The following is a 57,548-nucleotide window of genomic DNA, read 5'->3' as shown; positions in this document are numbered from 1 at the left end:
AATGATTCAGTTACTTTACAGTAAGTTTTCTAGTGGTTATTTCGTTTTTTATCTTCAGTTTTAATAGATAAACTCCTTTTGGAAGATGAGAAACATCTACTGACTGATCTCCATGTAATATCACATTCAGCTTTTTCCCATCCATTGAATACATTTCTGCTTCTGAAACATTTTCACCCTTAATATATACTTTATCGGAGGCAGGATTAGGGTAAATCATAAGATCCGTTTTTACTTTATTTTCTCTGATTCCTAATGTACTTTCTGTAGAAGCATCAGAATATGCCTTTGAAGCATCAATTGCTTTCACACTCCAATACACATTCTGAACTGCGGGGTCTAAATCCAGAAACCATGAGGGCGTTGTCACTATATATTTGGCTACATCCTGTGCTCCCTGTGTAGTCCCAACTTTAATTTCATAGCGCAAAGCGTTTACCGGTGTTTTGTCATCAGATGCACCACTCCATGAAAAATTAAAGCGATTTCCATTTTTGGTCACATTCAGATTGGTAGGCGCTGTAGGTTTTAAATTGGTATCCGCAGCATTATTGGTAAACACTTTTGTCAGCGACGGCAGATCCGCTCCAGCCCAATCAAATCCGCTCAGTAAAACATCCAGATGGTGATCATTATTAAAATCAAACAGATGCACAAGTCCGGGACCTCCCAAATTAGCCAAGCCTGTTAATGATCCTTCTATAAATTTATGATTGGCAACATCATACATATAAGTCTTTACTACAGCATCATAGTTTTCATTCCCTGAAATGATAAAATCATAATACCCGTCATTATTTAAATCACCAATACTTACAGATGCATCAGAAATATCTGCTGCAGCAATGGGCTGAGGAGTCAGAACACCTGTTCCATCGTTCATTAAAACAGCAAAATATCCATCATCATTTCCATCTTTACCAATGATAACAATATCCTGAAAACCATCAGCATTAAAATCAGCAAAGTCTATTTTACCCACAGCCACAGGATCAAGATCCTGAGTATGAACCAATACTCCAGCCTGATTCATATAAACCTTAGACACAGGATTACCATTCATATCTGATCCTATGATCACTAGATCTAAAAGATGATCGTTATTAAGGTCTACCATTTTAAAGCTTCCATTTTGAGTTCCATCAACCCAATTCCCTGTCATATCAAAGTCAGATCCCGTATTTTTATAATAATCTAATGTATTTCTAAAACCGATGCCGTCAATATACTGAGTCCCATTAAGTGCATAATCTGATTTTCCATCATGATTAAAATCAAAAACCTCCATTGAACCGTAGATTTTACCACGAAGATCAGCTTCTTTCACAAAACCTGTTCCCGTATTTTTAAATCGGTATTGTTTATAATTCACAACATCAATGTAACTCAAACCGGTAGAAATAATATCCATCAGTCCATCATTATTAAAATCAATGAATTTTATATCTCCCAAATGCGTCACATCGTTTCCCAAATTTGCATAGGGCAATAATGTAGTCCCATTATTCTGATATACTTCATTAAAAGTACTGTCTACGTTTCCATCACCATCAGAATCTATCGCTCCGTTCATCACAATATCCAGCGTACCATTATTATCCATATCGGCAATATCAGCAGCTGAATAGTAGAAATTATTCATCCCTGTTTGTATCTCTGTAAAGTTCTGAGCGGCCAGTGCGACAGGAATCATTGATAATAGAATATAAATTTTTCTCACGTTATTTTTATTTAGATTAATTAAAAACAAAGATAGAATATTAAATTTTCTGGTTAAAAAAAAGTCTGTATGAATTATATCAGTACTGATTATCTGCTATATCCCGGAAATTCGAATATTTTAAAAATTCAATATTATTAATCAGCCACTTATTTACAATTATTTTCCAAAAGATTTGTCTATCTAAAAAATTCTTCGTTATTTTGCACTCTCAAATATTATACAAATAAGAACATCGAGATATGTCAAGAATTTGCCAAATAACAGGAAAGCGTGCAATGGTTGGTAACAACGTTTCTCACGCTAATAACAAAACGAAGCGTCGTTTTGAAATTAACTTATTAGAGAAGAAGTTTTACCTTCCAGAGCAAGATAAGCACGTAACACTGAAAGTATCAGCTCATGGATTGAGAGTGATTAACAAGATTGGAATCGAAGAAGCTATTGAAAGAGCTACTAGAAACGGATTGATTAAAAAGAATTAATAAATCATGGCAAAAAAAGGAAATAGAGTTCAAGTAATCCTTGAATGTACAGAGCACAAAGAAAGTGGTATGCCAGGAATGTCTAGATACATTTCTACAAAAAATAAGAAGAACACTACAGAGAGATTGGAATTGAAAAAATACAATCCTGTTCTTAAAAGATCTACCCTTCACAAAGAAATTAAGTAATTTATAAATAATATCTTACCATGGCAAAGAAAGTAGTAGCAACCCTACAAAGCGGTCAATCTAAGAAGATGACTAAAGTGGTGAAAATGGTTAAGTCTTCTAAATCTGGAGCTTACGTTTTCGAAGAAAAAGTAATGAATGCTGACGAAGTTGACGGTTATTTGAAAAAATAATCAGTACTTTGTTTACAATATAAAAAACTACTCATATTTTGGGTAGTTTTTTTGTTATCTTTGTGCACCAGATTATTAATCAGTAACGTATGAAAAAGATTCTCGCTCTGGTCTGTACAGTAACTTTTCTATTTTCATTCAGTCAGAAAACAATGACCTCTACAGAATATAAAAGTTCGCCAAAGGTTTTCAATATTAAAGGACTTTCTCAATCTGTAAGTATTGACTGTGGAAGTTCTAAAATGATTTTACTATCTGGGCAGGTACCTCTGGACCCAGAAGGTAATCTGGTGGGAAATAATGTAGAAGAGCAGAGCCGTCAGGTCTTTGAAAATATGGAGAATATCCTGAAGGAATACGGAGCTACAGGAAAAGATATTATTAAACTGGGAATTTTCATTACAGACATCTCTAAAACTCCGGATTTCAGAAAAGTAAGGGATATGCATGTCAATCTTCAGAATCCTCCTGTAAGCAGCCTTATTGAGGTGAGCAGGCTTTTTAGAGATGATGTGCTAATAGAAGTAGAAGCCACAGCGGTGATTAAAAATAAATAAGAATAAACTAAAACTATGAGTTGGTTTAAAAATATTTTCAAAAAGGAAGAAAAAGAAACTTTAGACAAAGGATTGGAAAAATCCAGTCAGGGATTCTTTGAAAAAATGACGAAAGCCGTAGTCGGTAAAAGCAAAGTAGATGATGAAGTACTGGATGATCTTGAAGAAATACTGATCGCATCCGACGTAGGAGCCTCTACCACGATCAAAATCATAGGGAGAATTGAAGAGCGTGTTGCCAGAGACAAATATGTTGGGGTAAGCGAACTTGATCATATTCTTCGCGAAGAGATTTCAGGATTACTTCTTGAAAATCCTCATGCCGGTACCGGAAATATCGATGCTTCCAAAAAACCATATGTCATCATGGTAGTTGGAGTAAACGGAGTTGGAAAAACGACTACGATCGGAAAACTGGCTCACCAGTTCAAGTCCGAAGGCAAGAAAGTAGTTTTGGGAGCCGGTGATACCTTCAGAGCGGCAGCTGTAGATCAGCTTACCATCTGGAGTGAAAGAGTGGGCGTTGCCATCGTAAAACAGGAAATGGGCTCTGATCCAGCTTCCGTAGCATTTGACACGGTACAAAGTGCTGTAGCACAAAATGCAGACGTTGTAATTATTGATACTGCAGGAAGACTTCACAATAAAATCAACCTGATGAATGAGCTTTCCAAAATTAAAAGAGTAATGCAAAAGGTAATTCCTGATGCTCCTCATGAAATTCTTTTGGTTCTGGACGGATCTACAGGGCAGAATGCATTCGAACAGGCCAAGCAGTTTACTGCAGCTACAGAAGTAAATGCTTTAGCAGTAACCAAACTGGATGGAACAGCAAAAGGAGGTGTTGTAATCGGTATTTCTGACCAATTCCAAATCCCTGTAAAATATATAGGTGTAGGTGAAAAAATGCACGATTTACAGCTCTTTAATGGTACGGAATTTGTAGACTCATTCTTCAAGAAAAGATGATTTATATCATGCTTTCCCTTATATTAGCAAACAAACCATTTTAAAATATTAACAATTAAAAAATTTGCAACTATGGGAATATTAACATGGATCTTATTTGGTCTTATTGCAGGTGCAATCGCTAAAATGATCATGCCAGGAACTCAGGGAGGAGGATGGCTAATCACTATTATCCTGGGAATTCTGGGAGCATTTGTAGGAGGAGCTATAGGAGTTTACATTCTACATTGGGGAGATGTCGCATCTTTCTGGAATCCAAGAAGCTGGATTCTTTCAATAGGAGGAGCTTTAATTATCCTCTGGATTTACGGAATGGCTACTAAGAAAAGCTAAGGTTATACTAATAAAAATAAAATCCCGGATCTGAAATTCAGATCCGGGATTTTTGTATACAATATAAAATTTAGTTAGTTGTTGATTCTAATCTGATATGGCATTTCCATTTTCACCTCAGATTGCAATTTTTTGTCTGTGATCTGCTGTAAGATCTCATAGTTGGATTTTCCGATCTTACTCTTAATGATCCTTGCAGAAACATCTTCCTCATTCAGATCTTTGAACAGCTGCTCAAATGGAGACATCCTCTTAGGGAAAGCATCTATCTGATAAGATTTCAATCCTGCTTTCTGTGCTGCAAACTTCACTGCATCATTTAAAGTTCCAAGCTCATCTACTAAGCCAATCTGTTTTGCGCGGGCGCCGCTCCATACTCTACCTCCTCCTACATTATCAATCTGCTCAAAAGTTTTCTTTCTGTTTTGAGTAACAAAGTGTACAAATCTCTTATAAGTTCCTTCTACACTTCTTGTCATCATATTCACTCCGTAAGGCGTCACTCCGTTTAATCCTGAATAGTACATAGAATTAGCATTCGTACCGACAACATCTGCACGGATTCCGTTTTTATTGGCGATATCTTTATAATATGGAAGTACTCCAAATACCCCGATAGATCCTGTGAGGGTATTAGGCTCAGAATAAATTTTATCAGCTGCCATCGCTACATAATATCCACCTGAAGCAGCATAATCCCCGAAAGAAACAATCAGTGGCTTTTTCTTTTTCAGCTGCTGCAATTCAAACAGAATCTCATCTGAAGCGTTCGCACTTCCACCGGGAGAATTAATTCTAAAGACAACCGCCTTTACCTTATCATCATCCTGAAGCTGTTTAATATATTTTACATATTTCTCAGAATGGATATCATTATACCCGTCTCCATTGTTTATAGATCCTGAAGCATATAAAACAGCTACCTTATCACCAGACTTATCATCATCTGCATAAGAATTTATATAACTTGATAAAGAAATCTTATTCAGTTTTTCTTTTTCCTTCAGACTCAATTTAGACTTAAGAAGATCTTCATATTCGGATTTTTGAATAAGCTTATCCGCAAGCTTATATTTCAGTCCCTGATCAGGAATCATTCCATATAAACTGTCAACAATCGTTCTGAACTGTACTGTATCAATTTTTCTTGAAGCAGCTATTTTATTGGAGGTATTTTTCCAAAGGTCATTTAGCAGTGTACTTAGCTGTTCTTTATTTTCAGGTGAAATATCATTTCTTAAAAAAGGCTCTACTGCCGATTTAAATTTACCATGACGAATCACCTCGATTCCGATTCCATATTTATCTGCGAAATCTTTAAAGAAGGTAACTTCAGTAGCAAGTCCTTTTAGCTCTATACCACCTGCCGGATGAAGATAGTACTGATCAGCAACCGAACCTAAATAATAAGCAGACTGTGATACTCCATTTCCATATGCATAAACAAATTTTCCACTTTTCTTGAAATCTTCAATTGCATTCCGAAGATCATCAATCTGAGTTAACCCGGCATGGAGATCATCAGCTTCAATACTTATTCCTTTAATATTGTCATCAGTTTTAGCCTTATTAATAGCTTCCAATGCATCATAAAGAAGAACGCTTTTGTTTTGGGAACTTATAGCAAACAATCCCATCTCCTCTTCAGTGGGGCTGTCTATTATATTTGTTTTTAAATTAATCGTAAGAACCGAGTTCTTTTTCACCGCCACCGACTTATCATTACCCATAGAACTAAACACAAGCATCATAATGAAAAAGATGAAAAATACAGCACAAAGTATTACTATTGCTACTATATTTGCCAAAACATTTTTAAAGAAACTTCTCATAAATCAATCAATTTTCTAATATGTCGCAGCATAAGGTAGTTTTGTTACTAGGAAGTAACCTTGGAGAGCAAAAAAAAAATATAGAACTTGCTCTACAGAAAATAAGTGAGGCTGGAAACCACATTTCACAAACCAGCGATTTTTTGATGTCAGATCCCGTAGAATTTGCCAGTTCCAATATTTTTTGTAATATTGCATCAATAATATTCACGCATCTTTCACCAATTCAACTGCTTGATTGTATTAAACATATTGAAATTGAAATGGGAAGAATTAATGATTCAAAAGTGTCCGGAGGTTATACTGACAGGATTATAGATATTGATATCATTAAGTATAATGAATTAAACTTTACCTCAGAAAGATTAGAAATCCCTCATAAAAAACATCTTTTTGAAAGGGATTTTTCTAGAATATTATTAAAAGATTTTATTTAAAACATAAAACATATGAAATTAGGTTTATTATTATTGGCTACAACATTGCCAATTGCAGCGTTCGCACAGAACAGTGGCACTACAGTAAACTCTTCAACTGAGTACCCTAATACTTTCTCCTCAGGGTCAGCTAACGTACAACCTTTTAACAACAAATCAAGACTTTTCAAAGACTGGTCTATTTCAGTTGGAGGTGGTACAGCGTTTATGGTTCACTCAGCTCTGAAATCTATTCGTCAAGATAAGATAAACTGGGGCTACAATGCTTACGTAAGTATTGACAAACAAATCTCGCATACTTTTGGTTTAAGCCTTTTGTATACAAGAGGAGAGACCAAACAAACGGGACAACTTCCCGGAACTGCAGGCCAATTGGCAGGTGTAGGTGTTGCCACAACCCAGTTTGATCAAATCGCTTTATTAGGTGATATCAACTTCTCCAATTTATTAAGAAGAGTGGATAATCATTCCCCGTACCGATGGGCATTCCATGGTTATGGAGGAATTGGACTTCAGGGATACAGAACTTCTCTGCACGACAATGATAGAAACAGATGGAGTGATACTCCTAAAAGAACTCCTTTATTCGTAAAACAGGATCTTGGTATTAATTCTCTCTATTATCAGGTCGGCTTGGGAGTAAAATATAACGTTTCCAAACTTATTGATGTTGAAGCAAGAACCATGTATATCATAAGTGGAGAGCAATCGTTTGATGGCAGCGGATACAATAATTCAAGTTATGACCCTTCCGCTCCTGCAGAATCACAATACAGATATACGATACTTAACAACAGAAGATCTTACAATGCATGGACAGTATCTTTGGGTGTTTCTTTCAAACTAGGAAAACAAGAATCTCACTTAGCATGGCATGATCCTCTTCAGGAAGCTTACTACAAAATAAATGTACTGGAAAATGCTACCACAGACTTTGTTGTTTGCGAAAAAGGAGATGCTGACAACGATGGTGTGTGTGACGATTGGGACAGACAACTTGACACTCCTGCAGGAGCAAGAGTAGATGGTGCCGGAGTTGCTTTAGATATGGATCTTGACGGAGTTATTGATCTGTATGATAAGTGCGTAACGGTTCCTGGACCTGTTGAAAATAACGGATGTCCTATCAAATAAGACGTTAAAATACCTTTTTCAAAAAATCAAATAATATACACGATGAGATTAAATTTTGCAATCGTTGCTTTAGCTTTGACTATCCCTGTCATAAGCTTTGCACAAGACTCTACGGTATCCAGTGGACAATATCCCAATACATTTTCTTCAGGATCTGCCAATGTTTCCCCATTCACCAACCAATCAAAGAGATTCAATGACTGGTCTATTTCAGCAGGTGCAGGAGTTCCGCTTCTTCAATCAGCTGATTTGACCTCAATAAAAAACGGTAACGGTAAAAACCTTTTCGGATATTCTGCCTATGTAAGTATTGATAAAGCGATTACCCATGCTTTTGGGATCAACTTACAATATGACAGAGGAGAAACCAGACAAGGATGGTTCAATACCAAAGACTCTGCTCCTGATGCTTCTGCAGTAGCCGGCAGAACTCAGTATGACGCAATATCAATATTAGGAGATGTGAACTTCTCAAATCTATTAAGAAGAGTTGACAATCATTCTACTTACAGATGGGCACTTCACGGATATGCAGGTATCGGTACAATAGCTTACAAAGCTTATCAGAAAGATATCAACGGGCAAAGACTGATGACTGAAGTGAAGCCTTTCGAACTTGGATCTTTATTTATGCAGGCTGGTGCCGGTTTAAAATTCAAAGTCAGTAGAAGAATTGATATTGAAGGTAGATTGATGTATGTGGTAACAGGCGACGATACATTTGACGGAGGAGGTGATAAATACAGTGCGATCAACAGACGTTCTTCACAAGTTTCTGATAACTTCTTTAATGCTACCTTAGGTCTTTCCCTAAAATTAGGAAAACATCAGTCTCACTTAATGTGGCATGACCCGCTTCAGGAAATCTATTACAAACTTGACGTTTTGGCTAATAAAAACCAGGATATTGAAGTATGTAAAAAAGGAGATGCTGATAATGACGGAGTATGTGACGATTGGGACAGACAGCTTGACACTCCTGCAGGAGCAAGAGTAGATGGTGCCGGAGTTGCTCTTGATACAGATTTAGATGGCGTAATTGACCTTTACGATAAGTGTGTAACAGTTCCAGGACCTGTTGAAAACAACGGATGTCCTGTTATTGTCATAGTAGATCATAAAAAGACTGCAGTAGAAGTAGAAAAAACACTTAAAGACATCTACTTTAACTTTAATAAAGCTACTATCAGACCAGAATCTAACAGTAAACTGGATCTTGCCGCTTCAATTATTAAAGAAAAAGGAGGTAATTACCTGTTAACAGGACATACCGATATTAAAGGAAATGCAGCCTATAACCTAAGATTATCTAAAGAAAGAGCTGCTGCTGTAGTGGGAGCTTTAGAAAGTAGAGGGATCAAAGAAAATGTACTGAAATCAAGAGGTGTAGGGTCTGCAGAGGCAACTGTTCCAGCTTCAGCTTCAGATGCTGAAAGAATGGCAGACAGAAAAGTGACTGTAAGATTTATAGAAACTTCAGAATGGGATGCCATCAAAAAGAAAGATTATGAGGATGTTGTGGTAAAAAAGCCAATAAAAAAAGCACCCCTTAAGAAAAAGAAAAAATAATTCCCCATACTAAAAACCGAGAAGAATTTTCTTTTCGGTTTATTTTTTTTTTACTACGAATTTTTTTACATACCTTTATATCATTTTCCAGACAATATTTATTAAATTATTAAAGATCAATAAGATTGTTTTGTGAAAATTATATAAAATTCACTTTTTTTTACGTATAAAATCATTTAAAATAACTTAACTTAAAAAAATAACACTATGAAATTAAGTTTAGCAATTGTTGCATTAGCTTTGGCTGTTCCTACGGCCAGTTTTGCACAAGACTCGACGGCAGTTTCAAATGGAAAGTACCCAAATACTTTTTCTTCTGGGTCTGCTAATGTTTCCCCATTCACCAACCAATCGAAGAGATTCAACGACTGGTCGATTTCAGCGGGGGCTGGAGTTCCACTCCTTCAATCTGCTGATTTAACATCTATTAAAAACGGTAACGGTAAAAATCTTTTCGGATATTCTGCTTATGTAAGTATTGATAAAGCGATCACTCATGCTTTTGGGATCAATTTACAATATGACAGAGGAGAAACCAGACAGGGATGGTTTAATACGAAAGACTCTGCTCCTGATGCTTCAGCAGTAGCCGGCAGAACTCAGTATGACGCAATATCAATCTTAGGAGATGTTAACTTCTCAAATTTATTAAGAAGAGTTGACAATCATTCTGCTTACAGATGGGCACTTCACGGATATGCAGGTATCGGTACAATAGCTTACAAGGCATATCAGAAAGATATCAACGGGCAAAGACTGATGACTGAAGTGAAGCCTTTCCAACTTGGATCTTTATTTATGCAGGCTGGTGCCGGTTTAAAATTCAAAGTCAGCAGAAGAATTGATATTGAAGGTAGATTGATGTATGTGGTAACAGGCGACGATACATTTGACGGAGGAGGTGATAAATACAGTGCGATCAACAGACGTTCTTCACAAGTTTCTGATAACTTCTTTAATGCTACTTTAGGACTTTCCCTAAAATTAGGAAAACATGAGTCTCACTTAATGTGGCATGACCCGCTTCAGGAAATCTATTACAAACTTGACGTTTTGGCTAATAAAAACCAGGATATTGAAGTATGTAAAAAAGGAGATGCTGATAACGACGGAGTATGTGACGATTGGGACAGACAGCTTGACACTCCTGCAGGAGCAAGAGTAGATGGTGCCGGAGTTGCTCTCGATACAGACTTAGATGGGGTAATTGACCTTTACGATAAGTGTGTAACAGTTCCAGGACCTGTTGAAAACAACGGATGCCCTATCGCAACAACAGGACCTGTAGTAGAAACTGAAACTAAATTGGAAGGAATTGAGTTTGATTTAAATTCTGACAGAATTTTACCTTCAAATACTCCAATTTTAAATAACGCTGTTAACTATATCAATTCTTCAAATGGTTCATATAGTGTAATTGGTGCTACTGATACAAGAGGTACTGATGCGTATAACCAAAAACTATCTGAAAGAAGAGCAAACAACGTTAAGAACTATCTGATCAAAAATGGTGTTCAGACTGGAAAACTACAGGCTGTAGGTAAAGGTAAAAAAGACCTTAAATACCCTGAATGTGAACCAGCAACTAAGTGCCCTGAATGGAAAAACAGAGCCAACAGAAGAGTATACTTCGAAGCTAAATAATAAACTGATTAATTTATTATATGAAAGTCACGCACTGCGTGACTTTTTTTGTTACCTTACTTTCCTTATTTTTACAACATGATTTCGCCGCAGGACTTTCAAAAGCTAAAATATGATACTCTTAAGTATTTCTGGGGTTATACCGAATTCCGGGACTCTCAGGAAGAAATCATCAATGCTGTTATCAACGAAAAAGACACACTGGTTCTGTTACCCACAGGAGCAGGAAAATCTTTATGCTATCAGCTTCCGGCTTTACTGAAAGAAGGAACCTGCCTTGTCATTTCTCCGCTGCTGGCATTAATGAAAGACCAGGTAAATCAGCTTAAATTCAGGGGGATCGAAGCAGAATACCTTTCTTCAGAACTAGATGAGTATGATGCAGAAACCATTTATAACCGATGTAAAGAAGGCCTTACCAAATTACTTTACATTTCTCCTGAACGATTGACCAACAAACAGTTTCTTCAAAATATTGAAGAGATTCAACTGTCATTTATTGCTGTAGATGAGGCTCACTGTATTTCAGAATGGGGACAGGATTTCCGCCCTAGTTATCAGAATATAAAAGGATTCAGAAGCAATAATCCTGAAATTCCTTGTCTGGCTCTCACTGCTACTGCCACGCCAAAAGTTCTGAAAGAGATAAAAACAAAACTGGAACTCAGAGAGCCTTCAGTTTTTCAGAGAAGTTTTAAGAGAAATAATATCAGAATTTTTACAGAAGAAGTTGCCGATAAATTCCAGCGTGTCTTCGATATTTTAAAATACAACAACGATTCTGGAATTGTCTACGTCAGAACCAGAAAAGAAGCTGAACTGCTTACTGAGTTTCTGAAAAAAAATCAACTGAAAAACGTAGATTATTTTCATGCCGGTCTGACAACAAAAGAAAAAAATACTAAACAGAACCTCTGGAACAATAGTGACAACCATGTACTGATCTCTACAAATGCATTCGGGATGGGAATTGACAAAGATAATGTACGCTTCGTCATTCACTATTCTCCTGCAGCCTCTCTGGAAAATTATTATCAGGAAATCGGAAGATCCGGAAGAGATGGAAAAGAAAGTTTTGCTTTCATGCTTTGGAACCAGCAGGAACTTTTAAACTTCGACCAGATTTTAAAAAACCAGATTCCCAATAAAGGAGAGTTTTTAAAGATCATCAGCTACCTCTACTCTATTTTCCAGGTAGCAGAATTTGAACTGCCGGAGAAAACATTTCAGCTGAATACCGTAGGTATACAGAACTTCACAAAATCATCCCGGGCAAAGATCAATAATGTGCTTAATTTTCTGCACAATCAGGAAATTGTTTATTTTAATGACCACAAAAGCCTGTCATCCCTTGAACTTTTCATTAAATCTGATGAAATAGATCAACTCCCACAGAAAGATGCTCATTTTATAGAGCTTCTTTTCCGTACGGTATCAGGAATCACGACCCATAAGGTGATGTTCAGTGAACAGCAGGTAAGCAACAAAATTAATGTAGGTGTTCCTCTGATCAAAGAACGGCTGAAAGAACTTCAGCAAAAGAATTATCTTGAATATCTGGATGGCGCTCTGGCAAGCATTAAGTTTTTAAAACCCCGTGACGAACGAGCGATTAATAATGCTTATTGGAAGTTGTTTGAACATATTCAGAAAAATAAAATTCAGAAATGGGAAGAAATGAAATTTTATGTAGAAAATAACAACTACTGTAAAATGAAACTTATTCTCGCTTATTTCGGAGAAAAAAATTCAAAGAACTGTGGCCACTGTTCCGTTTGTGAAAAGAATAAACAATCTATTTTTGGAAAGAATGTTTCTCAGCAAATCATCAACCTTCTGGCCAAAAAACCTTCTACTATTGAAGAGCTTTCTATACAGCTAAGTTATCATTCTAAAGAAAATATTTTAGAAAATCTTATCTTCCTTTTAGATTCAGGGAAGGTAAGAATGCTCAATTTTAGAACCTATATTCTGAATCAGGATTAATTATTAATTGGTACTGTTTAGGTCTCTATCATTATAAAATGCAATGAATAATGATTGTCTTTTTATCCCTTTTTCGGAATAAATTTGAGCCGGTCTCTTTCATTTTCAATTTTCAGCTATTAACTAAAAACTTATCTTTGTACCATGAAATCATTGAAAGTCGTTTTTTTAGGGACCCCTGAGTTTGCAAAAACTTCTTTGGAGGCCATCCATCAATCTCGCCATCAAGTTGTAGGAGTAGTAACAGTTGCTGATAAAGCAAGCGGGCGAGGACAAAAAATCCATCAGTCACCGGTAAAAGTGTATGCTTCAGAAAATAATATTCCTGTTTTCCAGCCGGAAAAATTACGAAATCCTGAGTTTTTAGAGGAGCTTAGAAAGCTTGATGCTGATGTTTTTGTTGTTGTAGCATTCAGAATGATGCCTAAGGTTCTTTTTGAAATGCCTAAAATGGGAACATTCAATCTTCATGCTTCTTTATTGCCGGATTACAGAGGGGCAGCCCCTATCAACTATGCTGTAATTAATGGTGAAGAAAAAACGGGTGCCACTACATTCTTCATTAATGAAAAAATAGATGAAGGAAATATCCTTCTTCAGGAAGAACTGACTATTTTACCGGATGAAAATGCGGGAAGCCTTCATGACAGGCTCATGGAAATGGGCTCTAAGCTGGTAGTTAAAACATTAGATGGTTTGGCCGAAAACACAATTGAAGAAAGGCCTCAGCCTGAGGTTGAACACCCTAAAAATGCTTATAAAATTTTTAAAGAAGATACTAAAATTAACTGGGTTGCTTCTTCAAAAACAGTACATCAGTTCATTCTTGGAATGTCACCCTATCCTGCTGCATTCACGGTTTTAAACATTGAAGAAGAAGAAAAAGGATTAAAGATATTCAATGGGAAATTTGAAATTTCAGATCACAGGCAGCCTTCCGGAACATTAGAGATTTCAAAGAACGAATTTAAAATCTATACAGAAGATGGAATATATTATCCTCTGGAACTTCAACTGGAAGGGAAAAAGAGAATGATGATAAAAGACTTTCTGAATGGTTTCCGAAACTTTGACGGAATAACCCTTAAAGGTTAAATACTGAAAAAATACAAAGATAAAAGTCACCAAAGTTTTAAGTTTTAAACCCTTTTGTGACTTTTTTTTCTGCTTTTAAACGAGTTACTGACCTGTATAATAATCAGCCTCTGCTTGCGATCTTCCTGCGGATTCTGCTTATAAACTCAGGAGTGACCCCCAAATAAGCCCCAATCTGAATATTGGTAAGGCGGTGAGCAATTTTAGGATAATCCTTTAAAAAATCACCATAGCGTTCATCCGAAGGTTTGCTTAAATTATCAATGATTCTACGCTGTAATGCAACAATCGACATCTGGAATTTAAGCCTCATCAGTTTTTCAATTTCCGGCATTTCCTGATAAAATCTTTCTTTATCTTTTTTCGAAATCAACAGAATTTCACTGTCTTCAAGAGCCTGAATATTGAGCTTGGAGGGTATACGGTTGACAAAACTGTCTATATCCGAGATCCACCAGTTTTCAACGGCGAAATATAAAATCTGCTCCACAGCATTATGATGGGTATGAAACACTTTAAAACAGCCACTCATCACAAATCCTTCAAATTCGCAGATATTTCCTTCTGTCAGCAGAAATTCCTTTTTCTTTATTTTATGAAGGGTAAAAACGTGACAATATTGATCCAGATTTTCATCTGAAATTTCAATGTACTCCCTAATGTGTTTTTTTAAAGACTCAGTCATGGTTTAAAAATAAAAAAAGGTTTAGAAAAATCCTAAACCTTTATATGTTCACTAGCAAGTCATAGTGAAAAATCACTATAATCCTCTATATTATAATTGTACCAGCTCAGTAACCTCCACGTCATATCCTCCTACCTGAGGTTTGATTCCTGGGTTTTGAGTGATTACTTTAAACTTATTAATTCCGAGATTTTTTAAGATCTGTGTTCCAATGCCATAATCTCTGTAATTGTAAGCCAGAGTCGGATGCTGCTCCTGCCCGTCCTGATAATTAAGGAACTGCTGAAGTTTTCTTAATGTATTTTCAGAATTTGAAACGTTATTGATAAAGATAATAGCTCCTTTTCCTGCTTCATTTACCATCCCCGTAACTTTTTCCAATAAAGGCTTTTCACCGTTATTCAATCTTGTTAATACATCGAAATAGGAATCAGAAGACTGTACTCTTACCAAAACAGGTTCATCTACCGTCCATGCTCCTTTCGTTAAAGCAAAATGGATCTGATCATTGGAAGTCTCTCTGAAAGCATAAAAATCAAACTCACCATAATGCGTTTTTACTTTTTTCTCTTCAAGTCTTTCAACCAGGTTTCCTTTTTTAAGCTGATAATGAATCAAATCTTCAATAGAAACAATCTTCATATCATGTTTTTGAGCAAAAGCATGAAGCTCAGGCAAACGAGACATTGTACCGTCTTCGTTCATGATCTCACAGATTACCCCCCCTTCTTTCAAACCTGCTAAATGAGTAAGATCAATTGCAGCTTCTGTATGTCCTGCTCTCTTTAATACACCTCCTTTTCTAGCGCGAAGTGGAAAAATATGTCCAGGTCTCATGAAATCCGTAGGTTTGGACTTTTCATCCATCAAAGCTAAAATTGTTTTTGCTCTGTCTCCTGCCGAAATACCTGTAGATGTTCCGTTCCCCAAAAGGTCAACAGATACTGTAAAAGCTGTTTCCTTAGGATCACTGCTTCTGCTTACCATTACTTCCAATCCAAGATCATCACATCTTTTTTCAGGAAGCGGCATACAGATCAGCCCTCTCCCATGAAGAGCCATAAAGTTGATGATTTCAGGTGTTGTCAGTTCTGCAGCACAAAGAAAATCTCCTTCGTTTTCTCTGTCTTCATCATCTACTACTATGATTATTTTACCATTTCTAAGGTCTTCAATAGCCTCCGGAATAGTATTTAATTTAATATCAGACATCTTTACTTTTTATTTTGTGCAAAGATACTTATAAAAATAAGCATCTGCCAATTAATATGAATGCTTTATTACGCTTTGGATAATGAGTTTACCGCCTCTCTGAAAATTTCGTAAGATCTAAGTCTCTTCTGATGATCATAAATGTGCGAATTGATCATCAGCTCATCCACATTAAAATTTTCCTGAAAACTTTTCATCTTTTCCTGAATTTCAGTCTGGTTTCCTATAAAAGTATATCTCAGTTTCTGCAAAACCATAGATTTCTCCATAGGCGACCAGATGTCATCCATATCATCTACCGGTGGAGCAAATGGTTTTCTGTCATTTCTCACAATATTGATAAAGGCCTGAAATAAAGTAGTAGAAATCTTGTGTGCTTCTTCAGAAGTGTCGGCAGCTACTCCATTTACGCAGGCAATAATATAGGGTTTATCCAAATATTTTGACGGTTCGAAATGCTCTCTGTAGATTTTAAAAGCCATTTCCATCTGCTCAGGGGCAAAGTGTCCGGCAAAAGCATAGGGCAATCCAAGTTCAGCAGCCAGCCACGCACTATCCGTACTAGATCCTAAAATATAAAGTGGCACATCCAATCCTTCTCCAGGAATAGCACGTACCATAGCATCCGCATTTTCTTTAGAAAAATAGCGCTGAAGTTCCAGGATCTGTCTAGGAAACTGTTCGTTGATAACAGCAGGATTTCTCCCTAATGCCTGAGCAGTCAGCCCGTCAGTTCCCGGAGCTCTTCCCACTCCAAGGTCTATTCTCCCGGGAAATAAAGATTCCAGTGTTCCAAATTGTTCCGCAATGATTAGAGAACTATGATTCGGGAGCATGATTCCCCCTGAACCAACTCTGATTTTTTTTGTCCCATTGGCAATAAAACCAATTAAAACCGATGTGGCAGAACTCGCAATACTTTCCATATTGTGGTGTTCAGCCAGCCAGAATCTTTTATAGTCTAAATTTTCAGTGTGATTAGCTAAAGATAAACTGTCCTGAAAGGTATCGTGAATACTTTTTCCCTGCTTTACGGGAGCAAGATCAAGTACCGATATTTCAAAATTTTTCATATTTTAAATTTAAGGTTTAAAACCAAACAAATTTAAACCAATAAAATCGCATTAGTTACTTTTTGTAATTGATAGGATTGATAGTGCAGTTCAGGAAAAAACTATTATAAATAATTCTTCATTTTCCTGTTTTTCATTATGTCGTTCAATGAACATTTCTTTATTTCTTATATTTGATTGTTGAGATCATCTGTAAATCCATCTCAATATTTTATTTATGAATATTTTCAAGTCAATTTTGAACAGCTTTAAGAAAGTAATTCAGACTAATACAAGATTTGCCCATCAAATAATTTGGAAATAATGAAAATACAGTATATGATATTATACCATAACTTACTAACAGTTAAAATTATAAATATCACCCAATTAATATTAAGCCATGAAATCTAAAATAATGTATATTGAAAATAAATCCTCCGGCCACTACGGATCAGCATGGATTAGTTTTGTAGAATTTTCAAAATCAGGACAAACTGTATATTTTAATAATAAAGCCTTAAAAAAACTTAAAAACCCTGGAATAAGTGGAAATCACTTTGATATAGAAACAGGAGAAGAATATTGGGTGTCAGGTGTCAAGAAAAATGGACAGGACAGACACCAATTTGGAGGAGGAAAGATTATGCTTGATAAAAACTCTGTGGATGAATACTTAAAATTGGTAGATTTTAATATCATTGATGAAAACCATTTTGAAATTGTTGAGTGTATGAAAACTGACAAAAGTAGATTTAATGAAATAGAAAATACAGGAACTGAATTCAGAAACGAAAGTTTTTACGCCAGTTTTTATGACAACAACCGAAGAAAATTAATATTAGATACTAAAATTTAAATGAAAAATTTTTATTTATTCATGATCTCATTGCTTTTAATGAGCTGTTCATTCAATCAGACTTTCAAAGACAGGGAATCGGATAAGGATGATGGTGAACAAATTCCAAAAAAATTTTACTGGGAACTTAAATATGGAAATAACCAGGAGAATATTTATAAATTGTTTGGGGAGAAATTTTTTGAAGTCACAGACAAAGAAAAGCTTGCAAAATTGCTTGATATCACTAATAAAATTGGCTCTGTTCAGGAATACAATCTTGTAAAATGGGAAACAATGATTGTGAAAGGAAGCAATGCACGAAGTCAATATTTCTTTATGTACGATGTAAAAAGAGGAACTAAAAAAACTGAAGAATCTTTTACTTTAGAAAAAAATAAAGAAGGAGATATAAAAATCGTTGGTTACAGAATAAATCAGGATTTGCTAAGCGAATAGAAATAAAAAAGGTTCTGAATATTGTCAAAACCTTTTTTATATTACTTATTACTCTCCTTTTTATAATTATAATGATTGATTAAAATCCTGATCTCATTAAATTCAAAATCGCTCGGCAGCGCATTTTTCCACTCTGTTAAAGTTTCGCGTGGATTACTGTAGAACTCTGTTTCAAAAGCTTTAATCTTATCAGAGGTAATGACTCTCGAGATATCCAGTAATCCCTGCTCTGCAAATTTGGCAAGATGTCCTATTACCGTTTCTTTTACCAAACCTCTTTCAAAAGCAATTTCACCGATGGTTTTTCCCTGTTCAAACAATTGGAAGGTTAAAACCTGTGACGGAACTTTAGCAATTTTCAGATTGATTTCTTTATCATTCTTTTCATCTAAAAGTTTAGTTTCAAGAAGGTGAATATCTTTCAGACTGTTTAAATATTCTTCAATATCTTCCAGCCAGTTTTTAAATTCTTCGTTGTATTGCTTCAAGCCTTTAGCTCCTTTGATTTCAGCATAAAACTCCTTCAAAGGATCAAATATTTTATTTCTGGTTTCTGTAAAAAAGAAATTAACGGCTCCTTTTGATTTGCTTTCAATTTCAGACCACTCCTCTTTTTCACCAATAAAATTATTAACCTTCTGGAAAATGATGCGCTCCAGTTTTTCAAAGATTTTCCCAAGGTTTACCGCCTCATGTTTTAGCTGCAGATAAAGCTGCTTGCTTTTTACGTGGTCAATATTTTTAGTAACAATTGAAAGATTATTCCAGTCTTCAACCTCTTTCAAAAACCATTGGCAGTCTATTGTGCGAAGTACTTTTCGGACACTGTAATCATACTTTTCCTGATTCAGTATGGCTTCAACATGATCATTGGCCACTGTATCTGTATGAAAATGCAGAATTCGTTCATCTTTAAAGATAACTTCAGGAGTAATTCTTGATTTTAAAACAATGCCTTCCAACGTTCTGCAACGCGATAGTGCAACGTATACCTGACCTGCTGTAAAACTTTTCCCTGCATCAATAATTACCTTATCAAACGTCAGTCCCTGACTTTTATGAATAGTAACAGCCCAGGCAAGTTTTATAGGAAACTGCTCAAAACTCCCCAGAACTTCTTCCTGAATATTTTTATCGGTATCAAGGAAATATTTTTTCTGCTCCCAGGTTTCTCTTTTTACAACGATTTCCCTTTCACTTTCATCCAGTACTACGCGGATCTCATTTTCATCCAATCCAATAATTTCACCCAATTTACCATTGAAATATTTCTTTTCCCCGGAAATATCATTTCTGATAAACATAATCTGTGCTCCAATTTTCAATTCTAAAAACTGCTCATTGGGATATTGGTTTTCTTTAAAATCTCCAACAAGTTTAGCCTCAAAAGTTTGTGCATCCACTTTGATTCCTGCTAATTTCTCCTGATTGATCTCGTCGGCCATCCTATTATGGGAACACAGATAGACATAGGATTCTTTTCCCATATCAAAATCGGGATCATATCTTTTATTAAGAAGATCAAAGTCTATATTCGCCACATCTCCGTCACGGATAGCATTCAGGATTTCAAGAAATTGTTCATCAGACTGACGGTATACTTTTGTAAGCTCAATGGTGACAATTGGAATATCTTTAATAGCATGGCTGTCAAAAAAGAAAGGAGAATTGTAATACATTTTCAGAATATGCTCATCCCTTACTACTGGTGGCAGCTGATAAAGGTCTCCAATAAAGAGCATTTGTACTCCGCCAAACCTCTGGTTATTTCTTCTGATAAACCTTAACGAGAAATCCATCATATCCAGCACGTCGGCTCTCAACATGGAAACCTCATCAATAATGATAATCTCAACTTCTCTTAAAAGCTTGAGTTTATCTTTCCGGTATTTGAAATGGGGCATCAGATCGGCAATATTATTGGCCAAGCTGGTATCTATTCTTTCTGTAGTAGGAAGAAAGGTTCTCAACGGTAATCCAAACATAGAGTGAATCGTAACTCCTCCTGCATTGATAGCCGCAATCCCGGTGGGAGCTATCACAACATGTTTTTTCTTTGTCCGTCTTACAAAATCATTAAGAAATGTCGTTTTACCTGTCCCGGCTTTACCAGTCAGAAAAACGCTTCTGTTCGTGTACTCTAATAAGTCAAAAAAATGATTGTTCATCGTTGTCAAAAATACGGAAATCAATTGAATTTCTTACCTTGGCATAAGTTTTGAAAATTCTTAAAAAGAAAAAAATTTACTGTGAAAAAAATTTTACTTCATATTCCGATACTAGTATTATGTACTACAATGAGCCTTATTTCCTGTAATGCGTCAAAGAATACCAATATCAATCTCCCTGTTGATATTGCTGACAGGCCTACTGATGAAGACAGTCAGAAATATGATCAGGCTCAACTGGATAAATTAAAAGCATCCATTGAATCTGAAGTTTCAGGAGAAAAATGTAACGATGCCAGTGACTGGGCATTTGCACCAATGGGTGTCAAATCCTGTGGCGGACCTCAGCAGTATATTGCCTATCCTAAAGAAAAAGAAACTGCATTCTTAGAAAGAGTTAATGACTACACAGAAAAAGTAAGGATTTTTAATGAAAAATACAATATCATGTCTGATTGTACAGTAATTCCCTCTCCTACCGCTCTAAAGTGTGTGAAAGGAAAGGTAAGAATGATTACGCCGGACAATGATCCAAAATAAAGCAAAGGTTCAATATCAAATCGACAAAAGCTCCCTCATTAGACGGAGCTTTTGTATTTATTATGTATTTATAGAAAAATTTAGGGTGAAATTATTCAAAAATACCTCTATAATAATTTTTTATAAAGACAGATAATGTTATTTACCCTTAAATTTTGTTCCTCAAATTCCTATAATTCGTAATCTTTCACATTTTCTTTATACCATGAAGAATATTTCACGTAGTTATCGGCAATTCTATTCACTTCACCTTCCAGTAACTGCGCATTAATATCTTTAATCTTTTTTGCCGGAACACCTCCCCAAACTTCTCCGGATTTAATATGCGTTCCCTGAGTTACTACTGAACCTGCTCCAACAATAGAATTTTCTTCTACCAGGCAGTCATCCATTACAATCGCTCCCATTCCGATCAGTACGTTATCATGGATTGTACATCCATGTACAATTGCATTATGACCGATAGAAACATTGTTTCCAATATTCAAAGGGTGCTTCTGATAGGTACAGTGCAGCATTGCATTATCCTGAACGTTTACCTTGTTTCCCATTTTGATGTAATGAACATCTCCCCTGATTACTGCATTGTACCAAACGCTGCAGTCTTTTCCCATGGTAACATCTCCAATGATTGTAGCTGTTTCAGCTAAAAAAGTATTCTCTCCGATCTGTGGGATTTTTCCTAAAAGTTCTTTTACAAGTGCCATAGTTTTAATTTGAAAATTTATATTGAGCTCATTTTGAAAAGTTACATTTTTCCCTCTAATTTTCGACATCTAACTTCTAAATTATAGTGATAGCAAAAATCTAACTCTCAATTTCCAGCTTCTAACTTCTAATGCGTATTTTTGTATCTCAAATTTAACGAAAAAATGCGTACCGTACTTATAGAACCAACCGAAAACCCGAAAGTAATGAAGTTTGTAACAGATTACAATCTTATTCCCGGGTCATTAGAGTTGGACAGAAACTCAGATATTTCAGAAATTCCTTTAGCACAGGAACTTTTTAATTATCCTTTTGTAGAAAGAATTTTCATCACGGCTAATTTTGTAGCTGTGGCAAAGCAGGATACTATTGAATGGGAACATGTTGCTGAAAGTCTGAAAAATGTGATTGAAGACGAATTATTGGCTAACCCTAGAATTTATCTTCAGAAGAAAAAAGAGATGTATCAGATCTATGCTGAAATGACTCCGAATCCAAATGTAATGAAATTTGTTTCTAGCAAATTACTTATGGATGGTTTCGTAGAAGTAAAATCAAAAGAAGCTGCAGAGGAAGTTCCTTTGGCGCTGGCTATTTTTAAAGAGTTTGATTTTGCCACTGAAGTTTTTATTTCTGATAATTTCGTAGCAGTCACAAGAGACAATTCTGTAGAATGGCATCAGGTAATGATGACTGTTCGTGCTCTTATTGCTGAACATCTTCAAAACGGAGGCGAGATATCAAAGATTGAACCTCAGAAACACGAAAACCCTGTTGAAAAAATCATCAATAGAGATTATACGGAAGTTGAGCAGAAAATTTCTGATATATTAAATGAATATGTAGCTCCTGCAGTGGAGAACGACGGTGGAAAAATTTCTTTAATGGAATATGATGAGGCTAACAAAACTGCAAAAATGCTTCTACAGGGAGCATGCTCAGGATGTCCAAGTTCTACTGCTACTCTGAAAAACGGAATTGAAAATATTTTAAAACAATTCGTTCCGGATCTTGTAGAAAAAGTAGAAGCGGTAAATGGATAATTCGGTTGTAAATGCTTGCTGGCAATAGGATTGTAGTTATTATTGGAAGTGCCTCAAAAAATTCCAGTAATCAGAGACTGATTGAGCAGGTATTAGAGAAGAATGCTGATGCAGATTTCCAGATCTATAATGATCTTTCTGTCCTTCCACATTTTGATACTGAACTCACGGATCTGAATACCCCGGAAGAAGTTTTGAAAATAAGAGAAGATATTCAACACTCGGCAGGCATTATATTTTCGACACCAGAATATATTTTCAGTATTCCCGGCCGGTTAAAAAACCTGTTGGAATGGTGTGTTTCCACGACTGTTTTTTCTGAAAAACCAGTTGCTGTAATCACTGCCTCTGCAAGTGGAGAAAAAGGACATGAGGAATTATTGTTGATTGTAAAAACTCTTGGGGCCAAAACAGATGATAAACATCAGCTATTGATAAAAGGGATAAAAGGCAAATTTGACAGCAATGGCTTGCTTGAAAGTGATACCTTTGCTAAAGTAGAAAAATTAGTAACAGATTTCACAAGCTCTGTTTCATAATTAAAATTTAGAATATTGAATAATAAAGGAATTTTACTGGTCAATCTTGGATCACCAAGATCTACAGCTGTAAACGATGTAAGGGAATATCTTTATGAATTTTTGATGGATGAGAGGGTGATTGATTACCGCTGGATCTTTCGTGCACTTCTCGTTCAGGGAATTATTTTGAAAACAAGACCTGCAAAATCTGCTGAAGCGTATAAAACAGTTTGGACAGATGAAGGTTCTCCTCTGATTTTCATTACAGAAAGAATACAGAAAAAACTTCAGAAAGTGGTGGATGTTCCGGTAGAAATCGGAATGAGATATGCGGAACCCAGTATTGAAACCGGTATTCAGAAGCTGGTAGATCAGGGAGTATCAGAAATTGTTCTTTTTCCTTTATATCCTCAGTATGCCATGAGTACAACGGAAACTGTTATTGAAAAAGCGGAAGAAGTAAGAAAAAAGAAGTTCCCAAAAGTAAAGATCAATTATATCCAGCCTTTCTACAATAGGGAGATTTATATCAACTGTCTGGCAGAAAGCATTAAAGAGAAGCTTCCTGAAAATTTTGATGCCCTGCAGTTTTCTTATCATGGGGTTCCTGAAAGGCATCTCTATAAAACAGATCCGTCCGATACGTGTAAAATTGATGATGCCAACTGTATCAATAGTCAGGTAGACACTCACAACGCATATTGCTACAGACATCAATGTTATAAAACTACGGAAGCCGTAATTGCTAAAATGGGACTTCCAAAAGAAAAGACAATTGTTTCTTTTCAGTCAAGATTAGGAAAAGATAAGTGGATTGAACCTTATACAGATGAAACCTTGGAAACCATCCCTAAAAAAGGTGTAAAAAATCTGGCTATTGTTTGTCCGGCATTTGTTTCAGACTGTCTTGAAACATTGGAAGAAATTTCTGTAGAAGGAAAAGAGCAGTTTATGCATGGTGGTGGTGAAAGTTTCCAATATATTCCCTGCCTGAATGATGAAGACCGCTGGATTGATGTAGTAAAAACACTTTGCGAAGAGAAACTGAATGATTTTTATCTGGTATAATTCTCTTTGTTCAAAATACATGAAAGGCCGCAAATATTTTGCGGCCTTTTCATTGAAATATATTAAAAATTTGGTTTACTTTTTAATCAGATTTCCTGCTTTCTGCCCGTTGACCATTACAATATATACTCCAGGAAGAATATTGGAAGGAAGCTGTACATTCAATCTATTGATACCATCCGTAATTTCTACCTTTTCAGAAATTTCTCTTTTTCCTGTTAAGCTTATCAATTCTATGGTTCCTTTTCCTTGTTTTCCTTCAAAGGCTACTGTGAATCTGTCTGTTGCCGGATTTGGACTTACTGTATAAAGCGGAGTATCTGCTACTGCTGCTTTTCCTGCCGGAGAAGTTCCTCCACCCACGCCTACAGCATTCCAGGCATTAGTTATCTGCGTCACCTCATTACTGCCTGCTCCATATAAATCTGCGGCTGCCTGAAGAGAGTAAGTTCTTGTATTGGCATAAGTAGATGACGAAGTAAGATAGGAAGTTAATGTTCTGTAAGCAATAGCCGCTGCTTTATCCAGTCCGATTCCTGATACATTATAAGCAAAGCCTTTATCATTAGTTCCAGATCCTCCTGTCACTAATAAATAATACCAAAAGTTAAGAACTCCCGAATTGGTATGTACCCCGCAATAATCATTAGCCTGACTAGGCGAAGCACATCCTGAAGTTGTGGTTGCCTTCCAGTAAGTTCCCAAATAGGTATCCGGCTGACTGTAGGCATTAGGATTTGCCATATCTCTTATGACATAGCTGAAATCTTCTCCCAGTGTCCAGCTTGCCTGAGTAGGTCTTGCCCAACGTTCGATGGAATTTCCAAAAATATCAGAAAAGCCTTCATTCAAAGCTCCGGATTCTCTCTGGTAAGCAAGGTTTGCTGTTTTGGAGGTCATCCCGTGGGTAATCTCGTGGCCGCAAACATCAATTGCTGTTAAAGGTTTTCCTCCATTCGTAGTAGAACTTCCATCTCCATAAGTCATTCTTGAACCATCCCAAAATGCATTAAAATAATTGGTAGAATAATGCACATATGATTTGATCGCAAAGTTGTTATTATCAATACTCTTTCTCCCGAATTTTGTATACAGATAATCCAACGTCATTTCTGCTCCCCAATGGGCATCAGTAGCATATTGATCTTTATTGGCATTCACATTATTCCATATATTATCTGTATCTGTAAAATCAACAGCGGTGGAATAATTGGTTCCTTTTTTCAAATTATAGGTTTCTACGGCGGTTCCTCCGTTTCTTCCTGTTTCCCTCAACCTGTAACTTCCATTATAAGAATCGGTTACAATATTTCGGTTACCACTGTAACCTGTGGCAGCAGTTCCCGGGCTGTTTACTTCATGAATGATCGCATCTACGCCCAGTACTTTCCCATCCTTTGCATCTACAAAAACATATTGTCTGCTTAATGGTTTTTCTGCATAAATATCAAATTTATAAGCTAATCTCAGCTCACTTAATCTTTCATCATCAGGGTCTGAATAATAGACAAGTTCTCCCTTCGGAGCAAAGCTTGCTTTAGGATCACCGGATTCTTTTTTAAGAAAATCCTCTTCTTCTCTGTTTTGCCACTTGTAAACATCTGCTCTTACAAAAGATAAAGCATTTTGCAATGCTGTACTTTCAGAAATATTGGCTTTTTTATCCATTCTTTGTGGAAGCTGCAAAACCCATTTTCCTGTTTCTCCTACAATCTTTCCATCCTTGGTTTGTACAGCCATCATTCCGTATTCTACAGGAATGTCATTAACGGTCTGTTGAAAACGGTAAGTTTCAAATCCCAGCGCGTCTTTTTCCAGCCCAAGTTTTCTTGCCTGACCTGGTGAAAGCCTCTGAGAGGTTTCGTCGAATAAAACCGGGCTTCCCTGGAAAGCAGGTCCGTCTTTTTCAAATCGCATAAAATCTGCGTGTAATCCGATTTTACCCGGAACTAATTTTGATGGTGTGTTTTGTCCAAAAACAAAAGAGCAGGCAGCAATACTTACTGCTAAGATAAATTTTGTTTTCATAATAATATTTTGTTGGTTGTGAAAACGAATTTATAAACTTTTCACAATATATTGACTTATTATTTAATAAAAATTCAATTGATAAAATAAATCAATAAACAAAACACAATAATGATTTTAAAAAAAAGAAAATAATTTAAATATAATTTTATCGCAATGTATATTTTTGATTAATATATTTAATTAAAATCAATATTTTGTGAATTATTTTTTTCATTATGCAGCACATTATATCATCTGTTAAATTGATTTCTGATATTTCAACAGTATAATCCATAAAGCAAAGGCCATCTCCTTCGAGACGGCCTGTTTAATTTCACCATTTACTTATTGAAATTATGTAAAAGATTATTAACGCTTATTTCCAATAGGAGTTCTGAACTCTCCATACCCCATTAATCCATCATAGTTTCTTCCAAAAGGTGCATAGTATAAAAATGCCTGATATAAGTTTTCTGCCTGCCAGAAATTACCATTTACTTCGCCAAAATCCAAAGGCCCATTCCCTTGTTTGGTTGCTAAAACATAGTTATAAAATCCTTGCTTCAGAAATATTCTGGCAACATACTGTTTGGTGGCCGGATCATACTGCATCTGATTTTCTTTAGCAGGCATAAAATTATTGAACCCTCCCAGAACATAGATTTCTCTGTCTACAGGATCCGAGTCCAGATAGAAATAAACCCATGAGTAATCTGCTTCTCTCTCTGCATCTCTTTCTCTTCCTAAATCATTCCTTCTGTAATACCATGCCCCATTCACATCGGGCTGATATTGATAATTGAGAGGGAAAGCCCACACGGGATGCAGATAGGTCTGATTAACATCATCTTTTATTTCGGTTGCCCGAACCATGTCTGCCGCAATATTCATATTTTTATTATCGAAATAATAAAATTCATTGTCTCCCGGAAAAGCAAGATTCATCTGCTGGAAAAGCAGTTGGTTTCCCAGCACAGTACTTGCTTTCTGGTTCGTAATAACCATATTTGGATTATTATTCTGCATTACATTCAGAGTCATGGAGTTAACATTTGAAGAAATATCCCCTCCTGAAGGACTTGCTTTCACTTCTACTCTCTGGTTGAGATTGGGATTTCTGGCATCGGCTAATCTTGAAATATTTAAAGCCACGGTAGCTCCATTTTCCACCAAATAGAAACGTCTTTTAAAGAGAGGCTGATCTGCAGAATCCTGATACACGATCAATTCATAATTTCCTGAAATCTTTGGCTGTATTTTATCATTTGGAAAAGTCAGCTTATAGTGTGTATACGCCTGAAGTGTATTGAAAGAATATTGGAACTGATCAAGAAGTGCATTCATGCTTCCCGTTGCAAATTCTGTAAAAAACAGGTTATCATCATTCCAGTTTCTGTCGTAATGTTTGATGGTATACCGGTAGATATTACTGCCATTGGTAAGATCATCAAAACTTAACACCAACTGTTCTCCCATCTTGATTACGGGAGTTTCGTCATTGGTCTGAGGGTTGAACAGCTGAATACTTTGGATCTTTTGTCCAAAAGCCAGCCCCCCCAAAGAGAGTAAGAGTATTCGCAAAGTTTTCATTATGACGAAGATAACGAAAAATAGCCATTTTCTTAATATTATCGTATTTTTGAATAAAAAATATTCAGTTATGCTTCAGATTCAAGGCTTCGTATTCAACTTCGCAAGTGAAAATACCTACATCATCTACAATGAGAATAAAAATGCCTGGTTAATTGACCCGGGAAATATGAATGCACAGGAAACTCAGGCAATTAGTAATTTCATTACTGAAAATGGGCTGAAAATCCAGAAAATTCTTCTGACGCATGCTCATATTGATCATGTTTTTGGGCTTCAGTGGGCTTTTGATACCTTCAAAGTTCCGGTCAATATGCATCAGGAAGATCAGGATGTTTTGGATATGCTTCAGGCAAGCGGAGTAAGATTCGGGATGAAGATCGATCCTGTAAAAGTAGATATTGAATATATAAAAGAGGGAGACGAATTGGAACTGGATGGAGAAAAATTCAAAATTTACCATGTTCCGGGGCATTCTCCGGGAAGTATAGTTTATCATAATGAAAATCAGAAATTCATGATCTCCGGTGATGTCCTTTTTGAAGGCAGTATCGGAAGAACAGATTTGTATAAAGGAAATTATGATCAGCTGATCGATGGGATTAAAACAAAGCTTTTTGTTTTGGACAATGATACTCAGGTATTTTCAGGGCATGGAAACCCTACTTCGATTGGGTTTGAAAAACAATACAATCCGTTTCTGAAGTAAAAAAATTAAAACTCCAAAGATTACAAATTGGTATTTCCATAAATTGAACCTTGTTGTAATGAAATATATTGTACATTTCTTTGAAACAGGGTTCTTTTGAACTATAATTTTGGAAATACACCTCTACTAAATAACCACTCATTGAAAAACTCAATAAAAATAGGAAATCATTACTATGATATCAACAGTGAACATTTCTCGCTGGAATGGGGAGAGTCTTTAAATAATTTCAATGAATTATCTTATCTGAACCAGTTCCCCAATCTTACCTCTGCAACTTTTACCAATACCAACCTCAACGATGAAGGTTTGGCCCATGTATCCAACTGCAGAGGGATTGAAAATTTAGATTTACAGGATACTGAAATTACTAATGACGGTTTACAATATTTACAGAATCTAAAACTAGTGAAGTATCTTCGATTAAAAGACAACTCACAACTTACAGACGACTGTATTCCCCATTTGATGAAATTGTATTATTTACAGAATCTGCAAATACAAGAAACATCAATTACTGAAAATGGATTGAAAAAATTAACGGCATTACAGTGTCTTGACATGCTTGTTATTGACGTTTATGACAACAATTACAAATTTGACAGTCTTTTACAAATATCTCGTGAGCTTCCGGATTGTGAGATTTTGGCAAAAGGGAATGGATCATTCCGTAATGGTAAATTTAAGGGAAGATGGGAGCATTAAAATTGGGCGTAGAATAAAGTTTATGGACAAAGCATACAACATAAATCAGATTGATACTGTATTTGATTTGCTGGTATCAGATTCACCCTATTTGAAAAAAAATTGGGATGAATATTACAATAAAGAATATAAAGACAGTCGTGAGCGACTTTTGTATTTTGATATGATGGCGATCAGTGCTTTCGTAATAGAGTTATTTCAAAAGAAAAAATCGAAAGATCTTCAATCATTTTTTGATAAAGTTGAAATCGTCCTTAAGGATGCTGATTCCGAAGTTAAAAATTTAATTTTGTCGGGATTAATAGAGGGTATTCAACAAATATGTCAGTATGAAAATATTGATATGCGATACGAATTTAACACCTGGCTCTCACCTTTAACCCAAAAGAACTGGGATGAAATAACGGACTTCTTTACATTTGATTCAACAGAATAATAGATCAACACTCTATATACACGTAAGACAATCTAAATAGAAATCACAAAAAATTGTCTAACAGGACAAAACAAAACCGCCAGGGAAATCAGTCCTGACGGTTTCATTGTTATAAAGAAATAGTGTTTAGAAATCTAATGTGATGGAAGCTCTGGCTGCAGCACCCATGATAGGTCTCGCCATCCTGATGTTTCCTACAGTGGAAGTTGACCTTGGGTCTCCTTCTGTAATACCAATTGTATTAAAGATATTGGTTCCGTCTACAGCAAAGCGGATTTTCCCCAGCTGATAAGACATTCCTGCGCCAAATTCGGTGAACGAAGGCAGAATATTATCATCGGTATTTCCTTCATTCTGGAAACGTTTTCCATAATAATTCATGCTTACATAACCTCTCCATTCTTTGGTAATATTCACAGCAGGAGAAATATTAAAATAGAACTTCGGCATTCTTCGTACTAGATTTCCATCGTAATCAAATGTAGAACCATCTGCATTTCTTCCTTTAAAATCTTTATACTTCGGATTCTGAATGGTTCCGTTAAAAGTAACTTCAAGAATATTGTTGAACAGTCTTGTATACCCTTCGATCTCTACCCCAATATTGGTGGTATTGGCAAATTTATTCTCAGAAGTTCCGTCCGAGAAAACATCTGTGAATGAAAGATTTTTCAAGGTGGAGTAAAACGGAATTACGGCAATATCAAATGTACGGGAATAGTATTTATATCCTATTTCCAGCTGATTGGTCAGTACAGGTTTGATCTGGCTCAGATTGGTCATATTGTTGTAATACGCTTCTTCATTCGGAGATCTGAAACCATTGGAAAAGCGAGCGTATACTGCATTTTCTCTATTGATCTTATAATTCGTTGCCAAGGTATAAGAAACCTTGTTTACATCATAATACCAATACGTATACTGATTTCCCAGAACAGACATATTATCATCTGCTGTGGTTGTCGCAAAGCTGTGCGTTCCGTCAGTGGTCAGTCCGGAATTATTAAGATTAGCCTTAGTTGTATTCACTCCGTATCCTTTATAATAATCACGGCTGTAGCGAATTCCACCGTTGAAGCTCCAGGCATCGGTGATATTATAATCCAAATTCAGGTATACATCGTTCAGACTTCCCTGGATTTGTGAATTTCTGAGCAGAAACGACATCGCTGTAACACCGTTATAAGTTTTGGAATATCCTGTGCTTGACGGAGTAAGAGAAGTATCTACCAGATTCAGTAACTCCGGTCTGTCTGTGGCTGTTGTAAGAATATTACTCCAGTTCCAGTACTGGGTCGACTTCCAGTTTGATTTATAAAAACCAGCCGTCACATTTCCTTTATCGAATTTATAATTGAACTGAAGGTCATTGACGAAATTATTCATCTTCTTGTCGATTGCCCAGAAACCAAGCTCCTGTACAAACTGAGGATTAACAACTCCCCCACCGCTTGCTAATGAATACTGGTAATTATTTCCGGAAATACCGCTTTTCTTTGCAAAATCTGCCGCTGTATACGGAGCTCCTGCTGGGAAAATCCCGGTGTAATTCATATCGATATTCGTATATCTTGTTTTGTTTAAAACCGTAAAATTATTTCCGAGATCATATTTAAACTCTGCTCCTACAACATCTACTTTCGGATGGATTCCGTTTTCAAGATCTCTACTGAAAAAACCTCCCCCAGCTTGCGGAATGTTAAGCTGTCCGATATTTCTGTAGCTGTAAGTTCCGTAGTTTGCATCAAATCCGGGGAATTCTTTCAACGTATTTCCATCCTGAAGCAAAGGAATAGGAAGATAGAATGTATTTCTGTCATCCAGTTTTTTATAATAAACCTTCACATAACCTTTATCCAATACATACTTCAGGTTCATTCTCACCTGTCCGCCATTGTTTGCTTTAAAACCCGTTTTCCGGATGCCGTCATCTGTTCTGTAAAATCCGCCAACGTTAAAAAATAATTTATCTTTCACTAAGGCTCCTCCCAGATTAAGATCTGTACGCATCAATCCATAGGTACTGGTTTCAATCTTTGCTGTTCCTTTAAAATCATTTCCTCCTTCTCTGGTAATAAAATTGATAAGCCCTCCCGGAGAATTATTGGCATAAATAGATCCTGAACCTCCTCTCAAAGCTTCTAAACGGCTCACTGAATTATCTACACGAAAGAAATTATCTGCATTGGCAAACTGGAGAGCACCATCTTCAAAAACCGGAAGACCATCTTCCTGCACCTGTACAAATTCATAAGCTCCTGCTGAGGGGATTCCTCTTGCGAAAAGGTTGTTTCCTACCTCTCCTCCTGAAGTTTCTACAGCAAAACCCGGTACTCTTTGCAACAAAGCTGCAGCGCTTATAGGATTCTGTTTTTGAATTTCTTTAGCACTAAATGTTGAAATTGCAGTACTGGACTCTATTTTTTTCTTTGGACTGGAATTTCCTGTAATGACAATTTGATCGATAGAAGAAACTTTTGCAGAATCCTGCGGAGTTTCCTGGGCGTAAGCATTATTAAAGTATAACGTAGCTGTTGCGGCGATTAAAAAGATTGATTTTTTTTTCATAGCCTTATTTTTATTGTTAGTTTCAGTTTTGTTGTAATTTTAAATACACTCCATTCGTCCAACCAAATCCATCCTGATTAGGGTACTCCCCGCCGCCTGCTATTGTTTCTGTATCTAATGCGTTGTATTTTTCCATCAGTTTTCCGGTGTTTTTGTAAACTCTTTCTACATTATAACACCAGTTATTTTTTATTTTCTCTGCCAGTTCATGGAACCCATAATTTTTCATGGCTTTAAAACCCAGCCATTGATAAGGTGCCCACGCGTTGGGTAGATCCCACTGCTGTCCCGAATTCTTTGTAGTTGTTACCAGACCTCCCTGATACAGGAACTTTTCGCCGACTGCTTTAGCAATGGCCTCAGCCTGCTTATCCTCTGCAATTCCAAAAAATAATGGGTAAAGAGCCGCAATATGTTCAGACGGTGTTACTGTGTTTTTTTTAATATGATAATCTTTGTAAATCTCTGTATTTTCATCCCAGAAATATTTATTGATCATCTGTCTTCGCTTTGCTGCTCTTTCAGTAAAATAATTTTCTTTTTCCTTAAAATTCTGAAACGCCGAAGATTTTGCCAGGGTCTTTTCCAAATGCCACAAAAGACAATTCAGATCTACTTCTGCAAGATTCAGCGTTTCTATGGTCTGTATATGTTCCCCGTCTGCAAACCATCTGCTGGAAAAATCCCAGCCTGACTCACAGCCGCTTCTTATATTTCTGTAAAACTCTTCTCCTGAAGCACTTTCTTCATCTTCAATATCAATCAGATAGCTTTCAGGACGCGGAGAATTCTCAGCATCATAATAACGGTTCAGAATATCTCCGTCATTAGTTTTGACCACTCTTTTTATACCTGATCCTTTTTCAATTTCTTTTTCTCCATTCATCCAAAAGGCGTATTCTTTTTCCAGGCTGTCATGGTATTTTGTATAGATTTCTTCTTTATGGGTGGTTTCAAAAAGCAGATCCAGCATCAATGAAAAATAAGGAGGCTGCGAACGGCTTAAGAAATGTGTTCTGCTCGCATTCGGGATAAACCCGACATTCTGGATCAGGTAAGAGCAGTTTTCCACAATATTTTCCATCATCTCTACCCTGCCGGAAACCTGAAGCCCCAGCATAATAAAATAGCTGTCCCAATAGAAAAACTCATTGAAACGTCCTCCCGGAACAATATAAGGCTCCGGTAATTTCAGAAGAGTTCCTTTTTCTTCATAAGCGGTACGGGTAAGCTCATCCCAAAGTTTTTCAATATGCTCCTTAATCGGCAGTTGGTTTTCTCTGTGAATAGAAATCTTTCCAAGAAAATCAAAATGAGACATGACAAACTCCTTAAGATCAAAACCTTCATTGTTCTTTAATTTTTCGTAATCCTCATTGATCTTAATGATGGGAAATAATGGAACAGCATCTGTCATCATTTTTTGATCTTCAAAGATTTCAGATCTCTGTACAGCATCAAAAAGGTTTTGAATTTCGTTGATATAAAGTTGATTATTCATTTTATTTTGTAGGATTTATTTTTAATTTATTCATGAAAACAGCTGATATGATCAATAATGAAAGCGGAATCAAGGAAAGGTAAAATGCCTGCTGCCCGCTAAATTCCTGAAATACAAAACCGGTGATAATAGAACCGATTGTTCCCCCGATTGCTGAAAAAACGACAATCAGACCAGACATTGCACTGTGTAAATATTTGGGTATGGAAGCCAGAATTACAGAATTAATGCTTGGATAAATAGGTGCTAACAGACCTCCCATCAAAGGAAAAAGATATACTACCAACGGAGCATTCATCCAGTTTGTATTGGTATCAATGTGGATGTTATGGGTAAGAGGCAATACTAAAAGTAAGCTTATTGCAAAACCAACAACACAAAATGAAACAACATAAATCCAGCTGAATTTTTTGGAAAAGAAACCTGATAAAAATCTGCCCAAAGCAAAAGCTCCCGCCAAAACGGCTCCTGCCTGAATACTCATTGAAGTTGGAACTTTTAAAATTTCCTTGTAAAATGTAGGTGTCCACGTCTGAAAGCTTTGCTCTACCAATACAAAAAGAAAGGCACACAGTAAAAAGCACAGCACTTTTTTATAACTGAAGAGACTGGCACTATTTTTCAGGTCACCCAATAAATCCGTTTTCTCACTTTTTGCTTCTTTCTCATTTAATTTTGAAAAGAATAAAAACAGAAATGACAAGGCGGAAAGGATTCCCAGCACCCAATATACGTTCAGCCAGTGCGTAGACTGCGGATTATGATCATCAATATATAAGCTGAATAAAATATTCCCTGCCAATACTCCGATCATAAAAAACCCTTCCAGAAATCCCATGAAGCTTGAGTGCTCTTTATCTGTTTCCGTTACCAGGCCAATAGAGGTGAAAACGGATATTTTGATCAATGCAAAGGAAACCCCGACAATAGCAAACAATAATTTGAAAACCCAAAAACTATTGGTAAACGGCATTACAAAACACATACAACTTACCAAAAATAAAGCGGTCAGCATTGAGTTTTTAATTCCGATCTTAGGCAGAAATGATGCTAAAATGAATGAACATACGGCAATCGGAAGATCTTTGAAACCTTCCAAAATACTGGCAGAAGATTTCGAGATTCCAAAGTTTTGCTGAACCTGCAGAATAACTGTTCCCACAGAATTCAAAAGAATTGCGAAAACAAAATAGTTCAAAAATAATACTGCCTTTATGTTGAAATTTTTCATAGAGATCATTTCTTGCCGGCTAAGATAGAAGCATTTCTATTAACGATAATTTAACACAGTAAATGAATATTTGAACTATATTAATATAATTAGTATTTTTAATGATTAAATATGATTAACTAAATGAAAGTTACTTTTGAAAGAGTCATACCTAGCGATAAGAGCTCGTTCCGTACGCTTCATAATAACTCCCCTATTTCAGAGTTCAAATGGGAATACCATTATCATCCTGAAATAGAACTCGTCTGTGTTATTACCGGGAGTGGCACCCGTCATGTGGGCTATCATAAAAGCAATTATACTAATGGAGATCTCGTTTTGATTGGTTCTAACATTCCCCATTCCGGATTTGGCCTGAATTCTATTGACCCACATGAAGAAATCGTACTGCAATTCAAAGAGGAAATTCTACAGTTCCCGCAGCAGGAGGTGGAAGCCAGATCTATTAAAAACTTACTGGAACTTTCAAAATATGGGATTCATTTTCATCATAAAGTAAAAAAAGCAATGCTTCCCAAACTTAAGATGATGCCTGAGCTTGAAGGCTATAAAAGATATTTATTGCTTTTGGATATTCTTTTTGAACTTTCGAAGTGTAAGGATTATGATCTTCTCAACAAAGAAATTATGCCCTATACCATTATTTCCAAGAATAAAACCCGTCTTGAAAATATCTTCACCTATGTAGAACATCATTATGATAAAGAAATTAATATTGAAGAAGTAGCAAAACTGGCCAATCTTACTTTACCCGCTTTCTGTAATTTCTTTAAAAAGGCAACCCAGATCACTTTCACAGAATTTGTAAACCGCTACCGAATCAACAAAGCCTGCCTACTGATGACCCAGGATAAGTCTATCTCTGAATGCAGCTACCAATGCGGGTTTAATAATGTGACCTATTTTAACAGGATGTTTAAGAAATATACAGGAAAAACCCCTTCTGAGTTTATTAAGAATTATTCTCATAATAAAGTGAGCGTGGATTTGAAAGTTGAAGGTGATGTAAAGGCTAAAGCCACCTTTTAAAAAATTGCGGGATTTTGCCAATAATTTTCAGTTTATGGAAAGCCGTAAGGGCAGGTAATTTACATAAGCTATTTTAGTACAATAATTTATGATCACTTTCCTGAGTGTAAATAAAAAAGTGTTATAATTTAAAAAGCTGTTCCAAAAAGAACAGCTTTATTTATTTAAAATAGAGATTGAGATGGGTCGGTCAAAATAACTTTCACCTCTCCATTTTCAATTGATCATCTTATTTCCATTTAATATTACATCCCATGCTAGGTCTCTGAATTTCTTCCTGAGGCTCGCCTGCCAAAAGATTTTCAAAAGCAATGATTAAATCTTCTCCGGTCACCTCCTTATTGTTTCCAGGTCTTGACTCGTCCATCTGACCTCTATATACAAGATCCAGCTTATCATCAAAGAAATAAAAATCAGGTGTACATGCCGCATCATATGCTTTGGCTACTGCCTGGCTTTCATCAAACAGATAAGGGAAATCGAATCCTCTTTCAATCTGGAATTCAATCATCTTTTCAGGAGAATCATCCGGATATTTTTCAATATTATTAGCATTGATGGCAATGAATTCAATTCCTTTTTCGTTGTAATCTTCATACAATTCGTTGATCTTATCGATTACATGAAGAACAAACGGGCAGTGGTTGCACATAAAGATTACCAATGTTCCTTTTTCTCCTTTCAGTTCTTCCAAAGACTGAATTTCATTGGTTTTTGACGGGTTAGGAAGTTCAAAAAACGGAGCTTTTGTTCCTAATGCCAACATATTTGAGGGAGTATTCATATCCTTTTTTCTTTAACGCAAAGATAGATATTTCTTTTATTAATAGCCCATTCGGGAATTTATAAACTTTAGTTAAATGTTAAAGTTTAAATAACCTTTGGAAGATATGGTTAAAAGTTTGTAGTTTTGCTAACACTGTTAGTAAAGAAATATCATGGGCCTACATGAACGCCGTCAAAGAGAAAAAGAATCCATCCGTGCAAATATCCTGCAGGCTGCATTTACTTTGGCCAAAACTGAGGGTTGGGCTTCACTTTCCATGCGTAAAATAGCGGATGCTATTGAATACAGCGCTCCTGTAGTGTATGATTATTTTGAAAACAAGGAAGCTATCTTGTTTGAAATTTCTCTGGATGGATTTCACAATTTACATATAGAATTATTAAAAGCTCAGAAAAAGCATGATACTCCGGAAGAGCAGCTTGTTGCCATTGTGGATGCGTACTGGAATTTTGCTTTTAAGAATAAAGAATACTACCAGCTTATGTTTGGTTTGGGAATGCAATGCTGTGGAAAAGGGCAGATGAAGAAAGAATTTTCATCATTCCAGGAGATGATTTATGAATGTACTTACGAGATTATCAAGAAAAGTGGTTCAAATCCAGATAATGCCTGTCATATGTCTCATGCACTGTTCTCAGCGGTACATGGTATGATCTCTATTATGATGATGCGTAATGCAGATATTCCATCTACCATGAATAAAACAACTTTAGACGAAACTGTTTCGGCTTTTATTAAGTCTTTGTAAATTTTTTTTGAATCAAAAATTAACACCGTTAGGAAATATAACACTTAGTTTGTTTAACGCACTGCAAATCGTAACTAAAAATTAAAACTATTTATGGGAAACCCCAACAAATTCAAAGATTGAAATCACTCATTTTTTTCATACGAATTAACACCGTTAGCAAAATTAACATACTTACACCTCATCTTTTATATATAGAACCAACATTAAACATTTTTTAAATTATGGAAACTATCGACTCTATTGCACATTAAAAAATTCTGCATTTTTTTTGAACAAATTATTAACACTGTTAGGAAAAAATACAGCATTTATTAAAGGAACATTACTTATCTCTAACACTTCATTAAAAAAAAATTAAACCCAAAATGAAAATACCTGGAAAAACAAGGTTTATTGTACTTATTTCAAGTATAATTCTTTTACAGAGCTGCACCAAAGCTGCAGAAGGATCCAATGCCGCTCCACCAGCTCCTGAACTTCCGGTTTATACCGTTACTACATCACCCGCTACTACATATCAGGAATTCCCTACTGCCCTTGAAGGTAAAAACAACGTAGAAATAAGATCTCAGGTAGATGGATATCTGGACAGAATCTATGTAGAAGAAGGAGCTTATGTAAGAGCCGGACAGCCTTTATTCAAAATAGATTCTAGAAGCTATGGCGAACAAATGAATATGGCACAAGCCAATCTTCAGGCAGCTAATGCCAATATTCAAAAAGCAAGAGTGGAAGTTGACAGACTTCAGCCGTTGGTAGCTGCGAAAGTAGTTTCTGATGTACAGCTTAAAACCGCACAAGCCAATTATCAGGCGGCAGTTGCTGCTGCTGCACAAGCCAGAGCTTCCGTAGGAAGTGCAAAAATCAATGTAGGATTTACAACCATTACAGCACCGGTAAGCGGTTATATTGGAAGAATTCCTTACAAAAAAGGAAGTCTGATCTCCAGAACAGACCCAAGTCCTTTGACTTTATTATCTGATATCAGTGAAATCTATGCCTATTTCTCATTAAGTGAACTTGACTTTATTGGATTCCAGAATAAATATCCCGGAGCGAGCCTGGAAGAGAAGCTGAAAAATATGCCAATGGTAGAATTGGTAATTGCTGACAACAGTACTTATCCTGAAAAAGGAAGATTAAGCATTGTGGACGGACAGTTTGATAAAACAACAGGTGCCATCAGTGTACGTGCCATTTTCCCTAATACCCACGGAACTTTAAGAACCGGAAATACAGGAAGAATACGTATGCCGCAACTGATCTCCAATGCAGTGGTGATCCCACAGGAATCTACTTTCGAAATACAGGATAAAACCTACGTATATGTAATGGATAAGAGTAAGAAAGTAACCGGAAGACCTATTAAAATATCTGGAAAAACCGATAGTTATTATTTTATTTCCGAAGGACTTTCTCCTGGAGAAAAGATAGTATATACAGGGATTGGAAGCTTAAAAGACGGTGCTCCTATCAGACCGAAAAATATTTCTTCTGACAGCTTGCTAAAAGCGAATCCTTTATAATTCACCCCGAATACAGAAGACTTAAAAAATAAACTTCTTATGTTAAAACAATTTATAGAAAGACCGGTCCTTTCAACGGTCATCTCCATAATACTCTTATTATTGGGAGCCCTGTCTCTCTTTAATTTACCGATTGCCCTCTTTCCAGATATCGCTCCACCAAGTGTTCAGGTAACGGCATTCTATCCCGGAGCTAACGCTGAGGTTGTTGCCCGGTCTGTAGCCACTCCTATTGAGGAAGCAGTGAACGGAGTTGAGAACATGACTTATATGACCTCCAACTCCAGCAATGACGGTACCATGACCCTGAGTGTTTTCTTCAAACAGGGAGCTGATGCCGATAATGCTGCAGTAAACGTACAGAACCGTGTATCAAAAGCAATGAGCCAGCTTCCTCAGGAGGTTGTACAAGCCGGAATCTCAACACAGAAAGTTCAGAACAGTATGATCATGTTCATGGGACTGACCAGTGAAAATGAAAAACAATATGATGAGCTATTCCTTCAAAACTACCTGAAGATTAATGTTATTCCACAGATACAGCGTATCCCGGGAGTAGCACAGGCTCAGGTATTTGGAACAAGAGATTATTCTATGAGAATCTGGCTGAAGCCAGATAGATTAGCGGCCAACAATCTTTCTCCGCAGGAGGTTCTTGGTGCCATCAAAGATCACAACCTTGAAGCTGCTCCAGGACGTCTTGGACAGGGAAGCAAGGAAACTTACGAGTATATCCTTAAATACAAAGGAAAACTTAGCAAAGGGGAAGATTATGAAAATATTGCTATTAAAGCCAATAGTGACGGATCATTCCTAAGACTGAAAGATGTAGCGAGAGTAGAATTTGGTTCTTATACTTATACAGCAACAAACAGAGTAGACGGAAAACCGGTGGCAGGATTTGCTATTTTACAGACTGCAGGTTCTAACGCAAATGAAATTCTTACAGAAATTGAAAAGCAGGTTAAGGTAATGGAGACTACTCTTCCAAAAGGAGTAAAGCCAATTATCATGTATAATTCTAAAGACTTTTTGGATGCTTCTATTCATCAGGTTGTTGAAACGTTAGTCATTGCATTCATTCTGGTATTTATTGTAGTATACATTTTCCTTCAGGATTTCAGATCTACATTAATTCCTGCGATTGCCGTACCGGTGGCCATTATCGGAACATTTTTCTTCCTGCAGTTATTTGGTTTCAGTATCAATATGCTTACGTTGTTTGCTTTGGTACTCGCCATTGGTATTGTAGTGGATGACGCAATTGTAGTAGTAGAAGCCGTCCATTCTAAAATGGAACAGACAGGAATGCCTGTAGAACATGCTACGATGAACTCTATGAGTGAAATTTCAGGAGCAATTATTTCTATTACACTGGTAATGTGTGCCGTGTTTATTCCGGTTGGTTTCATGCAGGGGCCCGCAGGAGTTTTCTACAGACAGTTTGCCTTTACATTAGCTATTGCCATTCTTATTTCTGCGGTAAACGCTTTGACATTGAGCCCGGCATTATGTGCTATGTTCTTAAATGATCCTCAGGGAGAGCATGGTGACCATGGTCATAAAAAAGGTTTTGGAGCAAGATTCTTCAACGCCTTCAATGCCAGCTTCAATACCATGACCCGAAAATATATTTACAGCCTCAAATTTTTAATTAAAAATAAATGGGTAGCGATAGGGGGTCTTGTAATAATAACTGCAGCAAGTGTCTTTCTGATCAAAAAAGCACCATCAGGATTTATTCCTACGGAAGACCAGGGATTTGTATTATATGCAGTGAATACTCCTCCGGGAAGTTCATTGGAAAGAACTCACAAAGCGACAGCACAAATTGATAAAATCATCAATGCCGAAAAGTCAACCAATCACCTTTGGGTAGCAGATGGGATGAACTTTATCAGTAACGCCAATGCTTCGCCTTACTCTGCTGGATTTATCAAACTTAAAGATTATGATAAACGTGGTGAGATGAAAGACCCGGATCAGATTGCAGCTATGCTGACAGGTAAAGTAAGCCAGGTAAAAGATGCCAATGCATTTTTCTTCAACTTCCCTACAATCCAGGGTTTTGGTAACGTTTCCGGATTTGAATTTATGCTTCAGGATAAAACCAATGGCTCTTTTGAACAATTGGGAACAACTACTCAGGCATTTATCGGAGAATTGATGAAACGTCCGGAGATTGCTTTTGCCTTTACAACTTATGCGGCAGGAAATCCACAGTACACTATTGATGTAGATACAGATAAAGCAAATCAGCTGGGAGTTTCTGTTACCGATCTGATGCAGACCATGCAGATTTACTACGGAAGTAGTTTCGTTTCAGATTTCAACAGATTTGGAAAATATTACAGAGTAATGGCTCAGGCAGATATTCCTTATCGTACTGATATCAACTCTCTGGAAGGTATTTATGTTAAAAACAAATCAGGAGAAATGGTTCCAGCTAAAACGTTAGTTACTTTAAAAAGAACTTTCGGACCTGAGACCGTAACCAGAAATAACCTATTCAACGCAGTAACGATCAACGGAACACCAAAACCAGGATACAGTACCGGAGATGCGATCAAGGCGGTGGAAGAAGTAGCTCAGAAATCACTTCCTAGAGGATATGGATATGAATGGACAGGGATTACCCGTGAAGAGATTAAAACAAGTGGCCAGACTTCATTTATCTTCTTTTTAAGTATTCTGTTCGTATACTTCTTGCTGGCAGCGCAATATGAAAGTTACATCCTTCCTTTTGCAATTATTCTTACCATTCCGACAGGTATTTTTGGAGTATTTGCCTTCACAGGATTAGCAGGAATTGATAATAATATCTATGTACAGGTCGGATTGATCATGCTGGTCGGACTATTAGCAAAAAATGCCATCCTTATTGTGGAATTTGCTGTACAAAGAAGAAAAGCAGGGAAATCACTGATAGAATCTGCTCTTCAGGCATCAAGATTACGTCTGAGACCAATTCTGATGACCTCTTTTGCCTTTATCGTAGGTATGCTTCCATTGGTATGGACGCAGGGAGCCTCTTCAAAAGGAAATCACTCTATTGGTTACAGTACCGTAGGAGGAATGCTTACTGGAGTTATATTTGGGATATTTATTATTCCGGTAATGTATGTAGTCTTCCAGTATCTGCATGAAAAAATGCCGAGCAGAAAAAAGAAAAGACTTCTGAAAAAACAACAGGAAGAACTTTTAGCTGCTACTCATTAATAAAAAATGAATTACAAAAACTTAGAGAAAATTTTAAGACCAAAAGATTAATTATTCTCTTATCTGTTCTTAATGGTTTAAAAAAGCTAAATATTTTCTCCTACTAAAGACAATTTTTGCATCAACTGAAACCTCTCTAAGTTTTGTATTCAATTAAAAGTTTAAAAACTATGAAAAGAGTAAAAAATATTATTCTAACATTTGCGATAGCTTTAGGCTCTGCTTCGTGTGTGTCCAAACTGGCATACACGGAGCCGGACCTTCCGCTTCCGGAAAAGTTCCAGTATACAGCAACTGCCGATACAGCCAGTGTTGCTAATCTGGAATGGAAACAGTTTTTCAATGATCCTATTTTACAGGGATTGATAGAAAAAGGAATTAAAAACAACTATGACCTGCAGATTGCATTAAAACAGGTTGCTGCTTCACAGGAAAAATTGAAGCAGGCAAAATATATGCAGTATCCTGACGTTGGCTTTGCAGTATCAGGACAGATTTCAAAGCCATCTAAAAACAGCATGAATGGTCAAAGCTTAAATTTATTTTTAGGACAAAGTCATGTTGAAGATTATAATGCAGCGTTCAATTTATCATGGGAAGCTGATATCTGGGGGAAAATAAAAAATCAGCAGGAAGTTTCAAGAATGCAGTATCTGCAAACGTATGAAGGTTCAAAAGCTGTCCAGACTCAGGTTGTAGCTGCCATTGCTCAGGGATATTATAATCTGCTGATGCTCGACAGACAGTTAACCATTGCAAAATCCAATCTAGAATTGAGCAGCAATACCCTATTGATTACACAGAAAATGTGGGAAAGCGGGGATACAACTTCTTTAGGAGTACAGCAGTCTGCTGCACAGAAGCAGGCAACAGAACTATTGATTTCCCAGCTGGAACAAAATATTGCCATTCAGGAGAATGCTCTCAGTATTCTGGTAGGTGAGACGCCTAACAAAGTAAGCAGAACAATTGAAATGTCTGACACTTCTTTACCTCAAACTATCTCTGCCGGACTTCCTGCAGCAATGGTAAGCCGTAGACCGGATGTACGCCAGCAGGAGCTTGTTTTATTACAGTCAAATGCAATGGTAGGAATTGCCCAGGCTAATATGTATCCTGCATTGAAAATTACGGCTAACGGAGGAGTGAATTCATTCAAAATTGATAACTGGTTTCAGATTCCGGCATCCCTATTCGGTTCCGTTCTGGGAGGGATTACCCAGCCTATTTTCCAGAAAAAACAATTAAAAACGGACCTGGAAGTAGCTAAAATTCAACGGGAACGGAACGTTCTGGCCTTCCGCCAATCGGTACTCAATGCTGTAGGCGAGGTTTCTGATGCATTAGTTTCCAATGAGAGTCTGAAGGTTCAGGAACAAAAGGCTGCTGAGCAGGCCAATACACTGAAAGATGGTATTAAAAGTGCACAGCTTCTTTACAAAGGAGGTTCAGCCAATTACCTGGAAGTGATTACAGCACAGGGAAATTCCCTACAGGCAGAGCTGAATCTGGCTTCCATTAAAAGACAGAGATTAAGCAGCATTGTAGACTTATACAGAGCGCTTGGAGGCGGTTGGAAGTAGTAAATTAAATTATATTTGTTGAAGTGCGGTTCTTTTGGACCGCATTTTTTTATGCTATGAATTTTAAGGATGATTATGCTTGTCATTCTGACGAATGAAGAATCTCATTGATTATTTTAAGATTCTTCATTCCACTTAGGAACTACGTTCGCAGACTTTCAGTCTGTATTCAGAATGACAAACTGGAAGCTTAATTTACTTCTGAAACTGCTCCGAAATCCATTGAAGCAAATCTTCAAAATCCTTTTCAGAGTATCCCAACTGCAAATAATAAATATCATCCGCCTTTCTATACCATGTCAGCTGACGTTTTGCATATCTCCGGCTGTTTTTCTTGATTTCGGAAACCGCAAAATCAAGATCCCATTCTCCATCAAAATATTTAAACAGTTCAGCATATCCCACAGTATTCAGAGCAGTCAGACCTTGGAATTTTTCAAGACCTTTTACCTCATCCATCAGACCTTTCTCCATCATTATATCCACTCTCCTGTTGATTCTGTCATACAGTTCTTCTCTTGGAGCTTCAATTCCGATTCTGATTACCCTAAAATCTCTGCCATTCTGGGAAACCGCAATATGCTCAGAATATTTTTTATCCGTCTGCCAGATAATATCAATTGCTCTTAGCAGCCTGCGGTGATTGTGAAGATCCACGACATTAAAATATTCAGGATCGAGCTCTTTTAAAATTTCCTGAAGTTTTTCTATACCTTCCTGCTCAAAAATTTCCTGAAGTTTCTCCTGATTTTCAGCATTAGCTTCAGGCAGATCATGCAGCCCTTCAATCAGTGCTTTTTCATACATCATACTTCCTCCCACAAGAATGACAGTATCATGGTCTTTAAAAAGTTCATTGAGCTTGTGCAGGGCATCTTCTTCGTACTGCCCTATAGAATAGTAGTCTTCAACTGAAAGATTTCCAATAAAATGATGAGGAGCTTCCGCCAGTTCTTCCTCGGAAGGAGCTGCCGTTCCTATTTTCATTTCTTTAAAAAACTGTCTGGAATCGCAGGAAATAACTTCTGTATTGAAATGTTGAGCCAAATCAATTGCCAGTCTCGTTTTACCAATCCCAGTGGGTCCTACTACAGAAATCAAATTTTTCATCAGTTCACGTTCATTATTTTATTGGTCAGATGTAATCTATACAGATTTCACTGTGCTAATTTAAATGTTTATCTTTGTACAACAATAAAAAACTATGATTTTATCAATGACCGGATTCGGTAGAGCCGAAGATGTTTTTGAAGGAAAAAAAATTACAATAGATATTAAATCACTGAACAGTAAGAGCTTTGATTTAAATATTAAAATTCCTTTACGATATAAAGAAAAAGAATTTGAGATCAGAAAAATTCTTAACGATAGAATTATCCGTGGAAAAGTAGACTGCTACGTTAATCTGGAGAATCTTGAAGAGTCTAATGATGTAAAAATAAATAAAAACTTAATTGATTCTTATGTTAAAGAATTGAGAAATATTGCATCAGACGGTCCAGATTTCGAATACCTTAAAATGGCTGTAAGACTTCCTGATGCGATCACTTCCAGACCTGACGAACTTACAGAAGGTGAATGGGAAGCTTTGGCTAAGATCGTTCATGCTGCGGTAGACCGTTTCGAAGAATTCAGAAAAACTGAAGGCAGCATTTTACATGAAGAATTAAACAGGAATATCCAGAATATTGATAAATATCTTGGTGAGGTGATTCCTTTTGAAGAGGAAAGAATCATCAGTGTAAAAGAACGTTACCAAAAGTCGTTGAAAGAATTCGAGAATGTAGATGAAACCCGTTTCTATCAGGAAATGGCTTATTTTACAGAAAAATTGGATATTTCAGAAGAAAAGGTAAGACTTGCCCAGCACCTGAAATATTATAAAGAAGTAATGGATAATGAATCCTTCAATGGGAAAAAACTAGGTTTTATTTCTCAGGAAATCGGAAGAGAGATCAATACATTAGGTTCTAAAGCCAATCATTCCGCAATTCAGAAATTGGTGGTGATGATGAAAGATGATCTGGAAAAAATAAAAGAACAAACGTTAAACGTACTGTAGTAGTTACGGGGTTCAAGATACAAGGTAATGGCCACTGGCCTCTAACCCGGAACTCTGAACCCGAAACCCGAAACTTAAGAACATGGATAAAGTAATTATATTTTCAGCACCATCGGGGAGCGGAAAAACTACATTGGTAAAATATTCTTTAGAAACATTTCCTGAACTGGAATTTTCTATTTCCTGTACTACAAGACAGCCGAGAGGAAGTGAAATTCATGCAGTGGATTATCATTTTTTAACACCTGATGAATTCAGACAGAAAATCTCCGAAAATGCTTTTGTGGAATATGAGGAAGTTTATACTGATAAATATTACGGTACTTTAAAATCCGAGGTAGAAAAAATCTGGAATCAGGGAAAAGTTGTTATTTTTGATGTAGATGTAAAAGGAGGTATTTCTCTGAAAAAATATTTTGGAGAAAAAGCGTTGTCTATTTTTATAGAACCCCCTTCCATCGAAGAACTGGAACGCAGATTGATTTCAAGAAACACAGATGATGCAGAAACCATCCAAACCCGTGTAGCAAAGGCAGAAGAAGAAATGTCTTATGCAGCCGAGTTTGACAAGATCGTAATTAATGCTGATCTTGATATAGCTAAAAAAGAAATAGAAAGTTTAATAAAAAGTTTTATAGAAAGCAATTAGAAGCTAGCAATCAGATGTTAGATTTTTAAATCAGGGAAAAAAATTCACCCTATTTTCAACCGACTTCTGATTTCTAACCTCCAACTTCTATAAAGAAAAAAATTGAGGTTGATATGAGTACCGAAACATTAGAAAAAGCTAAATCTGCAATTCCTGTGAGAGGATTTCTGGATATAAAAGATATAGCCATTCCTCAGGGAGAAGAGTTGGTAAAAGCCATTCTGAAATTGAAAGAGGAGAAAAACGCTGTCATTCTTGCCCATTATTACCAACCGGGAGAGATCCAGGATATCGCTGATTTCCTTGGAGATTCTTTACAGCTGGCAAGACAGGCAAAAGATACAAATGCTGATATGATTGTATTCTGCGGGGTACATTTCATGGCAGAAGCAGCAAAAATCCTGAATCCAACTAAAAAAGTAGTTCTTCCAGATACCATGGCAGGATGCTCTCTGGCTGACGGATGTTCGGGAGAAGGTTTGAGAAAAATGCGTGAGCAGCACCCTGATGCTTTAATTGCCACCTACATCAACTGTAATGCGGAAACCAAAGCCGAAAGTGATATCATTGTAACCAGCTCCAATGCGGAAACAGTAATTGAAGCCCTTCCAAAGGACAGACCTATTATTTTTGCACCGGATAAAAACCTGGGAAGATACCTTTCTAAAAAAACCGGACGTGACATGATTCTTTGGGATGGAAGCTGTGTAGTACACGAAGCTTTTTCTATGGAAAGAATTGCCAAACAATTGGCAGAAAATCCAGATGCAAAGCTGATTGCACACCCTGAAAGTGAGGAAACGGTTCTGAAACTGGCTCACTTTATAGGTTCCACTTCTGCCCTGCTGGATTATGTACAAAAAGATGAATGCCAAAAATTCATTATTGCAACAGAAGAAGGAATTCTGCACGAAATGAGAAAACGTGCTCCTCACAAAGAATTGATTCCTGCATTAGTTTTTGACGAAAGCTGTAACTGTTCAGAATGTTTTTATATGAAACGTAATACAATGGAAAAATTGTACTTATGTATGAAATATGAACTTCCTGAGATTCTTATCGACGAAGAATTAAGGTTAAGAGCTTTGAAGCCTATTGAAGCCATGCTTGATCTTTCAAAGAGTATAAAATAAACAAAAGCACTGTTTTCACAGTGCTTTTTTACTTTTATTCACAAAGTCTTTATGGCTACTCTGCAGTAATAAAAACAAAACAATCGGAGCTCACAAGAACACACATTCTGCATCTCTCTGATAACATCCAATATCCCTCACATGAAGGATCTGTGGATGAACCTGGTCCGAAAACAAGATGTGTAGGGCATCCATTACAGGTGGAAACACCCGCTCCATTCATTTGCTCGAGATCTCGTCTGTTCAATTTTTTTAAATTTTTCATAGTTGTTTTAATTTTGATCATTAAATACATATTCAAACTTTAAGACACTCCACCATCTGCACATTCCATACTAACGATGACACACATTTTACAACGTAGAGGAAGCATCTGGTAAGCCTCACAAGGGGCATCACCAGGTCCGTTTCCATATGTTGTATGCTGTGGGCATCCGGTACAATTAGAGGCACCTGCTCCATTTAATTTTCCAAGCTCTTTTCTGTTTAGTTTCTTAAGATTTTTCATAGTAGTTTTAATTTGGTATTGAATATATATATTTAATTATTAAAATCAGAATAATCCGGCCCGTAGCAATCTGTACTTACATCTACACATTGTCTGCAGCTCGCTGGCAGAGCCCAATAGCTCCAGCAGCTGTTGGTATATTCAGGTCCATCACCATAATTTCCACCTGTTGGACATCCTCCACATCCCTGTATTCCTTTTCCATTAATATTTTTCAGTTTTATTCTTGATAGCTTTTTCATGTTGTTCTATTTAATGTTTATTAAAATTACACCATTGGAGCATAACATGTTCCTCCGGGCTTTCTCCAGCATCCCCAGGCACCGCCGCCACGGAAGCACACAAATTGCTCACCGCCGCAAGCTTCAATCTGAACATCAGTGAAGCCGCCACTGATATTTTTCTTTTCTTCTCTGGATAATTTTTTAATTGTTTTCATAATAATTATTTTTTAAAATTACAGTAAAGAATATTGTTTTTCAAATTTGTTGTCTAAAACTAAAACGGTTCAAAACATTCATAACTTACCAAAACTCTTCCTTTACAACATTCTGGTAAACCATAATAATCTCCGCATGACCTTGGCTGATTAGGACCATAAGGACCATCAGGGCAATTTTCGTTGCATCCCCCTATTCCTCCATTGATTGATTTCAGATTTGCTCTGTTTAATTTCTTTGTTTTTTTCATAATAATTTGATTTAGTTCATTTTATAAATATAACAATTCCTTCCGTTTTAAATGAAAAAATTAATCACAATTGTAAAAATTAATGAAAAAAGCACTGTTTTAACAATGCTTTTGAATTTTAAAAACTGATTGATCTCATTTCAATCCGCCCCAAAATTGGTAGGTTCTGATAATAGATTGGTACTATAAGGTAATAAGGTCGTGCCTCGATCTTTTTTGTAATACTTTGTTTTTAAGCTTCAAGAACCATACAGCTATCTGGTCTGGACGGATCATAAGGGAAAAGATAAAGACAAACTCTATGGCCTTTTAAATCTGTACATACTGCACACCCCTTGGGTCCGCAGTCCAGATCCACCACACAATTGTCTGTTATACCTCCACTAATAGCTTTTAAGCTTTTCCTGTTTAATTTCTGAAAATTTTTCATGATTATTCTTATTATAGTTAATATTATAAATATAACATTTTTAATCAATTAAACCAATAAGACAAGTATATATTTCTCTTAAAAAGGAAATATATAATATTGTATTAAAAAATTTGTTATTTGAAAATTTCATCATGTTACAATGAATTTATTAAAAAACATATCAAATATTTCTGCCCTGAAATCACCTATTTCATGCATATCTTCTGTTGCTATTTTCATAACTCCAACGACTGTCCCACAAAAATATCTGCTGGAAAATCCTGATAAAAAGGTTTATTCTAGGGACAGCACATCCTGTAAAATTCCCTGATGCCGTAGAAAAAGCAATTCATATCTCGATTGAAATTCCGGAATCTCTGAACGACCTTATGAAAAAGGAGAAAAAAACTATTGAAATAAATTCAGATTTTGAAGAATTAAAACGATTTTTGCTGGGTAAAATTTAAGACAATGAGCAAAATATATCTTGAAGATGTAAAAATATATGCCTACCATGGTGTTCTTCCTGAAGAAAACATTATCGGAACGTATTACATTCTTAATGTGGAACTTCATACCGATCTTTGGAAAGCCGCAGAATCTGATGATCTGAGTGATACGATAAGCTATGCAGACATTAATGATATTCTACATCATGAAATGAAAGTAAAATCAAAGCTTCTGGAACATGTTGCAGGAAGGATCATTTCAAAGATTCAAAACAGCTTTGCACAGATCAGCTATATTAAATTAAAAATTACCAAAACCGCTCCCCCGATGCAGGGTGAGATGAAAGGCGCCAGTATTGAACTGGAAAAGAGCTTTAAACCGGAAAATTAGAATTCAAATTTTCATTCATAAAAAAACATCACAAATTGAAATCCGCTACACTATTATTTCTAGTAATTTTTATCAATGCTTTCGGCCAGACCGGTGTTGATAATCAATTGGCAAGCTATAACTTTCCAAAGATCAGATCAAGTATTACTATGCCGGTAACAATTCCCCTTTCGGAACTAAGCAATATGATCAATGCTTCTGTAAAAGATCTTATTTATCAGGATGACTCTTATACAGATAATAATAACGATCAGTTTAAAGTGAAAGTATGGAAAACAAGACCTATCCGTCTTGTAGGAGGAACCAGCCAGAATCTTCTGATTGAAGTCCCTTTAAAAATATGGGCAGAAAAAGGCATTGGTACTTTGGGGGTATATACCTATCAGAATACAACGTTTGAAACGGTAATGTCTTTTAATACGACAGTTACTTTTAAAAATAACTGGACTATTACTACCAATACACAGCCTAATGGATTCCGATGGGTTACAAAACCTGTACTTGACTATGGAAAAATACAGATTCCTATTACTTCTATTGTTGAAAAGAGCCTAAAAGAACAACAGGAAAAATTCTGCAAAACCATAGATCAGCAGATGGCTACCCAGCTGAATTTTCAGCAATATGCTTTAATGGCATGGAATACCTTTCTGCAGCCCTTCAATATTTCGGAGGAATATAATACTTGGCTGAAAGTAAGCCCCATAAGCGTCAATATTACTCCTTTAAAATTCTATGCAAATCAGATTAATGCCACCTTAGGAGTTGACATCTATTCCGAGACTTTTACCGGAAGTAAGCCGGCAGCTTCTTTACCGGTAACAACAGTTTCAAATTTTAATCCCACTCCTACCGTTGCAGATAATTTTGTTTTGCAGACCACGGCCAATATTCCTTTTACGGAAGCAAGCAGCATGGCCAGAAAAACGTTTTTAAATAAAGAATTTGATATACGTGACTCTAAGGTAAAAGTAACCGATATAAGAGTGTATGGTGTTGATAACAGAGTGGTTATTGAAGCACAGACTGATGGGTATATAAAAGGAACCTCTATTATTTCCGGAATTCCTGTCTATGATGAAGCTAAAAGAAAAATTGTTTTATCAGAAACCAAGTTTAAGCTGAAAACCACTAATATTTTATATAAAACAGCCTCTCTTCTATTTCAGGGGAAAATTGTAAAAATGATTGAAGAGGAATACGGTATCCCAACACAGGAACTGGAAGAAACCTCAAGAAAGAGCATTGAAGATGCTTTTAATAAAGAATATTATAAAGGATTAAAGATGAACGGAAAAGTTTTCAATCTTAAACCCAGTAAAATTTTGCTAAGCGACACAGGAATTACTGCTGTTATTGACACCAATGCTTCGCTAAAACTACTTGTCAACGGATTTTAAAACTAATAATAAACAAAAACTAATAACCAGAAATGAAAAATATTTTAAATATTGTTGAATACAATAAGGCTACACGTGGAATCAGATTCCTCAATTATATTATTGATCTCTTTGTTTTGATAGTGATCAATTATATTATTACGAATGTTTTTGGTATTCTTTATGAACTAACATCTATCGAGCTCTTCTACTTATATAATCACGGAGGAGTTTTTTGGGAACTCTTTATTGGCAACTTTAACTCTCTTATTTATTATTTTCTGATGGAAAACTATCTAAATGGAAGAAGTGTTTCAAAATATATCACCGGAACCAAAGTAATCAGTATAGATGGGACAAAGCCAAGCACCCAGCAGATTTTTTATAGAAGTCTTTCCAGAATTGTACCATTTGATGCACTCTCATTTCTCGGTATGAATGGCTGGCATGACAGTTGGAGTGAAACAAGAGTTGTTAACATCAAAAATTATGAGACTGAAAGACAGGCAAAAAGCGAAATTGACTCTCTTGGAAAGAAAGAAATTGCTTAAAAATTTTTGTTCATAAAGAAATTTTACTATATTTGCACACCTCAAAAATGGTAAAAATGGTACTTTGGCCGAGCGGCTAGGCAGTGGTCTGCAACACCATCTACAGCGGTTCGAATCCGCTAGGTACCTCATAAAAAACCTCTAATTTATTTTAGAGGTTTTTTTATTTTTATAGATGGCCACAAATGCACGAATTTTTGGATCAGGTGCAAAAGCTGGGGGCTAAGCAAAAAGTTTGGTTAATCTGAATAGGAAAAATGTTCTATCCTTCGCCCCTCTGAGCTGCATCCTAAAGTTTTTGATTTTAGCATTGAAAGATTCAGCCGCTGCGTTAGTACTTCTTTTATCAAAATAATTTAGAACATCTCTGTAATGGTGCATTATGGTCTTTCTTCAAAATAAATATGAAGTTCAGCAGAATGTTCTTCTGCTTTGAGGATATCAAAGTGTTCAACTAGAAATTCTGGAAGTAAAAATTTAAAAAGGTCGTAATCGCTTAGCATAAGACAAAAATACAACCAGTAAACATTCCCCTCAACTTTTGAGACTGATCCAGTATATCTCTAATTTATTTCAAATGAAATGAATTAAATTCCATTTACCAATAAACCATCATGGAGGGCAAAAAAAAATCCTCGGAAATTCCGAGGATAAAAACTAATAACCATGAAAACTCAAATTAAACATGAGTTGTGTTTGTATATTGAAAAATCGTGCCAAGATTTCGATTTTTGAAAAAAAAAATCAATTTATATCCTCAAAGAAAAATTACACATTTAATCATTTCTTTCTATTTTCATTACATCATTTAAAACACATATATAATTATTTATAATTAATTTAAATAAATTCAAAACACCAGCAGAATCCTTGAAAAAAAAATAATTCATTTTTTTTTAAAATAAAATTCACATTTAAAAATGAAAAATTCTCTAATAATTAATATGAGCTATAAATTAAAGAATATGGCAGAAAAATGATGCCTGTCAGAAATTACTGCCATTACAAAATAAGATAGCGTTTGAAACAAAAATTAAGTAATTTTTATTAGCAGCAAAAGACCAGAAATAAAAAAAGCCTCCAAAAAGGAGGCCTCAAAAAACACAAATGATGAAAAAAAAAAATTATTATAAATAAATTTATTCCGTTACTTATTATACTCCAAAGTTATACTACTGTTTATTTTTATTTTATGATTAGACTCATATTATATTACGATTATCCAAACCGCCATGCCAGTATAAAAACATAAGTTTGTTTTTTTGATCTGATCACCATTTACTCATTTTGCTACGATTCTATTTATCAAATAACGCAGTATTACTATTTTTCATTTAATTTTTTTTTAAGATATATTAAATTATCAAAATAAAATCAATCAATCCTATCTAATTCAGTATTATATTAACAATACAACAATCATAAAATAAACCTACAAGATAATTATCAATCTTAAAATATATAAAAAAAAAACAATATACACTATGATCAAGGATATGTTTTTACGGTATAATATTTTTTAATTTTACGGTAAATTAATTCAACATATCGTGATAAGTTTCTCTGTACTTATAGCCAACTATAACAATGGAAAGTATTTTAAGGAGTGCTACAACTCTTTAATGGATCAAACCTATGGAAATTGGGAAGTTGTAATCATTGATGACGCCTCTACAGATGATTCGGTAGAAATTATACAATCACTGATCAAAGATAATCCGCGATTTAAGCTTTATCATAATTCAACAAATCAGGGATGTGGCTTCACCAAAAGGGAATGCATAAAATATGCAGAAGGAGAAATATGTGCCTTCTTAGACCCGGACGATGCACTTTATCCACAAGCACTGGAACTGACCGCTCTGGAATTCTATCATAGAAATGATATCGTAGCCACTTATTCGCAAATGATGCTATGTAATGAATACCTTAACCCAGATAAGATCTATCAAGGAACAAAACAAATTTATAACAATCAGTTTTTCTTCAATTGCCCAATCCAATTTGCCCATTTCTTTGCTTTCAAAAAAGAAGTTTATGGGAAAACATCAGGTATCAATCCTAAATTAAAAAATGCTGTAGATCAGGATCTTTATTTAAAAATTCTGGAACATGGTGACATCAGATATATCAAAGAACCTCTATACTTATACAGACTTCACTCTAATGGAATTTCTCAGCACAATGCCAAGCAAAGTGCAAAAGAATCCTTCGCAAGAGTGATTCATGAAGCTATGAAAAGAAGAGGTCTTCGAAAAATAAACAATAAAAAAGTTCCAGAAAAATTTACAGATTCAAAAGAGATCTATGAACTGCTGAATTACCAAACTCACAAGCTTCATCGTTTGATTAACAAGATAAAAGTTTCTCTCAATATCTAGCGGCAAATTTATCAGTCATCTTATATTCCCTTCTAAATAGAAAAGCCTCCCAAAGAGGAGGCCTAAAAAACACAAATGATGAAAAAAATCTATTTAGAAAAATCCAAACAGAATATTGTTGGATTATTTACTTTTTTATCTGTTCTTCTCTTAAAAAGAGGTCACCCTATTAAAGTAAACAACTACTTATAGCTCTATATTGATTCAAATTCTCATGCAGAGAATCTGTAAAAGTAGATGTGTCTTTTATCTTACATCATATTATTCTTCCCAAATAATAGGGATATATACTGTAATATATCCATCTGCATCTACGTTGGCTTCAGAAACAGTAGCAATTATTGTTCCATAACCTACCCAGTGACCTTGCCCCTGTCTGCCTGAAAAAGAATATACGCCTGCAGGTATTTCTTCAGAATACTGAGGAAGTAATACAGAGCCATCACTGTAGTAGATTTCTCCAGTACATGTATTTTCAGCAGTAAAACCATCCAGATCATGAGTTCCAGATAGCATTTTCGTTCCATCTTTTGCAAGAAGGCCGTAGCGGATTTTAAATGTTTGGGCTTTAGTTTGTTTGTTATGCATTTCAGAACAAACTCCAGAAGGTACCTCTATAAGATCTCTGGAAGAAAACGAAGTTGCAACGGCTAGTACTCCTACAAAAGCCGAAACTGTAAAAATTGATTTTTTCATATTAAAAAAATTTGGTTCTCAAAAATAGTCAACTTATATGAATTCAATGAAAATTATTAGTGAACTATAAATTATAAATATTTATTTTTTACAATTCAAATATCCCCAGGGCGACCATGAACAGGAGAAAAATTGGCAAAAAAGGATCAGTAACGAAACTGTCTGATTTTTTTTTAACACTTATTAACTGAAATTTGGCTCTATAATTGAAAATAAAACTAAAATTAAAGCCGTTTTGGTTTAAGCTTATTAAAATTTGAATTATGAACAAGATAGTATTAGCAGGGATTTTATCCGTTTTTTTATTAACGGCCTGCAAGAAAGATGACAGGACAGCTGAAAAGTCACTAGAAGAACAAAAGCTTGAGTTTCAAGCGAGACAGCTTGACATAGAAAAGCAAAAGCTAGCTATTGAAAAAGAAAGACTGGTATACGAAGTTCAGAAAAAGGCGGACAGTATCTCAGAAACTAAAAAAGCAAAGGCTACCGCTGAAAGTAATTCAAAACCACAGGTAATCAGAGAAACAAGAACTGTCTATAGAGACAGAAATTCCAATTCAGGAAATAATGGTTCGTATGCAGATAATGGAAACAGCGCTTCACAAGGAACTACTAAAAAGAAGGGTATGAGTAAAGCAGCCAAAGGAACTATCATTGGGACCGTAGGAGGTGCGGCTGTAGGTGCCATTGTTGCGAAGAACAACAGAGGTTTAGGTGCTGTAATCGGAGGTGTAGTAGGTGGTGCTACAGGTTATACAATCGGTAGATCAAAAGATAGAAAAGACGGAAGAGTACAACCCCGCTAGACTATTTTTTACTATAATATATAATAAAGATTGCTTATTTTTAAGCAATCTTTTTTTATGATATCCATTCTCCTTTCTTCTATTCTTATGATTCCGGTCTTAGCAGGCTGGGGAAAACTCATGGATTTAATTTCAGGAGAGTTAATTCAGGGAATTTCCGGAAAAATTCTATCTGGAATACTGGGAATAAGTCTGGTATGGACCGTGATTTCTTTTTTCACTCCATTAACCATCTATATAGAAATTCCCACGCTACTACTGGGATTATTTTCTTTTTTCAAGAATAAGCTTCATCAGGAATTCTATAGGTTTTCAAAAAAAAACTATTATCTGGGGGGATTCGCTTCTTTTATTATTGTATTGGGGGGATCTTATTACCCTTATATATTAGATCATTTTGGTTATTATATTCCTACAATCAAGTGGATAACAGAATATGGATTAATTAAAGGAATCTCAAACCTGGATCTTACTTTGGGACAAATGTCGGTCTGGCATATTTTTCAGGCTGGATTTTCAAATTTTTCGGATCCATTTTTAAGGATGAACACGATTCTGCTGATTATTTATTCCATCTATAGTATTGAAAAGAAAAACTGGATACATTTTTGTTTTCTTCCTGTTCTTCTGTTATTTTCACAATCTCCAAGTCCCGATCTTCCTGTGATGATCTTTTCCCTGATTATTTTAAATGAAATCATCACAGGAAATAAAAATATACTTCTTCTCTTTGCCTTTTCAGTATTTGTGTTTACTATAAAACCAACTATGATATGGCTTCCCATATTGGTTTTCCTCTGTTCTCTTTTTATATTCAAATCAAATTTCAAGAAACTTTTATTAGGAGCGGGCATCCTTCTTCTATTCTTCATAAAAAATATGTGGACCTTTGGTTACCCAATTTTTCCAGTAGCTATAGGTGATTGGGGACTGTCATGGAAACCCAATCCGGAAGTTTTAAAAATCTCATCTCAATATGCCATCCTGAAAACATATGACATGCAGTATTCTTATGAAGAAATTCAGCAATTTTCAGTCTACGAGTATATTAAAAACTGGTTCTTACTTGAAGGGATCAAATCAGTCATCAACATTCTTTTTATTCTGAGCCTTATTGTTTTTTCTGTATTTGCCTGCATCAAAAAAAGAAAGCTTATTACTTTAATATGTATTTCATTACTGATAAAAAGTGTGCTTATACTATTTTTTTCAGCTCAATACAGATTTTTCATAGATGTATTTTTTGTCATCTTTTTCGTAATGTGTTATGAGTACTTTAATAAAAGAAAATCAATCATCGTTTTTTCAGTGTTCAGTGTATTCATTATTTCAATAATATCTTTCCCAAACCTTATTCAAAAATATATTCCAAGCTTCAG

Annotated in this window: 58 protein-coding genes and 1 tRNA gene (1 of these 59 only partly in view); 37 read left to right on the top strand and 22 right to left on the bottom strand. The window is 35.9% G+C overall.

All coding sequences use genetic code 11. From position 1 onward, the window contains the following. Positions 1-10: 10 nt before the first annotated feature. Positions 11-1,720 carry a T9SS type A sorting domain-containing protein gene (locus AC27VX_RS20295; protein ID WP_488697576.1) on the bottom strand — a complete coding sequence of 570 codons (1,710 nt, stop codon included), beginning with the start codon at positions 1,718-1,720 and terminating at the stop codon, positions 11-13. 242 nt (positions 1,721-1,962) lie between these two features. Here AC27VX_RS20295 and rpmB point away from each other — a divergent pair, with 242 nt between their 5' ends. From rpmB to AC27VX_RS20265, 6 genes are all read left to right on the top strand, one after another. After that, positions 1,963-2,205, top strand: coding sequence for a 50S ribosomal protein L28 (rpmB, locus tag AC27VX_RS20290; RefSeq protein ID WP_002976757.1), 243 nt, complete (start codon positions 1,963-1,965; stop codon positions 2,203-2,205). 6 nt (positions 2,206-2,211) lie between these two features. Next, entirely contained in the window at positions 2,212-2,394 is a 183-nt protein-coding gene (gene rpmG / locus AC27VX_RS20285) for a 50S ribosomal protein L33 (RefSeq protein WP_027373683.1), read from the top strand. Between the two features lie 20 nt (positions 2,395-2,414). Further along, positions 2,415-2,567 (top strand): DUF4295 domain-containing protein, encoded by a 153-nt coding sequence (locus AC27VX_RS20280; RefSeq protein WP_002976755.1) that lies wholly within the window; start codon positions 2,415-2,417, stop codon positions 2,565-2,567. An 89-nt stretch (positions 2,568-2,656) separates the two neighbouring features. Continuing rightward, positions 2,657-3,124, top strand: a complete 468-nt coding sequence (locus AC27VX_RS20275; RefSeq protein ID WP_488697570.1) for a RidA family protein — start codon at positions 2,657-2,659, stop codon at positions 3,122-3,124. Between the two features lie 15 nt (positions 3,125-3,139). Continuing rightward, positions 3,140-4,093: a signal recognition particle-docking protein FtsY gene (gene ftsY, locus AC27VX_RS20270; RefSeq protein ID WP_236855925.1), complete on the top strand. Its 954-nt coding sequence runs from the start codon at positions 3,140-3,142 to the stop codon at positions 4,091-4,093. A 72-nt stretch (positions 4,094-4,165) separates the two neighbouring features. Next, positions 4,166-4,426 (top strand): GlsB/YeaQ/YmgE family stress response membrane protein, encoded by a 261-nt coding sequence (locus AC27VX_RS20265; protein WP_236855926.1) that lies wholly within the window; start codon positions 4,166-4,168, stop codon positions 4,424-4,426. 74 nt (positions 4,427-4,500) lie between these two features. Here AC27VX_RS20265 and sppA read toward each other — a convergent pair whose 3' ends face one another. Next, complete coding sequence (gene sppA, locus AC27VX_RS20260; protein ID WP_300687130.1) at positions 4,501-6,258, bottom strand: signal peptide peptidase SppA; 1,758 nt, start codon at positions 6,256-6,258, stop codon at positions 4,501-4,503. Positions 6,259-6,278: 20 nt separating this feature from the next. Between sppA and folK the strand changes: the two genes are divergently transcribed. The 6 genes from folK (at position 6,279) to fmt (ending at position 14,123) form a co-directional block, all read left to right on the top strand. Beyond that, positions 6,279-6,695 (top strand): 2-amino-4-hydroxy-6-hydroxymethyldihydropteridine diphosphokinase, encoded by a 417-nt coding sequence (gene folK, locus AC27VX_RS20255; protein WP_236855928.1) that lies wholly within the window; start codon positions 6,279-6,281, stop codon positions 6,693-6,695. A 12-nt stretch (positions 6,696-6,707) separates the two neighbouring features. Beyond that, positions 6,708-7,829, top strand: a complete 1,122-nt coding sequence (locus tag AC27VX_RS20250) for an OmpA family protein (RefSeq protein ID WP_236855929.1) — start codon at positions 6,708-6,710, stop codon at positions 7,827-7,829. A 42-nt stretch (positions 7,830-7,871) separates the two neighbouring features. Next, a complete protein-coding gene (locus AC27VX_RS20245; RefSeq protein WP_488697566.1) occupies positions 7,872-9,398 on the top strand; it encodes an OmpA family protein in 1,527 nt (508 codons plus the stop codon). A 207-nt stretch (positions 9,399-9,605) separates the two neighbouring features. Continuing rightward, positions 9,606-11,042: an OmpA family protein gene (locus tag AC27VX_RS20240; RefSeq protein WP_488697564.1), complete on the top strand. Its 1,437-nt coding sequence runs from the start codon at positions 9,606-9,608 to the stop codon at positions 11,040-11,042. A 78-nt stretch (positions 11,043-11,120) separates the two neighbouring features. Then, a complete protein-coding gene (locus tag AC27VX_RS20235; RefSeq protein WP_236855932.1) occupies positions 11,121-13,028 on the top strand; it encodes a RecQ family ATP-dependent DNA helicase in 1,908 nt (635 codons plus the stop codon). Positions 13,029-13,172: 144 nt separating this feature from the next. Next, on the top strand, positions 13,173-14,123 hold the full coding sequence (gene fmt, locus AC27VX_RS20230; RefSeq protein WP_488697561.1) for a methionyl-tRNA formyltransferase: 951 nt from the start codon (positions 13,173-13,175) through the stop codon (positions 14,121-14,123). 103 nt (positions 14,124-14,226) lie between these two features. Here the strand turns inward: fmt and AC27VX_RS20225 are convergent, their stop codons facing one another. The 3 genes from AC27VX_RS20225 to AC27VX_RS20215 form a co-directional block, all read right to left on the bottom strand. Then, the gene (locus AC27VX_RS20225) at positions 14,227-14,808 is read right to left on the bottom strand and encodes a Crp/Fnr family transcriptional regulator (protein ID WP_488697559.1); all 582 of its coding nucleotides are present in this window, start codon (positions 14,806-14,808) and stop codon (positions 14,227-14,229) included. A gap of 90 nt (positions 14,809-14,898) precedes the next feature. Beyond that, complete coding sequence (gene ribB, locus AC27VX_RS20220; protein ID WP_300690366.1) at positions 14,899-16,020, bottom strand: 3,4-dihydroxy-2-butanone-4-phosphate synthase; 1,122 nt, start codon at positions 16,018-16,020, stop codon at positions 14,899-14,901. Between the two features lie 68 nt (positions 16,021-16,088). Then, the gene (locus AC27VX_RS20215; RefSeq protein ID WP_488697556.1) at positions 16,089-17,093 is read right to left on the bottom strand and encodes an LLM class flavin-dependent oxidoreductase; all 1,005 of its coding nucleotides are present in this window, start codon (positions 17,091-17,093) and stop codon (positions 16,089-16,091) included. A 382-nt stretch (positions 17,094-17,475) separates the two neighbouring features. On the opposite strand from AC27VX_RS20215, the gene AC27VX_RS20210 reads away from it, so the two are divergent. Together AC27VX_RS20210 and AC27VX_RS20205 are read left to right on the top strand one after the other, a co-directional pair. Next, on the top strand, positions 17,476-17,931 hold the full coding sequence (locus AC27VX_RS20210) for a hypothetical protein (RefSeq protein WP_236855936.1): 456 nt from the start codon (positions 17,476-17,478) through the stop codon (positions 17,929-17,931). After that, positions 17,932-18,369 carry a hypothetical protein gene (locus AC27VX_RS20205; RefSeq protein ID WP_236855937.1) on the top strand — a complete coding sequence of 146 codons (438 nt, stop codon included), beginning with the start codon at positions 17,932-17,934 and terminating at the stop codon, positions 18,367-18,369. Between the two features lie 41 nt (positions 18,370-18,410). Here AC27VX_RS20205 and AC27VX_RS20200 read toward each other — a convergent pair whose 3' ends face one another. Then, a complete protein-coding gene (locus AC27VX_RS20200) occupies positions 18,411-20,537 on the bottom strand; it encodes a helix-turn-helix domain-containing protein (RefSeq protein WP_488697554.1) in 2,127 nt (708 codons plus the stop codon). 81 nt (positions 20,538-20,618) lie between these two features. Between AC27VX_RS20200 and AC27VX_RS20195 the strand changes: the two genes are divergently transcribed. Further along, positions 20,619-21,077: a hypothetical protein gene (locus AC27VX_RS20195; protein WP_300690375.1), complete on the top strand. Its 459-nt coding sequence runs from the start codon at positions 20,619-20,621 to the stop codon at positions 21,075-21,077. A 170-nt stretch (positions 21,078-21,247) separates the two neighbouring features. Here AC27VX_RS20195 and AC27VX_RS20190 read toward each other — a convergent pair whose 3' ends face one another. Continuing rightward, entirely contained in the window at positions 21,248-21,784 is a 537-nt protein-coding gene (locus tag AC27VX_RS20190) for a gamma carbonic anhydrase family protein (RefSeq protein ID WP_236855940.1), read from the bottom strand. 165 nt (positions 21,785-21,949) lie between these two features. Between AC27VX_RS20190 and AC27VX_RS20185 the strand changes: the two genes are divergently transcribed. The 3 genes from AC27VX_RS20185 to hemH are packed head-to-tail and all read left to right on the top strand — an operon-like array spanning position 21,950 to position 24,417. Then, complete coding sequence (locus AC27VX_RS20185; RefSeq protein ID WP_236855941.1) at positions 21,950-22,828, top strand: NifU family protein; 879 nt, start codon at positions 21,950-21,952, stop codon at positions 22,826-22,828. 11 nt (positions 22,829-22,839) lie between these two features. Further along, positions 22,840-23,367, top strand: coding sequence for an NADPH-dependent FMN reductase (locus AC27VX_RS20180; protein WP_488697552.1), 528 nt, complete (start codon positions 22,840-22,842; stop codon positions 23,365-23,367). A gap of 15 nt (positions 23,368-23,382) precedes the next feature. Further along, the gene (gene hemH / locus AC27VX_RS20175) at positions 23,383-24,417 is read left to right on the top strand and encodes a ferrochelatase (protein ID WP_488697550.1); all 1,035 of its coding nucleotides are present in this window, start codon (positions 23,383-23,385) and stop codon (positions 24,415-24,417) included. 75 nt (positions 24,418-24,492) lie between these two features. Here hemH and AC27VX_RS20170 read toward each other — a convergent pair whose 3' ends face one another. Together AC27VX_RS20170 and AC27VX_RS20165 are read right to left on the bottom strand one after the other, a co-directional pair. Then, the gene (locus tag AC27VX_RS20170) at positions 24,493-26,445 is read right to left on the bottom strand and encodes a M4 family metallopeptidase (protein WP_488697548.1); all 1,953 of its coding nucleotides are present in this window, start codon (positions 26,443-26,445) and stop codon (positions 24,493-24,495) included. A gap of 351 nt (positions 26,446-26,796) precedes the next feature. Next, positions 26,797-28,017: a type IX secretion system plug protein gene (locus AC27VX_RS20165; protein ID WP_488697546.1), complete on the bottom strand. Its 1,221-nt coding sequence runs from the start codon at positions 28,015-28,017 to the stop codon at positions 26,797-26,799. A gap of 70 nt (positions 28,018-28,087) precedes the next feature. Here AC27VX_RS20165 and AC27VX_RS20160 point away from each other — a divergent pair, with 70 nt between their 5' ends. The 3 genes from AC27VX_RS20160 (at position 28,088) to AC27VX_RS20150 (ending at position 29,867) form a co-directional block, all read left to right on the top strand. Further along, on the top strand, positions 28,088-28,726 hold the full coding sequence (locus AC27VX_RS20160; protein WP_488697544.1) for an MBL fold metallo-hydrolase: 639 nt from the start codon (positions 28,088-28,090) through the stop codon (positions 28,724-28,726). A 141-nt stretch (positions 28,727-28,867) separates the two neighbouring features. Beyond that, positions 28,868-29,431 carry a leucine-rich repeat domain-containing protein gene (locus tag AC27VX_RS20155; protein WP_236855959.1) on the top strand — a complete coding sequence of 188 codons (564 nt, stop codon included), beginning with the start codon at positions 28,868-28,870 and terminating at the stop codon, positions 29,429-29,431. A gap of 22 nt (positions 29,432-29,453) precedes the next feature. After that, positions 29,454-29,867 carry a DUF7674 family protein gene (locus tag AC27VX_RS20150; protein ID WP_488697542.1) on the top strand — a complete coding sequence of 138 codons (414 nt, stop codon included), beginning with the start codon at positions 29,454-29,456 and terminating at the stop codon, positions 29,865-29,867. A gap of 126 nt (positions 29,868-29,993) precedes the next feature. Here AC27VX_RS20150 and AC27VX_RS20145 read toward each other — a convergent pair whose 3' ends face one another. Genes AC27VX_RS20145 through AC27VX_RS20135 form a run of 3 tightly spaced genes read right to left on the bottom strand, consistent with a single transcriptional unit; the run spans position 29,994 to position 35,167 of the window. Next, a complete protein-coding gene (locus AC27VX_RS20145) occupies positions 29,994-32,435 on the bottom strand; it encodes a TonB-dependent receptor (protein ID WP_488697540.1) in 2,442 nt (813 codons plus the stop codon). A 22-nt stretch (positions 32,436-32,457) separates the two neighbouring features. Continuing rightward, positions 32,458-33,936 (bottom strand): trehalase family glycosidase, encoded by a 1,479-nt coding sequence (locus tag AC27VX_RS20140; protein ID WP_488697538.1) that lies wholly within the window; start codon positions 33,934-33,936, stop codon positions 32,458-32,460. A gap of 1 nt (position 33,937) precedes the next feature. Next, a complete protein-coding gene (locus tag AC27VX_RS20135) occupies positions 33,938-35,167 on the bottom strand; it encodes an MFS transporter (RefSeq protein WP_488697536.1) in 1,230 nt (409 codons plus the stop codon). Positions 35,168-35,290: 123 nt separating this feature from the next. On the opposite strand from AC27VX_RS20135, the gene AC27VX_RS20130 reads away from it, so the two are divergent. Continuing rightward, positions 35,291-36,196 carry an AraC family transcriptional regulator gene (locus tag AC27VX_RS20130; protein ID WP_236855964.1) on the top strand — a complete coding sequence of 302 codons (906 nt, stop codon included), beginning with the start codon at positions 35,291-35,293 and terminating at the stop codon, positions 36,194-36,196. Positions 36,197-36,425: 229 nt separating this feature from the next. Here AC27VX_RS20130 and AC27VX_RS20125 read toward each other — a convergent pair whose 3' ends face one another. Beyond that, entirely contained in the window at positions 36,426-36,980 is a 555-nt protein-coding gene (locus AC27VX_RS20125) for a thioredoxin family protein (protein ID WP_236855965.1), read from the bottom strand. Between the two features lie 154 nt (positions 36,981-37,134). On the opposite strand from AC27VX_RS20125, the gene AC27VX_RS20120 reads away from it, so the two are divergent. From AC27VX_RS20120 to AC27VX_RS20105, 4 genes are all read left to right on the top strand, one after another. Beyond that, the gene (locus AC27VX_RS20120) at positions 37,135-37,731 is read left to right on the top strand and encodes a TetR/AcrR family transcriptional regulator (protein ID WP_236855966.1); all 597 of its coding nucleotides are present in this window, start codon (positions 37,135-37,137) and stop codon (positions 37,729-37,731) included. A gap of 368 nt (positions 37,732-38,099) precedes the next feature. Next, positions 38,100-39,260 carry an efflux RND transporter periplasmic adaptor subunit gene (locus tag AC27VX_RS20115; protein WP_236855967.1) on the top strand — a complete coding sequence of 387 codons (1,161 nt, stop codon included), beginning with the start codon at positions 38,100-38,102 and terminating at the stop codon, positions 39,258-39,260. Between the two features lie 39 nt (positions 39,261-39,299). Next, on the top strand, positions 39,300-42,479 hold the full coding sequence (locus tag AC27VX_RS20110) for an efflux RND transporter permease subunit (RefSeq protein WP_236855968.1): 3,180 nt from the start codon (positions 39,300-39,302) through the stop codon (positions 42,477-42,479). A gap of 170 nt (positions 42,480-42,649) precedes the next feature. Next, positions 42,650-44,062 carry an efflux transporter outer membrane subunit gene (locus tag AC27VX_RS20105; RefSeq protein ID WP_300690405.1) on the top strand — a complete coding sequence of 471 codons (1,413 nt, stop codon included), beginning with the start codon at positions 42,650-42,652 and terminating at the stop codon, positions 44,060-44,062. Positions 44,063-44,257: 195 nt separating this feature from the next. Here AC27VX_RS20105 and miaA read toward each other — a convergent pair whose 3' ends face one another. Then, positions 44,258-45,172, bottom strand: coding sequence for a tRNA (adenosine(37)-N6)-dimethylallyltransferase MiaA (gene miaA / locus AC27VX_RS20100; RefSeq protein WP_488697532.1), 915 nt, complete (start codon positions 45,170-45,172; stop codon positions 44,258-44,260). Positions 45,173-45,266: 94 nt separating this feature from the next. Between miaA and AC27VX_RS20095 the strand changes: the two genes are divergently transcribed. The 3 genes from AC27VX_RS20095 to nadA all read left to right on the top strand — a co-directional run bounded on the left by AC27VX_RS20095 (position 45,267) and on the right by nadA (position 47,906). Then, complete coding sequence (locus tag AC27VX_RS20095) at positions 45,267-46,124, top strand: YicC family protein (protein WP_236855971.1); 858 nt, start codon at positions 45,267-45,269, stop codon at positions 46,122-46,124. A gap of 82 nt (positions 46,125-46,206) precedes the next feature. Beyond that, the gene (gmk, locus tag AC27VX_RS20090; protein ID WP_236855972.1) at positions 46,207-46,773 is read left to right on the top strand and encodes a guanylate kinase; all 567 of its coding nucleotides are present in this window, start codon (positions 46,207-46,209) and stop codon (positions 46,771-46,773) included. A 113-nt stretch (positions 46,774-46,886) separates the two neighbouring features. Further along, positions 46,887-47,906 (top strand): quinolinate synthase NadA, encoded by a 1,020-nt coding sequence (nadA, locus tag AC27VX_RS20085; RefSeq protein WP_236855973.1) that lies wholly within the window; start codon positions 46,887-46,889, stop codon positions 47,904-47,906. 55 nt (positions 47,907-47,961) lie between these two features. Here the strand turns inward: nadA and AC27VX_RS20080 are convergent, their stop codons facing one another. The 6 genes from AC27VX_RS20080 to AC27VX_RS20055 all read right to left on the bottom strand — a co-directional run bounded on the left by AC27VX_RS20080 (position 47,962) and on the right by AC27VX_RS20055 (position 49,534). After that, the gene (locus AC27VX_RS20080) at positions 47,962-48,171 is read right to left on the bottom strand and encodes a hypothetical protein (RefSeq protein WP_300690414.1); all 210 of its coding nucleotides are present in this window, start codon (positions 48,169-48,171) and stop codon (positions 47,962-47,964) included. A gap of 39 nt (positions 48,172-48,210) precedes the next feature. Continuing rightward, a complete protein-coding gene (locus tag AC27VX_RS20075) occupies positions 48,211-48,414 on the bottom strand; it encodes a bacteriocin-like protein (protein ID WP_300690417.1) in 204 nt (67 codons plus the stop codon). A 32-nt stretch (positions 48,415-48,446) separates the two neighbouring features. Next, positions 48,447-48,656, bottom strand: a complete 210-nt coding sequence (locus AC27VX_RS20070) for a hypothetical protein (protein ID WP_236855975.1) — start codon at positions 48,654-48,656, stop codon at positions 48,447-48,449. 26 nt (positions 48,657-48,682) lie between these two features. Further along, complete coding sequence (locus AC27VX_RS20065; RefSeq protein WP_236855976.1) at positions 48,683-48,853, bottom strand: bacteriocin-like protein; 171 nt, start codon at positions 48,851-48,853, stop codon at positions 48,683-48,685. A 59-nt stretch (positions 48,854-48,912) separates the two neighbouring features. Then, positions 48,913-49,104, bottom strand: a complete 192-nt coding sequence (locus AC27VX_RS20060) for a hypothetical protein (RefSeq protein ID WP_236855977.1) — start codon at positions 49,102-49,104, stop codon at positions 48,913-48,915. A gap of 232 nt (positions 49,105-49,336) precedes the next feature. Continuing rightward, positions 49,337-49,534 (bottom strand): bacteriocin-like protein, encoded by a 198-nt coding sequence (locus tag AC27VX_RS20055; protein WP_488697528.1) that lies wholly within the window; start codon positions 49,532-49,534, stop codon positions 49,337-49,339. Between the two features lie 233 nt (positions 49,535-49,767). Here AC27VX_RS20055 and AC27VX_RS20050 point away from each other — a divergent pair, with 233 nt between their 5' ends. The 5 genes from AC27VX_RS20050 to AC27VX_RS20030 all read left to right on the top strand — a co-directional run bounded on the left by AC27VX_RS20050 (position 49,768) and on the right by AC27VX_RS20030 (position 52,415). Next, positions 49,768-49,983: a hypothetical protein gene (locus AC27VX_RS20050; protein ID WP_488697578.1), complete on the top strand. Its 216-nt coding sequence runs from the start codon at positions 49,768-49,770 to the stop codon at positions 49,981-49,983. Positions 49,984-49,987: 4 nt separating this feature from the next. Then, entirely contained in the window at positions 49,988-50,356 is a 369-nt protein-coding gene (gene folB, locus AC27VX_RS20045) for a dihydroneopterin aldolase (protein ID WP_236855978.1), read from the top strand. A 35-nt stretch (positions 50,357-50,391) separates the two neighbouring features. Next, on the top strand, positions 50,392-51,756 hold the full coding sequence (locus AC27VX_RS20040; protein WP_236855979.1) for a DUF4403 family protein: 1,365 nt from the start codon (positions 50,392-50,394) through the stop codon (positions 51,754-51,756). A 32-nt stretch (positions 51,757-51,788) separates the two neighbouring features. Continuing rightward, entirely contained in the window at positions 51,789-52,286 is a 498-nt protein-coding gene (locus AC27VX_RS20035; RefSeq protein ID WP_236855980.1) for an RDD family protein, read from the top strand. 58 nt (positions 52,287-52,344) lie between these two features. Then, a tRNA-Cys gene (locus AC27VX_RS20030) sits at positions 52,345-52,415 on the top strand. Positions 52,416-52,508: 93 nt separating this feature from the next. On the opposite strand, the gene AC27VX_RS20025 is transcribed toward AC27VX_RS20030, so the two are convergent. Beyond that, complete coding sequence (locus AC27VX_RS20025; RefSeq protein WP_488697525.1) at positions 52,509-52,667, bottom strand: transposase; 159 nt, start codon at positions 52,665-52,667, stop codon at positions 52,509-52,511. Positions 52,668-53,836: 1,169 nt separating this feature from the next. On the opposite strand from AC27VX_RS20025, the gene AC27VX_RS20020 reads away from it, so the two are divergent. Next, on the top strand, positions 53,837-54,667 hold the full coding sequence (locus tag AC27VX_RS20020; protein ID WP_300690427.1) for a glycosyltransferase family 2 protein: 831 nt from the start codon (positions 53,837-53,839) through the stop codon (positions 54,665-54,667). 261 nt (positions 54,668-54,928) lie between these two features. On the opposite strand, the gene AC27VX_RS20015 is transcribed toward AC27VX_RS20020, so the two are convergent. Then, positions 54,929-55,363, bottom strand: coding sequence for a hypothetical protein (locus AC27VX_RS20015; protein ID WP_236855982.1), 435 nt, complete (start codon positions 55,361-55,363; stop codon positions 54,929-54,931). 263 nt (positions 55,364-55,626) lie between these two features. On the opposite strand from AC27VX_RS20015, the gene AC27VX_RS20010 reads away from it, so the two are divergent. Together AC27VX_RS20010 and AC27VX_RS20005 are read left to right on the top strand one after the other, a co-directional pair. Beyond that, positions 55,627-56,169: a YMGG-like glycine zipper-containing protein gene (locus AC27VX_RS20010; protein WP_300690429.1), complete on the top strand. Its 543-nt coding sequence runs from the start codon at positions 55,627-55,629 to the stop codon at positions 56,167-56,169. A 57-nt stretch (positions 56,170-56,226) separates the two neighbouring features. Further along, positions 56,227-57,548 carry the 5' portion of an LIC_10190 family membrane protein gene (locus AC27VX_RS20005; RefSeq protein WP_488697522.1) on the top strand. 313 nt of this gene lie beyond the right edge of the window, so 1,322 of the gene's 1,635 nt are visible here — the first part of the coding sequence; it begins with the start codon at positions 56,227-56,229; its stop codon lies beyond the right edge, outside the window.

It is taken from the genome of Chryseobacterium sp. 14P4.3.2 (assembly GCF_057799275.1).
This window is presented reverse-complemented; position numbering and strand designations above follow the sequence as displayed.

What these genes read in the sequence shown, in the direction of transcription:
- AC27VX_RS20190 (WP_236855940.1), bottom strand. Translation starts at nt 21,784, where the DNA reads ATGGCACTTGTAAAAGAACTTTTAGGAAAAATCCCACAGATCGGAGAG.
- AC27VX_RS20265 (WP_236855926.1), top strand. Translation starts at nt 4,166, where the DNA reads ATGGGAATATTAACATGGATCTTATTTGGTCTTATTGCAGGTGCAATC.
- AC27VX_RS20075 (WP_300690417.1), bottom strand. Translation starts at nt 48,414, where the DNA reads ATGAAAAATCTTAAGAAACTAAACAGAAAAGAGCTTGGAAAATTAAAT.
- AC27VX_RS20200 (WP_488697554.1), bottom strand. Translation starts at nt 20,537, where the DNA reads ATGAACAATCATTTTTTTGACTTATTAGAGTACACGAACAGAAGCGTT.
- AC27VX_RS20115 (WP_236855967.1), top strand. Translation starts at nt 38,100, where the DNA reads ATGAAAATACCTGGAAAAACAAGGTTTATTGTACTTATTTCAAGTATA.
- folK (WP_236855928.1), top strand. Translation starts at nt 6,279, where the DNA reads ATGTCGCAGCATAAGGTAGTTTTGTTACTAGGAAGTAACCTTGGAGAG.
- AC27VX_RS20165 (WP_488697546.1), bottom strand. Translation starts at nt 28,017, where the DNA reads ATGAAAACTTTGCGAATACTCTTACTCTCTTTGGGGGGGCTGGCTTTT.
- AC27VX_RS20275 (WP_488697570.1), top strand. Translation starts at nt 2,657, where the DNA reads ATGAAAAAGATTCTCGCTCTGGTCTGTACAGTAACTTTTCTATTTTCA.
- AC27VX_RS20250 (WP_236855929.1), top strand. Translation starts at nt 6,708, where the DNA reads ATGAAATTAGGTTTATTATTATTGGCTACAACATTGCCAATTGCAGCG.
- AC27VX_RS20170 (WP_488697548.1), bottom strand. Translation starts at nt 26,445, where the DNA reads ATGAAAACAAAATTTATCTTAGCAGTAAGTATTGCTGCCTGCTCTTTT.
- AC27VX_RS20105 (WP_300690405.1), top strand. Translation starts at nt 42,650, where the DNA reads ATGAAAAGAGTAAAAAATATTATTCTAACATTTGCGATAGCTTTAGGC.
- AC27VX_RS20185 (WP_236855941.1), top strand. Translation starts at nt 21,950, where the DNA reads ATGCGTACCGTACTTATAGAACCAACCGAAAACCCGAAAGTAATGAAG.
- AC27VX_RS20110 (WP_236855968.1), top strand. Translation starts at nt 39,300, where the DNA reads ATGTTAAAACAATTTATAGAAAGACCGGTCCTTTCAACGGTCATCTCC.
- AC27VX_RS20235 (WP_236855932.1), top strand. Translation starts at nt 11,121, where the DNA reads ATGATTTCGCCGCAGGACTTTCAAAAGCTAAAATATGATACTCTTAAG.
- sppA (WP_300687130.1), bottom strand. Translation starts at nt 6,258, where the DNA reads ATGAGAAGTTTCTTTAAAAATGTTTTGGCAAATATAGTAGCAATAGTA.
- rpmB (WP_002976757.1), top strand. Translation starts at nt 1,963, where the DNA reads ATGTCAAGAATTTGCCAAATAACAGGAAAGCGTGCAATGGTTGGTAAC.
- nadA (WP_236855973.1), top strand. Translation starts at nt 46,887, where the DNA reads ATGAGTACCGAAACATTAGAAAAAGCTAAATCTGCAATTCCTGTGAGA.
- AC27VX_RS20210 (WP_236855936.1), top strand. Translation starts at nt 17,476, where the DNA reads ATGAAATCTAAAATAATGTATATTGAAAATAAATCCTCCGGCCACTAC.
- AC27VX_RS20145 (WP_488697540.1), bottom strand. Translation starts at nt 32,435, where the DNA reads ATGAAAAAAAAATCAATCTTTTTAATCGCCGCAACAGCTACGTTATAC.
- AC27VX_RS20070 (WP_236855975.1), bottom strand. Translation starts at nt 48,656, where the DNA reads ATGAAAAAGCTATCAAGAATAAAACTGAAAAATATTAATGGAAAAGGA.
- AC27VX_RS20125 (WP_236855965.1), bottom strand. Translation starts at nt 36,980, where the DNA reads ATGAATACTCCCTCAAATATGTTGGCATTAGGAACAAAAGCTCCGTTT.
- ftsY (WP_236855925.1), top strand. Translation starts at nt 3,140, where the DNA reads ATGAGTTGGTTTAAAAATATTTTCAAAAAGGAAGAAAAAGAAACTTTA.
- AC27VX_RS20150 (WP_488697542.1), top strand. Translation starts at nt 29,454, where the DNA reads ATGGACAAAGCATACAACATAAATCAGATTGATACTGTATTTGATTTG.
- AC27VX_RS20015 (WP_236855982.1), bottom strand. Translation starts at nt 55,363, where the DNA reads ATGAAAAAATCAATTTTTACAGTTTCGGCTTTTGTAGGAGTACTAGCC.
- AC27VX_RS20060 (WP_236855977.1), bottom strand. Translation starts at nt 49,104, where the DNA reads ATGAAAAAAACAAAGAAATTAAACAGAGCAAATCTGAAATCAATCAAT.
- AC27VX_RS20120 (WP_236855966.1), top strand. Translation starts at nt 37,135, where the DNA reads ATGGGCCTACATGAACGCCGTCAAAGAGAAAAAGAATCCATCCGTGCA.
- AC27VX_RS20035 (WP_236855980.1), top strand. Translation starts at nt 51,789, where the DNA reads ATGAAAAATATTTTAAATATTGTTGAATACAATAAGGCTACACGTGGA.
- AC27VX_RS20065 (WP_236855976.1), bottom strand. Translation starts at nt 48,853, where the DNA reads ATGAAAACAATTAAAAAATTATCCAGAGAAGAAAAGAAAAATATCAGT.
- gmk (WP_236855972.1), top strand. Translation starts at nt 46,207, where the DNA reads ATGGATAAAGTAATTATATTTTCAGCACCATCGGGGAGCGGAAAAACT.
- AC27VX_RS20010 (WP_300690429.1), top strand. Translation starts at nt 55,627, where the DNA reads ATGAACAAGATAGTATTAGCAGGGATTTTATCCGTTTTTTTATTAACG.
- AC27VX_RS20025 (WP_488697525.1), bottom strand. Translation starts at nt 52,667, where the DNA reads ATGCACCATTACAGAGATGTTCTAAATTATTTTGATAAAAGAAGTACT.
- AC27VX_RS20140 (WP_488697538.1), bottom strand. Translation starts at nt 33,936, where the DNA reads ATGAATAATCAACTTTATATCAACGAAATTCAAAACCTTTTTGATGCT.
- AC27VX_RS20095 (WP_236855971.1), top strand. Translation starts at nt 45,267, where the DNA reads ATGATTTTATCAATGACCGGATTCGGTAGAGCCGAAGATGTTTTTGAA.
- AC27VX_RS20080 (WP_300690414.1), bottom strand. Translation starts at nt 48,171, where the DNA reads ATGAAAAATTTAAAAAAATTGAACAGACGAGATCTCGAGCAAATGAAT.
- AC27VX_RS20240 (WP_488697564.1), top strand. Translation starts at nt 9,606, where the DNA reads ATGAAATTAAGTTTAGCAATTGTTGCATTAGCTTTGGCTGTTCCTACG.
- ribB (WP_300690366.1), bottom strand. Translation starts at nt 16,020, where the DNA reads ATGTCTGATATTAAATTAAATACTATTCCGGAGGCTATTGAAGACCTT.
- AC27VX_RS20130 (WP_236855964.1), top strand. Translation starts at nt 35,291, where the DNA reads ATGAAAGTTACTTTTGAAAGAGTCATACCTAGCGATAAGAGCTCGTTC.
- AC27VX_RS20205 (WP_236855937.1), top strand. Translation starts at nt 17,932, where the DNA reads ATGAAAAATTTTTATTTATTCATGATCTCATTGCTTTTAATGAGCTGT.
- AC27VX_RS20280 (WP_002976755.1), top strand. Translation starts at nt 2,415, where the DNA reads ATGGCAAAGAAAGTAGTAGCAACCCTACAAAGCGGTCAATCTAAGAAG.
- AC27VX_RS20135 (WP_488697536.1), bottom strand. Translation starts at nt 35,167, where the DNA reads ATGAAAAATTTCAACATAAAGGCAGTATTATTTTTGAACTATTTTGTT.
- AC27VX_RS20225 (WP_488697559.1), bottom strand. Translation starts at nt 14,808, where the DNA reads ATGACTGAGTCTTTAAAAAAACACATTAGGGAGTACATTGAAATTTCA.
- folB (WP_236855978.1), top strand. Translation starts at nt 49,988, where the DNA reads ATGAGCAAAATATATCTTGAAGATGTAAAAATATATGCCTACCATGGT.
- AC27VX_RS20180 (WP_488697552.1), top strand. Translation starts at nt 22,840, where the DNA reads ATGCTTGCTGGCAATAGGATTGTAGTTATTATTGGAAGTGCCTCAAAA.
- miaA (WP_488697532.1), bottom strand. Translation starts at nt 45,172, where the DNA reads ATGAAAAATTTGATTTCTGTAGTAGGACCCACTGGGATTGGTAAAACG.
- fmt (WP_488697561.1), top strand. Translation starts at nt 13,173, where the DNA reads ATGAAATCATTGAAAGTCGTTTTTTTAGGGACCCCTGAGTTTGCAAAA.
- AC27VX_RS20055 (WP_488697528.1), bottom strand. Translation starts at nt 49,534, where the DNA reads ATGAAAAATTTTCAGAAATTAAACAGGAAAAGCTTAAAAGCTATTAGT.
- AC27VX_RS20245 (WP_488697566.1), top strand. Translation starts at nt 7,872, where the DNA reads ATGAGATTAAATTTTGCAATCGTTGCTTTAGCTTTGACTATCCCTGTC.
- AC27VX_RS20215 (WP_488697556.1), bottom strand. Translation starts at nt 17,093, where the DNA reads ATGAAAAATTTTGAAATATCGGTACTTGATCTTGCTCCCGTAAAGCAG.
- rpmG (WP_027373683.1), top strand. Translation starts at nt 2,212, where the DNA reads ATGGCAAAAAAAGGAAATAGAGTTCAAGTAATCCTTGAATGTACAGAG.
- AC27VX_RS20160 (WP_488697544.1), top strand. Translation starts at nt 28,088, where the DNA reads ATGCTTCAGATTCAAGGCTTCGTATTCAACTTCGCAAGTGAAAATACC.